We start from the raw sequence: 57510 nt of genomic DNA on the forward strand, positions 1-57510 counted from the left end.
CTCCCACCCAGGGGAGCGGAGGGCTCCCACCCATGGGAGGGGAGGCCTCCCATGGGTGTCCCGAGACGCCTCCCACCAGTGGGAGCCAAACCGTCAGTGAACCACCAATGAACCACCAGTTAACCGTCAGGGGGACGGCGCCGTGTAGGGAGCCAGAACGCCTCCCTGCTGTCGCCAAGGCGCCAGCCCCCCCGCAGGATCCGGCCGGCGAGACGCGCCTGCAGGCCGCGTGCCGGGCGACCTGGGCGGCCTACCGGAACGCCTATGCAGACCGCTACGGCGCCGCCCCAGTTCGAAACCAGAAGGTCAGTTCGCAGGTGAAGCAGTTCGTGCAGCGCATCGGCTACGACGAATCACCCTTGATTGCCGCGTGGTTCGTGCAGCACCCGAGGAGCTACTACGTTGGCCGCATGCACGACTTCGGCTGCCTGCTGAGCGACGCCGAGAAGTTGCGCACCGAGTGGGTGACGGGAAGGCTCATGACCGCCGGCAAGGCGCGCCAGTCCGACAGAGCCGGCACCACCATGGCCGCCCTCGCCGAGGTGCTGGCCGAACGAGGAGAGTCACTGTGAGCGCGAACACGCTGAAGGCCATTGCCATGACGGCCGAACTGACCGGGACCGAGCTGTCCGCGGCGGCACTGAAGGTCATGGATGCGGACCTGTCGGCCTACCCCGACGCCGACGTACTGCGCGCCCTGGAGCGTTGCCGCAAGGAACTGAAGGGCCGCCTGACCGTGGCCGCCGTGCTCGAGCGGGTCGCGGAGCTCGATAGTCGCCCTGGCGCGGAGGAGGCGTGGGCGACCGCCCTTTCCGCGGACGACGACGCCGCGACCGTGGTATGGACCGACGAGATCACGCAGGCGCTGGCGGTGGCTAGGCCGCTCCTTGATGCGCGCGACAAGGTGGCGGCGCGCATGGCGTTCTGCCAGGCGTACCAGCGTCTGGTGCGCGAGGCGCGCGAGGCGAGGGTGCCATGCCGGTGGTGGGCGTCGCTCGGCCATGACCCGCGACGGCGCGCGGCGACGCTCTCTGCGGCCGTCGTGGCGGGGCGGATCACGCCGGAGGCCGTCCAGCCCCTGCTGCCCGCGCCGGCGGACGGCGACGCGGTGGTGGCGTCGCTCATCGGCGGCGACGACGCGAAGCTGATCGCCCACGTTCCGGAGGATGCCCGCGAGACCGCGACGCGCGGCCTCAAGCGCCTCCGCGCCCACCTCGCCGAACTGGGGGCCCAGGCGGCGAAACTCGAGGCGCAGCGCGCGGCCGATGAGCGAGGGCGGCAGGCCGCGTTGGCGGCACGCAAGGCCAGCATGTTCCGCGCCGCGCAAGAGCGCATGAACGGCATGGGTTCGACGCGGCTCTCCCCTTGTGCCGAAGAGCCGGCCGACACAGAGGGCGGCGTGCATGCCGACTGCTCGAATCACGCGTGCCCGTCCAACGCTCGCATCCGGTCAGACCCTGGTACGCGGTAACTGACCGGCGCAGCGAGGTCCACGAATCACCGGTCGTTTCCGAGGAAGGCCGCCCTCGCCCCCCGACCATCCTTAATCCTTGAATGCCAGCCTGGCATGAACCACAATTGGATGACATTCTCCAGCACCGGCTCCTCGTAGCCGCGCGACCTGTCAGCCCCTGAAACAGGTACGGCATCAGCCCGGGGTCTTCGTCCCAGTTGCATCCAACTTCCCCTCCGGGATGATCCACGTCCCGGTCGCGGCTCGTGCGTTCTCCCGTCCAGCACCTACCCTCCGGGAGATCGCCAAATGTGGCACGACGAACCCGCAAACAGGCCGGGGCAGGATCCCCAAGCCTACCTTCCATTTACCCACTGGGAGGACCGTTTTCGCGAACGCATCGCACATTACCAGGAGCTGCTACTCCTGTTTCCCGGCTCCGCTTACTTCGCAAACGAGCTCGCAAAGTACCAGCGCTGGTTCCATGAGCATCTCTTGCTGCGCCCCACCGGCTCTATCGCCGACGAAGAGCTACCGTTCTAACCAGAAACGGCGTTCCGGGCAGATTGGCCCGGAACGCTCAACACCGCCCGCGCAGCCAGCATGCCGCAATAATGCCTTGCCGATATTCGACTGACGCACTATCGTAAAGCCGTCCAGTCGACATTTCCTGCTCTCGCTCCCCTCGCTAAGCGACGCCTCTTCGACCCTTCGAAGCAGCTTCGCGCCTTGCTTTCCCTTCGCTACTGTCTGAGCGACTCGCCTAGGCGGGTTGCCTCGTCTCGTTGGATCCCTCGCGGCCGGCGCATGCCGGCACAGTGTCCAGGCGTCCCGCGCCTGGCGTCGCTCCGCTTTCGCGATCGGTGTCCGCCCGCCTCCACGCCCCGTGCCTGGCTGCGACACGTCGAAAAGCCAAGAACCACGGCCGAGACATTTTTCGACCACCGGCAACCGAGACACGGAGAGGAACAATGCACACGACACGCAATCCCCCGGAACACCCGCATGGGTGGAATTGGAATCAACGGCGCAGCGTCCGGCCCGGGCGCCGGCTCCATCAAGCCACGGACGCGACGGCTCCCTCGCGCCTTCGGATCGGGCGAGACCTCCGACACGCCGTCGAGCATGACGAGTTCGTCCTTCACTACCAACCCGAGATCGACGCAAGTACTGGCCACATGGTGGCGGCCGAGGCGCTGATCCGCTGGCAGCACCCCCAACTCGGCATGATCCGCCCCAACACCTTCATCCCGGTCGCGGAGGACCAAGGACTGATCGGCAAGATCGGACAATGGGTGCTCGAGACCGCGTGTGCCCAGCTTCACGCGTGGCACGCCGCCGGCCATGACCTGCGGGTCGCGGTCAACTTCTCGGTCGAGCAATTGCGCCGGCGCGACATCGCCGACACAGTCGCCAACGCACTCGAACGATTCGACCTGCAGCCCGATGACCTGGTCGTCGAAATAACCGAGAGCATTTGCATGCGCGCCAACGATCGCGCGCGGGAGAACGTCGCTCGCCTCGCGCATCTGGGCATACGGCTGGCCATCGACGACTTCGGCACCGGCTACTCCTCGCTGAGCTACCTCAAGCGCATGCCGGTCCGCATCCTGAAGATCGACCGAAGCTTTGTCGTCGATCTCGCCGACGGCCCGGATTCGACAATCGTGCGAAACATCATATCGCTCGCCCATGAACTGGATCTGATCGTCATTGTGGAAGGCGTCGAGACGCCGGCTCAACACGAACTCCTGCGCGTCATGGGCTGCGACATGGTCCAGGGCTACCTGGTTGGTGAAAGCCTTCCACCGGCCCTGTTCCACGATGCGTTTCTCGCCCCCCGACAGCACACGATCGTCGAGCCGGAGCGGATCTGAATGGACACGCCGACCGACATGCTGGCACTGCGCGCCGGCCCTTCCGGTGCAGCCTAAATTATCACCGACGGGGTAAGACGCGCCGTCATCGACGGCCGCCACCCTGCGGCGTCAAGTATCGATCGCTCAACACGCAGGATGGTTGTGCGAATAGACAACCGCTGCCGCATTGAGCCAGAGTGCTTCCTTCACGACCTCGCGCGGATACACACATGCCTGGTCGATGGTGCCGTGGAACAGTTTCATGTACTCGATCAGCCGGTTCTGGCTGTCTAGGTACGGCGCCCCGAAGATCTCGTGCTCGAAGCTGGCCAGCGTGGCGCGCAGGTAGTCCTTGAACAGCGCCGGCGAAGTGAACAGCGTCCCGCGTGGGCTCTTCTGGGCGATGGCTTGGCGGGACGCCGCCAGAATCTGGTCCGCCGACGCCACCAAGTAGCGCCCCTGCGCGTCACGCACCAGCAGCGAGGAATCGAGAGAGAGGGAGAGTTGCGACATGAGCGTGCACCGGTTGCTCAGGCGGCATTGCCTGGAACCGGCTCCAGCGCAGCGCAAGCAGTCACAGGGGCGAAGACGGCCACGGCCGCAAGCGCCCAAGGCACGCGGCCCTTGACGGAGAAAGCGCCGTGGTACGGTGAAGGGAACAGCAAGTCCGCCCACAGCCCACCATCCGCAGAGACGATGGATGGGCAAGCGCAGCGCGGAGGCCCTCAAGGGCCGGAGGCGTCAGGGATCAAAGCCGGATGGCCGCGACTCGGCACGAGGTGCGGGGCGCAGCCGGCAAGCCCGACGCCGGAACGCCGAGACGCTGCTGCGTTCTGAAGTTTACTCCCCATAGGAATGCAACATGGTTAGACGTATAGTCATACGTAGTAACCTATAGAGACAGGGAGGGCTCATGGCGATATTGCAGGAAATCTTGGTTTGGACGCAGGGGCTTCCGGCATGGCAAAGCGATGCAGTTTCTCGGCTGCTGGCGAAACAAGCGCTGACGCCGCAGGATCATGAGGATTTGTATGCCTTGCTTAAGCTGCCCCACGGAATTCCAGATCCCAAGAATCGCCAGCCCCAGCCACTAACTGCTGAGCAGATTCCAGCACAAGTCAAGGCGACCACGCACATCGAGCTGCGGGCCATAAAGAATCTGCACAACGTCAACGCAATTGCTGAAAATCAGCAGTTGGCGGTTGGTCCGGTCGGGATGACCGTCATATACGGCGATAACGGTTCTGGCAAATCAGGATACTCGCGGGTTCTCAAGCGTGCCTGTCGGGCGCGCGATCAATCGGAACCCATCCACCCCAATGCAAATTTGCCGGGAGCCAAGGCCGGCAATGCCCAGGCTTCCTTCGATATAGTCATTGATGGCGTTCTCAAAGAGGTGGTCTGGCAACAAGGGAAAGAGGCGCCTCCAGAACTTTCGTCATTCGCCATATTCGACGCACATTGCGCGCGCGCCTATTTGGATAATGAGGATGACTTCTCCTACGTGCCGTATGGCCTAGACGTATTCGAAGGACTCGCCAAGGTTTGCCAACAGCTCAAAACGGCCATTGAGACCGAGCAAAAGCAGTCGGCGGTGGATCTCACTGCATTTGCGCACCTACAGGGGGAAACTGCCGTCGGCAAGCTGATCGCGGCGCTCTCTGCGAAAACAAGCACTGCACAGATTGAAGCTCTCGCCGCTCTCAAGCCAGAAGAACTTGAGCAGCGGGAAACGCTAGAGAAAAGCCTCAAAGAGAACAACCCGAAGGAAAAGGCGGGTCGCTTGCGCTTGCGCGCGCGCCGTGTCACGTCAATCGCCAAAAATTCTGTCGAGAAAGGACTCGTGGTCGCCCCTGAAGCCATCGCCAAGTTGAAGGCACTGGCCGATGATTTTCGTACGGCACAGGCCGCCGCCGCACTCGCTGCGAAGACTTTCAAGGAAGGGGAAAACCTTCTGGCGGGAACTGGCGGAGAAGCGTGGCGGGAACTGTTCGACGCAGCCCGGAAGTTCGCGCTAGAAGCGCATCCAGACAAACAGTTCCCAGATTTGGGAGCAGACGCCGCGTGCCCGCTGTGTCAGCAGCCGCTGGCCGCAGGCGCGGAACGGCTGCTGCGATTCGAGGCGTTCATACAAGCAGAGGCGGAAAAGACGGCCCAGGCGCGGCGCCAGGCGCTCGCTGCCGAGTACCGTCCGTTTGCCGCCTCAGTCATGGCGTTGAACCTCGATGAGGCGACGCAGGTAGAGATAGAAGAAATCGACTCACCGTTGGTAGCCGACACCAAGGCTTTCGAGGCCGCACTAACGGTTCGGCATGAAGCAATCAAGGCAGCGGTCGTCTCCCATGACTGGACGGGGCTGGATCAGGCACTGGTCAGTCCGGCCGAGCGGCTGCAGGCGCTCGCTGACAAGCTGAACGCCGAAGCGGAGGCTCTGGAGAAAGCCTCGAATGAAGAAGCTCGCGCTGCGTTGCAGAAGCAACTTGGCGAGTTGGATGCCCGCGTAAAGCTCAGCCAAGTCAAGGAGGCTGTGGTTACGGCGGTGGAAAAGCTGGGACACCAAGGGAAGCTGAAGAACTGCCTGGCCGCCGTCAGGACAAATGCCATATCCCTCAAGGCGTCGGAACTGGCGGAGAAAGTCGTCTCCAAGGAGCTAGCCGATGCGTTGAACCGCGAATTCAAAGCCCTGGGCGTGGGAAGCCTGAGCGTTTCTCTGCAAAGCCGTGCCGACCGAGGGAAAGCGCTGCATAAGCTAAAGCTACAGCTACCGCAAGTCCGTAGTCCGGGTGAAATCCTGAGCGAAGGCGAGCAACGCGCCATCGCGATCGGCTCGTTCCTTGCCGAGGTGGGGTTGAGCGGCGGCAAGGGAGGGATCGTTTTCGACGATCCAGTATCCTCCCTCGACCACCGTCGGCGCGAGCGCGTTGCCCGGCGCCTCGCTGCTGAAGCGGTGCAGCGGCAGGTCATCATCTTCACGCACGACATCTATTTCCTCTGCTTGTTGGCCGAGGAGGCGAAGCAGGTCGGCGCCGCAGTGGTTACGCAAAGCCTGACACGGCGCGCCGAAGGCTTCGGCATAGCGGACCCGGAATTGCCATTCGAGGGGAAGAACGCCAGCAAGCGCATCGGCGCGCTGAAAGCGCAGCAACAGGCCATTGCCAAGCTACACAAAGATGGCGACCAGCAGGAGCACCACAGGCAGACGGTTGATGCCTACTTCCGCCTGCGTATGACATGGGAACGAGCTGTGGAAGAAGTCCTCCTGCGCGAAGTCATTCTCCGCTTCCGCAAGGGCGTGGAGACACAGCGGCTCGTCGGTGTGAGTGTGGACGATGATGACTATGCGCAGGTCAACGCGGGGATGAGCAAGTGCTCCAACTACGCCCATGACAAAGCGATGATGGGTGGCGTTGCTGTTCCTGACCCAGACGAACTGCTTGCAGACATCCTCGCACTGGAGAACTGGCGTGCACAGGTGCACAAGCGTTCCGAAGAGACCGCCAAGAAGCGCAAGGCCGGGCCGCCGATTGCCGCAGGAGCTGGCATGCAAGGCGCGCCAGCCTGAGCCAACCGGATCGTGCATTTGCCAGACGAGTGGTCGCACTGCTGGGCCTCTAAGTGCGCTCGCCTTATCGTCTGCTGTGACCGCCCCACTATGACTGCACGAGGCGTCAAGGCGGTCAGGCCTCTTGGCTGGTTGCCGCATGATTGCGATTCAGGTCCGAAACCACCGCGATCAACCTGTTGATCGGTTCGGCCAGCCGCTTTGGCAATACGCGGTGCTGCGTATGGGTTTTCAGGTCAGCGATCCAGCGATGCGCAACCCACACGTCTTCTTCGGGGTGGTCGTTGTCCACGCCGTTGCAATACTTGTATCCCACGAGCGCATCAGTGTGCGACAGCAGGATGCGCGCCATCGTCATGTGGAAGCGATGGGCCTGGAGATCCGCCGGGCCTTTGGGACGCGGCAGGGTCAGCCGTAGGCATCGGTGGCCGTTGAACTCACTCCAGTCGGGGCCAACGACCTGTCCCGCGCGTTCCAGCATCTTGCGCGACTGCTCGTTCTTGCCGTTGACCAGGGCAACGGCGACCGTACTCTTCGGGTACTCCAGCTTTTCGGCGAGCAGGTTCATCCAGCGCACCAGCTTGTTCAGGGTCTCATCGTCAGCAAACACTAGAAACTGATGCCGCTGTTCGTCGTCAAGAAACGCCGGCAATTGCACATGGAGGGGGTACAGAAGGTCGTGGAGATAGATGTAGGTCTGCCGGCGTCCTTGCTCGTGGCTCCGCGTGGTCGCGGTCAATACCTGCCGTGCCCACTCGGGCGTGAGTTCGTCCAGCGTCATCTCGGTGATGTCGATGGAGATCAGAGGAAATCCAAGCGACTTCCCGATCAGCGCCTTGCGCCCGTCGAAGGCGTGGCCGAGTTCGATTTCAACGCCGCCCAGCACCATCGGCTCAGCCTGGACCGGCGGGCCGAGCACAGCAACGTCGAGCCGGAATTTGCTGCCAAATGGCGTCTCCAGGGGGTGTTCGGTTGCAACCTGGTCGGCGCCGAGCAACAAGTTGCCTTCCAACGGATAGTCCGACGCATCCGCATCCTTGAACGCCCACGGCATCGCAAGCCCGGCATTCAAACGTCGGGAGAGTTCGGCTGCGACAAGTTCTTTCGCCCGCCTGTGTTCGGGACTTTCCTGCACGGCGCGCCACCGGCTGGCTTCTTCATCATCGAAGTGCGCTTTAGGGTTGAAGGTGTGCTGGGCAGGAAGCACCCGGAAATGGGATCGCCGACGCAGCTTCCCGCTTTCAAAGGAGGGGCTGACCCATGTCACCATCTGCCGTGATGCCCCGGGAGACACCAGGGGCCACAGCTTTCGCGCATGTTCCCGGCTGCGAACATCGCGCGCGGCGATCGTGGTCTGAAAAATCCCTTTCCGAGAGAAGACAACGATCGCCTCGTCCATTCTTGTCTTTCCCTTATGGCGATACGGCCGCTAATTTCGTGGTGCCATCCAGCTTGCGATGAATCAGCGATACCAGCGTCAGGATGTCCAGTGCGTCCTGTTCGGACATAGGCCAGTTCGTCTTGGGTGCATGGGCCAGCGGATTGCGCACGGCGCCAAACAGGCCGATCAGCAGGTTGGCAAAGCCTTTCTGCGCGCTCTTTTCCGACTCGGTGGTGAGTGATCCCAAGGCGAGAACAGGCTGTTGGCCCGCAAATGCCTTGTTCACCAGGTCCGCGCCATCACCGTTCAGGCCCGACAGCAGGCGAATCCGTTCCGCAACGCCTTTCGTTGCCTCGAACACGGCATGGAAGTAATTTTCGTCCAGCGGCTCGGCACGGCAGTAGTTCAGCACTTCCGCGTGGACGACGCGGCTTTCCAGCGCGGCCTTGAGTCGACCCGCGCGGGCGCGCGCGGCATCGAGCGTCGTGGCCTTGTCGGCGTGCCCGACCTTGCCGTCCTCGCGTACGTAGAAACCGGAGAAGGCAAGGACGACATTGAGTTCGCCGCGCCGCCAAGAGAACGTCGCGGGATCGCGGGCGTAGTTCACCGGGTTCATCGCGCGATTGATGAACATGATGAGATGGTTGCCGACCTGGTGCCGGTCTTGTGCGCCGGCCAGCGCATTGAATAACCGCTTCCACTTGATCATGCCGGGCGACGTGTCGGCAATCTCGATTTCTTGCAGCAACCGCTCGATCTGTGTGCCACTCAGACCGCGCTCGGTATCGGCGAGCACGCGGCACGCGGCTTCAAGATGCTGTGAGCTGAAAGGGTTAATTCGGGCCGCCAATGCTTGTCTCCCTGGTCAGGCGTCAGATGATGGCCTGCAGGCCCTTGTCGGCGATAACGTTGAGCAGCTTGAGGGCTGGCCCCGTGGGATGGGTGTCGCCTTGCTCCCACTTGCGCACGGTTGAGGCCGACGTGTGCAAATGAAGAGCGAACACCGGCTGGCTGAACTTCAAGGCTTCGCGCAGGCGTTTGATGTCGGCAGCGCTGAACTCCCGCACCGGCGGCGGGCAGATCGCGTCGAACTCGCGCATCGTCACCTTGCTGATTGCTCCCGCTTCCTGAAGCGCAGCCAGATCGCCACGCAGGGATTCAATGATCTTGCTCACAGTGCACCTCCAATAACACGCCCGACTGCAACGCCTTCGACAAAGTCTCCGCGGACAGTTACAGGAACACTTGCCAGCAAATAGCAGAGCCATGTTCTCGTCCTGTGATGTTCGCCTTGTCGCTCTTGGGAACCCATGCAGGAACACGTAACGGCTACCGGGCCGACAGCAGCGTGCGGTAGCCACCGCTCTTGCCGCCGCCGGAGCGGGCAACCCGCTTCTTGTAGAAGAACCCGCCCAAGTCAGCGTCACAGACCGCTTTCCATCTCCTGAAAAGCCTTGCACAAGGCGGCATCAGATAGCTTTTCGCCCGCCTACCACCGCGTAAAGACCTTTCGCTTGAGGACGCGGATCATCATCTTGATCTTTTAAACTATACCCGTAACGGGCATACTTCTCCAAGCCCCGCACGATGCATGGTCGGGGAGGGCCCCCGAGCCGATCGTCGTGACGTCGAGGCGACAATCGGGGCTGATATGGCGGATCGCTGGCCACTGATCATGTGATCATCTCTCTCGGTTCTTAGCGCGTGCCGACACTCGATTGCGCGCAATTGACCATCGAGCTAGCCGAGCGATAGACCGCATGGACACCCGGGGTCTTCTGGCGCGTCACGCGAGTTGACCGTCATGTGGTCGAAACCGTGAGCACAAGGCGTTGCCGTCACCGAGGTCGCTACAAAGCAGCAACTTGAGATATCAAACTATTGGTTGGGAATTTGCGTTAGCTGGATTGGATAGCTGCCGCCTATTGGAATCCGCAGTTGAGCGGCAGGTCATCGACGCAATGGAGACCGATAGGCTTTGGCCGGCGCATGCCCGGACAGGCCGAATTGCACGCATCGGCTGTCCAGCAGGTTTCCGAGCGAAGCAACCTCTCCAACGGCGGCGCTGCCGAAACATCTGCAGCAGCAGTTGGTCGGCGGCGGCCTCTGCACAGCCGCCCACTGACGTCCGCGGCAGTTCCTGGTCAGCGCCTCATGCTAAAGGTAGAGAAGCCGTCCCGGCGAGAGTGCCAACGGTTGCAAGATGCGAGAGCGAGGTGAAACCAGGACGAGGGCTGGCGCCCACGCCCTGGCTTCGTCAGGCCGCCAGCCTCTTGGCCAGCGCCACCTCGATGCTGTCACCGGTCTGATTGAGGACGTCGAGGCCCGTTTCCGGCATGTCGCCCGACGTCGATTGCGCCACCGCGATCTTCTGCGCCATCAATGTGAGGCAGTCCATTTGCGCCGATTCCGCGTATCCGAAGAAGTGCACGGCCACGTCGTTTCGCTGCCCGATGCGCCATGAACGGCGCGAGGCCTGCTGCAGGGTATAGCAGTTGTAGCCCGATTGCATGTAGGCGATGTTAGGGAAATCGAGCAGATCCAGCCCGGTTTTCACGAGTTCCGGGTTCGAGATGAGCACGTCGATGCCGCGTTCGACCTGGTCGGCCACCCAGTCCTCGCGGCGGGCCGCTTCAACGCTCGCGCGCAGCACGGCCACCTTGAAGCCCGCGCGTTCCAGCTGGGCCCGCAGGCGACTCGTGGTGTCTCGGGTCCCCGTGTAGATGGAGTACGCGAGCACCTTGCGGCCCCTGCCCTTCTCATGGCGGCAAAGTTCAATCAGCGCCGCTTCCTTCGGGCTCACGTCCCCGTCGCCGAAGACTGCTGTCTGATACGCAAGCTGGGCGCCAGTTCGAGGATGCCTGACGAGTTCGTCGCGGAAGCAGCAGTCGGGCCACGCCAGCAGCACCTGGAGCACCACGCCGAGCAGCGTCGCGTCGCCGCAGCGCAGCGCCAGGCGCAACTCGGCCGTGAGGACCCTCGCGAGCTTCGTGTAGCCCTCGCGCTGTGCCTCTGTCATCACCACCGATTCGAACACCTCGCGGTAGGGCGGCAGGACGTCCCCGCCGATGTCCTTGAGCTTCAGGAAGACCGTGCAGGGCAGCAAATACCGCATGATGCCCTTCGGGCCGAAGCCGGGGGCTTTGGCCGTTCGATGGCTGATCGTCTTGCCCTTCGCAGTCCGATGGGAGCGGCTTTCCGCCTCACGGTAGATGTCCTTCACGACCCCGTGGTCGCGCATGAAGACCATTGCTGCCGGGCCCAGGCTGCGACGCACGTTCGGGCGGTAGCCGTCGTCAATCATCACCCTCGGATTGAGGCGCCAGAGGAGGTAGAACAGGTCCTCGGCGTAGCCGCCCATCAGCGTGCCGGTGAGCAGCAGCGTCTTGCTGCACTTGGCGGCCAGGACGCCCATGGCTTGTCCCTGGGCGCTGCCGGCATTCTTGTATTCATGCCCCTCGTCGATCACCAGCAGCCCGAAGTAGCCTTGGGGCAAGTACCGTTTGACGAATTCCGTCGCCTGGTAGTCGCCCTGGCCGAAGCCGATCTCCATGGTGGCCATTGCGCGCTCCATGCGTGCGGCCTGGCGGTCGGAGAAGACGAGTTCCCCCTTCTCGTCCATCAGGTTGATGAACTCGTGCACGTTGTCCGCCAGCATGGCGCCGAGCATCTCCTCGCCAAATCGTCGGATCAGGTTCTCGGCGGTCTTCACGCCGATGGTCGGCAACTGCTGCAACGCGTCCATGACGAGTTCGCGGTGCGAGCGCTGCGGCTTGCCCTTGCGGGTTAAGGTCCACAGGCGCCCGCTGCAATGAGGGCAAGCGCTTCGATTCTCGTCGAGCACGACCTTCGCCCGCGCCGCCGACATTGGCAGCTCGGAGTCGTTGGCCCTGTCCGTCAGCCATTGCCCGCAGTCCGGACAAGTGGCGTAGGCGGCGACGTGGCGCGCCCCGAGCTCGTCCCGATAAACCGTCCTGCGTACGGTGAACGCGGGCCGCCAATGAAAGCCCATGCGCATCCGCACGCGCCCGAGCACGAAGAACTCCGGCACTGCGGGCACCGTGCGCATCGCGCGCAGTGTGAGCAGCTTCTGCAAGGTATCCGGCCCGTTGAGTATCCAGACTCGAGCATCCGGCACGGTCAGCATGATTTCCCTGCGCCACTTGTACACCAGGTGAGGCGGTGACAGTACCAGGGTGCGGCGGAAGCCCGCCTCGTGCATCACGACGGCTGCGGCGATCGCCATCATGGTCTTGCCAGTTCCCATCTCGGCGTTGAGGATCGCCGCCGGGTCGCCGGCGTCGAGCAGCAGGCGAGTCAGGGCCTGGACGGCATCGCGCTGCGCCGGAAAGGGCTTCCGGCGCAGCCGATCCATCAACTCATCGCGCTGCGGATCGGCTGCGCCGTCATAGACGGGAGGATTCTGGCGTCGAACGGCGTCCAGCAGGCTGGCGCCGAAGTCGTCGACGAACTCCGCCAGCGACAGCTGGGCAGGTTCCGGAAGGACGAGAGCCGACGCGAAGTCGGCACGTGCGAGTTGCATGAAGGTCTCCTCGAGAAGGCGGAGACCGAACCCATGCGGGTACGAGTCCCCGCATGGGTTTGACGTGGAAGAACAGGGTGGGGCGATAGCCGAAGGCGGACGTATTCGCCCCGAACGCTTTTGCCTCAGTACTCTTCGGGCAGCAGCAATGTCGTGACGCTGCGGTCCGCTTCGGTGATGAGCCACAACGTATTGGCGCCGTAGCCCGCGCTCGGCCGAGCCGGGTCGATCGGATACGCGGCGAATATGCGGCTGTCGCCCGAACGAACAGCCTCGTCGTTCTGCTCGGGCTCGGAGCTCACCCCCCAATCGCCTCGTAGGTAGGCGCCGAGACAGCGGTCGACGAGATCCGGATGGCGCTCGAGGAACAGCTCGACCCCTGCTGTCATCACCACGCGACCGAGCTCGAACAAGGGCTTGGACTGAGCCCGCACGGGCGGCAATGCTTCGGCGATCCCCTGGATTCGTCCCGCCGCGTCAGCGGGCAGGTCGTCCGCCTCAAGCGTCAACACACCCTGCTTGACGGCCATCGAAACGAGATCCTGGAACCGCTCCTCCAGCGTGACGCGAACGCCGCCGACCTTGCCGAGCGGCGGGAACTTGAAGCGGCTCAGCGGCATGTAGAGCCGATCGCCCAGACCGTCGAGCAGCGGATCGCGCCAGTGATCGAGGAGCGGCAGCGGGCTGAGGTCCCGGATCAGGGCCCACAGTTGGGAGCGCGGCACCTCGCATTCATCACTCACCAGCCAGGCGGTTCCCCCCGGCCGGTTGAGCTGCACCAGAACCGGGTCGTAGAGCCACGTGTGCGTCAGTGATCCGAACAGGTTCCGGTCAGGGAAACGACCAGTGAACTTCTGGAGCCGCTCCGGCTCCGGGACGAAGACCGTGTGTCGCGCTCCATCATCGGCCAGGGTGAAGGTGACCTCCCCCGCCTGGAGCAGGCCGCCCTGATCGCGAGGCACGGAGAAGGCGGACATGAACTGCAGCACGGAGGTGTCGCGTCCGTACAAGGACAGCAGCAACAGTTCGCCATTTTCGCCGCGGACGCAGGCATCCGCGTACAGATCGGAGAAACCCTCGATCGACAACATGATGAGTGCCTCCCTTCATTGGACGCCAATCGCCAATGACGATTGGTTTTCGGGTACGGAGGCGGACCGGACGCGAGACAAGCGCCTGGCGTCCGCGCCCAAGAGCGTGGCTTCGAGGTCGGTGAAATCGACGTTTTTCATGGCAAAGCTCCTCAAGAAATGGGGAGATGCCGCCACCCCATCGGGGAAGCGGATCTTCCCGGTGGGGTGGATGAAGGACGAATGCCCCGGGCCCCGAAGGGCCGTCGCTGTTTCAGGGGCTGACAGCGCTCGGTGTCGACGCGATGGCGTCGCCGCAAAACTACGTCTGGGCAATTGGTTGAGGCACTGCCCCGCGAGCAGGTAGCCACACCCGTCCGTTGTAACTCACCCGTGCGACCTGCTGGCCGCAACCGTCAAGGACTTGCCCCCCCACCCAGTTGCCGCCGCCGACTTGGTGCTCAACGATGAAGCGGCAGACAACACGGCTCGCGTCCCCAAGGGACGCCACCGGCGCCAGGCGATTCTGGACGCCGAGTAGTGTTTGCGCGGGGTCCTGACCGAGGCCCGGGTTACCCGCCGTCATCAAGGCGACGCGAAGTGGCTGACGCTGCGCAAGCTCGTATTCGTCCGCCACACGGTTGAAGTTTCGCAATGTGTGCATGATGCGCTCCTGAATGTCCCGTCGGTCGCCGCACCCGCCGGGCGTGCAACCCGACGGGTGATGAGGGAGGACAATGGAATCGCGGCGGCACGGCCGCCCGAGGAGAAACTACGAATCGCTGATGCGCCGGACCGGAAGCAAGAGCAACTCGCCCTGCGCCAGCGCCGACATCAGCACCTTGTCGCTCGGCACACGCACCGACCGCGCGATCGCATCGAAGAACGGCGACTGATCGGTGAGATGGTCGGACAGAAGGCGCGCCAGGTCGGTCAACACGTGGAGGACAGCCTCGCCGGAAGTGTCGAAGTCATGCGTGTCCTGCAGTCGCTCCGCAACGTGCGTGAGGAGCGCGGCGCCCATCGGAAACAGGGCCTCCGGCCAATCGATTCCGCCGTCGGCTCCGAGCGGGATCTCCATCTGGTCGGCACCCGCTTCGGGAAGCAGTACGCACAGGCGATCCAGGGTACTCGCCAGTGCGTGGTTGAAGTTGGCTCGAACCACGCGGATGGTCGACCAGAACGTCTCGGCTTCGTCGGGCGCCCGGCACGCCAGCCGCCAGACGACCTCCGACCGCGCGAGCGTGCCCGGGTGGCACAGCAGCGTGGTCTGAAGATACTCGAGGCAGCCCGCCCGCCACTCGCGATCCGTCGTCGAGCGGTTGCGGCCCGCGCTCGAGAGTGCGGACACGTCACGGTGTCGCGCGAGCACCCACATATCGATTTCCTGCTGCATCTCGTTCTCCCAAAGAATGATAGATGGCTGGAAGACAACACAAAGGCGAGCTCGCCCCCGAAGAGCGAGCCCGTTCGGGTTGCAGTGGTGGTGGTCAAAGCGCTGGCGCTGAGGGCCAGCAAATCGAGGCGGAGCGGTGCTCCGCAAGACCAATGTGCAGTGCGTTTGCCCTGCCCTATTGGATCGTGACGATGGACCCGAACCCGGGCCCTGGAGTGAAATCGATCCCGCGTATCACGGGCACGAACCGATCGGTAAGAATGACAGTTTCACTGACGGTCCCATCCGGGCTTTCCGAAAGCTCGACGGAGCGGACCTTGTCCTTGTACGTGTCGCCCTTGATCAACAGGGTGCGACCGCTACCGGCGGTCACGATTCCGTGAGCGTGACCGGCCGCCAGCGCCAAAGCCAGGTGCCACCGCCCCATTGCAGTCAAGGGCGGACGGTGGGCGCCTTTCGTAACACCGAAGTGAGTCCGGAACTGCGGCCAGAGACTATGCGCATGCAGTCGCGCCACCTCGGCCGCGAGTTGGGCGGCGTCGATGCGGACCGCGTGAAAGCGGCCCTCCCCACCTGCAATCTCCGGAACGGCGTACGGCTCGTCGGTCCAGCACTCGGGCAATACCTGATTGCATGCTTCGCCCTTACCGGCAGCAATGAGCGCCGACACGGTGCGGGATTCCGGCCGATCCGAACGGCGTCGAACGCCGAACACCACGCACTGCTTGAACTGTTGCTCCGGAGCCATATGGAAGCGAATGCGATCGAAGTTGCGGGCAAGGAGACCTGCGAACTCCGCGTCGAGCACGTAGTAAGGCACGATGAGAACGAGGACGCCTCCGAACGCAAGGGTTTGAAAGGTCCGCCGGAAGAAGATCTTCTCGAGTCGATCTGGCCCTTTGTCGCCGGTCTGCGCCCGGTCCGCCACCACGTCGCCATAGGGCGGATTCAGGAACAAGAGACCCATGGACCCCGGTGTTAGGACGACGTCCTGGATGTCGGCGTGAATCGCAAGGTCCAGGACGGATTTCGCATGCCAGGCGCGCTCGGCATCGAACTCGACGCCGAATGCCTGAACAGCGGCACCGCATCCAGTCAGCGCTTCCCTGACCTGGTGGAGCGCAGCGCCTTCGCCGCAGCACGGATCAAGGATCCGTAGCTCATTGCCTGCCACATCGAGGGCGGCGACAATCCGCTCGAGCGTCGCTTGGTCGGTCGGGTAGTAGCCGTTCTTCACGAAATTGCGCGCCAGGCGCGGGAATATCAGGGCCATGGAACCTCCTCGGAGTCGGCGGGACGCATTGACCCTCGACGGGCCGATCGCGACCCGCAGGTTGTGGATGATGTCCCGGAGCGAGATGCTCGGTCCTGTTGCAGGGACTGACAGGCTGATGAATCTGGCAACACGCGCCACCGGCCGATAGCCGGACGGCCGCAAACGGATTTCCATCGTCGGTCTGCCTGCTGTGGGCCGACCATGGGAACCCGCTGGTTCCGCTTGGATGGGATTTGAACGATACCTTCGTCACACCCGCGGGCCTCAGGCGCGTTGCCCTGAGACCCCGTGGCTCGGATGCGAGGCACCCCAGTGGAAGGCGTGGGCGCCGATGAAAGGGCGCGCGGGGAAACCGCCGACGCAAATGCCGCAACACATCGGGCGTGTTGCTGCCCAGTTGTCGATGGAGCCCTCGCAGGCTTTCCGAATCACGCGCGTCCCCTGACGTACTGAACCCGATTCGGAAAGCCCGCGCGCGGGCTGGCGGCCGGAGTCGGCCGCGGGGATTGTTCTACGATGCGTCCGCCTTCGCGGCCAGGTAGGCCCGATACCGATCGGATTCCTCCGGATACCAGACCTGCTCTTCCGGCACAAAGCCGTATTGGAGTCCGGACTTCAGCCTATTGCGCTGCTCCCGGAAGCGCCGGCGGTCATCGATCGTCGGATCGAGCTTCACCGGTTGGCGCGCCGCGACCAGCCCGTGGAGCTCGTCGCCGAAGAGTGCGAGATCGGGCGATTCGTCCGAACCTGTGGTGGGAGATACCGGCGGCGCCCCGCCCTCCTGCCCTCGTTCGGGCGCACCGCTTCCCTCCAAATCGCCATTCCCGGCACCAGGACGCGCAGTCTGCGCTACCGCCTCGTCAGCGGGATCGGGTTCCATCGGGGCCTCGGGCAAACTCCTTTCCGTGCCGCTTTGAACGTGCAGATCGGCGAGTCGGGCGCGGATCTCCAACACGAGCCGACCGTTGCTGGCATAGGACCAGGGGAAGATGCGCTGAATGAAATAGCGCCCCGTGTAGCTCCCTTCCTCGAACTGATCGAGGATCGGGTCCTTGACACGAAACTCGCCGATATCGGTCAGCAGATCGCCGACACAGAACGGACCATTGGCCCCCTTGATGCGCTTGATGTTCAGCGTGCCTTCGACAGTGATGCTCACGATCTCGATCTCCGAATGCGGTATCGGAGGCCCGCCCACCGAGGGGGACGAACGCCCCCGATGGGTGGTTGAAAATCGGACACCGAACGGGTCGAACCATCGGTGCCTGCGGTACAGGAGGGCCACCAACATGGTTGGTGGCCCCGGCTTTGAAAGAGGCACCGGTATTCCGGACCGGTACGGGATCGAAGCGGACAGGCCAGGCCCGACCGAGGACCCCAGGCCTGACGGCCGTCCCAGTTACAGGGGCTGACTGGGCGCACCACGCACGTTTTTTGCCGAAACGTGCAAAACGGGTGGAAACCCACGAAAGGCTCCGAGCTTGGATCGGCTGATCGGGTGATCACCCGCTGGTGCCGGTGCGCTCCAGGTGAGCGCTTTCGGCCGCTGGCTGAACATCCGTGGTCTTCGGGCGTTCGTAGACCGTTTGGCCGTCCACCTTGACGTGCGTCAGCAGTAGCAGCCGGCCCTTGATGATGACTCGCGGTTCCTTGCCGGGCGCACCGGTTTCGGAATCCTTGACGTCGGCATAGTAGAGATGTGGGTAGATGTCACCCACGCGGAATGACACAAAGACCTTGCGGTCGTTCTGGACATCCTGCTTGAAGCGTTCAACGAGCTCGGCACACTCGGCACCGACCACTCTGAGGTCAAAGTACGTGTACGCCGGTTCCGTGACGGACCCGTGAACAGCGTTGATTGCGCATGCGAGAAAGGGCTCGGCTCGACGGCCGCCACCGCGCGGCTTCACCCACCGGACCCGGCCCAAATAGCCGCATCCCTTGGTATGCAGGTCGAAATGCTCCTTCTCGGGAGCGGTCTTGGAAGCAACTTGCATGGATTCGGACATGACAGTCTCCAGACGAAAAAAATCGGGAGACCACACATCCCATGATCGGGAAGTGAATCTTCCCGATCGGGTGGGTGATACAAACGAAACCCCGGACCTGACGGTCGTTCCGGTTACAGGGGCTGACCGGACACAGTACAACGGCCACATGGCCGAATACTCGCGCCGATTTTACGCCAAGTGCCCGCGCCGTCAACAGGGCAACGCCATCGAGCCAATGGCAGCATGCCACCACCGTAGAAACGGGGACCAGCGGTGTTGCGCCCCAGACAGTGGCACGACGACTCGAGCGCACCTTCAGTCTGATCAAGCCGCCTTGCATTTCTTCGCTTGATCAGCGACATTCCCGCGAGGGGACGGACCTCATCCGCCCGACAGAAACCCTTCGCACACGATCGCGACCAGCCTGCTCGGCTGCACGACCTCTCGCATCTGCAACAGCACGCTAATGCGCCGGATTTGATGCCGCCCGCGCGCGTTTGACGCCCCAGACAGGGAACTGGTGCCCACGGCGGGCCCATCGTGTGGTGCTCCCATCGTCTGGACGGCCCGCCGCGCCAGTTGTTCTCCCCGATGGGGCTCCTCCGCTCGGGGGCTGCACCCGACTTGGCGCCATCCACACTGCAATCACATGACATTCCCCTGGGCATGGAGGTAAGGGTTATGAACGTCGTGCACATCAACACCCATCCGGCCCGTCTGCGACCGGGCGAGATGGCGATCCACCGCGAGCACGGATGGGTCGAGATCCTCGAACGCGCCGGAACACTGCTACGAATACGATGGATCGACCGCGCATTGGTAGCCCCCGACGCCCTCGAACCCGACGAGATCGACGGCGAAGTCCTGACGGTCTGGGAGGACTGGGTCGGGTGCGACAGCTTGAAGCCGATGCCAAGACCGTCAATGCGCGGCGAATCGGTAGCTCAAACGCCCCTTGACCTTGCGGCCCGACGAGCTCTACGGAGGGTGCCAACGACATGAGACGTCTGCGAAACCGGACTCGCCAGGGCCACAAGCAGCGCCCCACCCCACCGCTGACCGGGCTCACCTCGATCGAGGTCATGGGCGCTTGATTCATACCGTACCGTAACCTATCGTACGTAACGTATCGTACTGGAGACGTGAGATGCCTCGGGAAGCCAGCATCACGTACGAGCAGGTGGCGGCCATCGCCGATGGCATCAAAGCCGCCGGCGGGAAACCCACCCCACGCCAGATCCGCGAGCGTCACGGCAGCGGCAGCCTGGGCACCATCCATAAGCTGTTCCAACGATGGGAAGGCAACCAGCCGCCATCCATCGAAGCAGGTTCAGCCCTCCCCCCTGCGCTGCAACGGACGATTCTCGACTTCGTGACGCAGGAACGGGCAACGGCTCGGGCCGACCTCGACGCCAAACTGTCTGACATGCAAGCGGCCGCCGGCGAGCTCGCCGCCGAGAACGAGCGCCAGAGCGGCCACATCGAGACGCTGGAAAGCACCCTGCAGACGTCTCAGGAAGAGAAGGCAGCGCTCGCCGGAAAGATCGAGCAAATGGCGGCCGACCTCTCCGCAGCCCGGGACGAAGCCGCCCGTGAGCGTCACGCAGCCGAGGCCACCCGCACCGAGTTGGCCAAGGCACATGTTCGACTCGACGCCCTGCCCATCCTCGAAAACGAGAACGAGCGGCTACGAAGTGCGGTAGACGCCGAGCGCGACGCTCGCACCAATGCCGAACGTCTGGCCGCGATCGCAGAGGCGAAGGCCGCAGGCCTCAGCGAGCGCCTGGCGGATAGCCAGGCGCGCCACACGCGTGAAGTGGCGAACCTCGACAGCCAGCTACAGGACCAAAAGCAGCGAAACGCGAACCTCGAGGCTGATCTGTCGGAGATACGCAAGGAGTCCCGCGACCTGGCCGCTCGCCTCGCTCAGGCGACTGGCGAGCTGGAAGCACTGCGCACTCAGAATGCCGGTCATCTGGATGTCATCAAGGGCTTCACCGCGCAAGGCACCGTAACGGGCACGTCGTAAAGGTCCAAGCGGCCGACGCTGACGTTGTCGTGCGCACGGGGGCCACTCCTTTGCCGGCAACCGTCGACGGAGAACCTGACCTGGCAATCGACACATTGTGAAGCGGCCCCTTGACGAGCCGGCGTATGGCGCCTACGAATATATTCAACGTCCGGTCAGCCCCTGTAACCGGAACGACCTTCGGGTCCGGGGTCAGCCTCAAGATTCATGTCCATCTCGGTGGGATACGCCTCTCCGTAATTTTTCAAAGAGAGGCCGATGTTCTCCTACTACCCCCCGCCTTCCGGCTCCCTCCCCGAGCGCCTCTCCTGCGGCCATCCCTATCCTGAGGCCCTTCAGGTACCCACTTACATCAAGGATCGCGCCACGAAGGTGGGCGACACCGCGGCAGCATCCCGTCTTGGGTAATTCCGGGACTTGCCAAACGACGATCGTGCCGGTATTTTTCTCTCGTCTCAAAAGCGCTGCGCACCCCTTGAGACGCGGTGGGAACGCCTCGCTCTCTCGCTTCGCGCGACTCAATCGCTCATTTCCTTGCTCGTCAATCGGCGCTTTTCGCCGCTCTGACTTCGTCTCGTCCTGATTCCCCGCCTTGCGACCGCTGCAATCGCCGTCGGCCGGCCTTGGCATGCATCGACCATTCGGACAACGAACGCCAGCAAGGAGAAACAGATGAAACATGAATCCCAGGCGGCGCACGCCATGCGCCGAACCGGCGGCCCGATCGGTGCCGATCAGAACCTTGGAGGAGACACAGTACCGGGCCAAGTAAACATCGAGGACATCGCCCACGTCCTCGCGAGCACGTGCTGCTTCGCGGGCCGTGCGCACACCTTCTATTCGGTCGCGCAGCACGACTATCTAGCGAGCACCATCGTGCCGCCCGATGACGCCCTGGCGGCGCTTCTCCTCCACGCCGGAGATGCGCTCAGGAAACTGCTCGCCGCCTGCATCAATGCAGAGAGCCAGACGACCGCGGACATTCTGGCCGACCTCGGCGCCCCGCCCTACCTGCCGCCATCGGTCAAGTACGCGGACCTAGTACTCCGCGCCACCGAACGACGCGATCTCGATCCGCCCTATGAAGACGCATGGACCGGTACGACACAGTCCTCACCGCTGGCCCGGCCGATTCAGGCGCTAGCACCTATCGTGGCGAAGCACCTATTCATCGATCGCTACTACGAGCTCCGACCACAGGAGGACCGAAGAGCGTTCCCTACTGCGGACGGTGCCTCATGAAACAGCATGCCTTCGGTGTCGTTCCGGACACTGTGAGTGAGACTTGCCCCTTCCTGACGCCAGGCGGTCTTACGGGCGCAGCCGACGGCTTCGCCATGACCGCTCTGTGTATCACCGGCCTGCTCGGGAAGATTGCCTATGTCGGCCGAGTCGATGCCTGCCGGTCTTCTCGTCAAGGCTTCCAGCGCGACAACAACACCGGAGGTAGCCGGATTAAGGACGACCCATACTCCGTCGCAGACGCCGCCAAGCGGTAAGACTGCGCTGGAGGACGCGACCGAGGCGAAGCTACTGCCTGCGTCAAAAGAGGCATGACATGTTCCTGACTAAGGACGAACTCCGCAACCTCACCGGCTACCAGAAGCCGTCACTGCAAAAGCGTTGGCTCACGGATCGTGGCTGGCCATACGAGGAGAACGCAGCTGGCGATCCAAAAGTCCTGCGCTCAATCGTCGAGAAGCGCATGGGCGGTTCAACTGCATCTGCCCATCGCAGACAAGGCCCCGATCTCGGAGCTATTCTGTAATGATGGGACGCCCGCGCAAAATTGATCTCAACCTGCCGCCCCGCATGTATCTCAAAGGGCGGTCGTATTGGTACGCCGCTAAGGGCGGCTGGATCAATCTCGGCCGCGACCTGTCGATCGCGCGCACGAAGTGGGCCGAGCTGGAGAACACGAACGCCCCCAAGGAAACTATGTCGGGCGTCATCGGTCGATACCTGCGCGAAGTCGTCCCGCAGAAGGCCGCGAGCACGCAGGCGGGGAATAAACTGGAAGCCTCCACTCTGACGAAGGTGTTCGGACAGATGAAGCCCGCCGACATCACCCCAGCCGACGTGTGGGACTTCATGCAGGTGCGCGGCCAGAAGTCGAAGGTGCGAGCCAATCGCGAACGCTCCCTTCTGCAGGACGTCATGCGGCACGCCATCATGTGGGGCCATTGCCGCGACAATCCAGTACGCGAGGTGAAGCCGTTCAAGGAAATGCCGCGCACGCGCTACGTCACCGACGTGGAATTCGACGCCGTGAAGAAGGTTGCGCCTCCCCTCGTCGCGGCAATGATGGATCTCGCGCGCCTCACCGGACAGCGCCGCGGCGATCTCCTTGCGCTACGCCGCGATGCGATTACCGCAGAGGGCCTGCTGATCACGCAAGGCAAGACCGCACGGAGTCGCCCGGTGCAAATCTGCATCGGCTGGACGCCTGCACTACGTGCTGCGGTCGATGCGCTAAAGGACCTCGAACGCCCCATTGCGAGCACGCGGCTCGTGACGAGCCGCGACGGATCGCCGATGACGGTCGAAGGCTGGAAGACGGCGTGGCAGCGAACGATGGACAAGGCCACCGCGCCTGGACCGAATGGCGAGCCGCCGATCCTTGCCGAGCGGTTCCACTTCCACGACCTGCGCGCGAAGACGGTAACAGAATTGAAGGAAGCGGGCCGGGATGCGCGCACCCTTTCCGGCCATGCGTCCGATGCAATGATCGAAAAGGTCTATGACCGGCGCAGGGTAAAGAAAGCGACTCCGCTGGAATAAATCAGCGGGGAGTTTTGAAAAAACGCGGGAGTATTGAAAACGGCACCCCGAAGGGTGCCGTATCTCTTTGATTTTGGGGCGACATACCGGGATCGAACCGGTGACAACTGGAGCCACAATCCAGTGCTCTACCAACTGAGCTAATGCCGCCACTTTCAGACTGCAGAAATTCTACAGTCAAAAACCTTTACTGGCCTGCCCGACAGGAATCGAACCTGTAACCCCCGGCTTAGAAGGCCGGTGCTCTATCCAGTTGAGCTACGGGCAGATCCCGCGGGCATCGGGGTTAGCTGGTCGGGGTGGAGGGATTCGAACCCCCGACATCTTGCTCCCAAAGCAAGCGCGCTACCGGACTGCGCTACACCCCGAGAGCCGCGAATAATACACACTCATTCCCGATGCGTCAAACGTAAGATCGAAAAATTTGAATCCCCGTCAAAAACCATCGAATACGGCGGAGAGGCACGTCTTTTCTTGCCCACCCGATCGGTTTCTGATATTAGTTCGATTCTTTCAATTACCAACCGGAAGTCGAAGTCATGCCGGACGATACACTGCAGAAACAGTTCCCGCCGTACGTCCCCGAAAAGGGCGAGGAATACATGAGCGAGAAGCAGCTGGCCCACTTCCGCAACATGCTGGAATCGGTAAAACGGGAGCTGGCTGGCGATATCGAGCGCACCGTTCATACCATGCAGGACGAGGCCACCGCATTCGCCGACCCCAACGATCGCGCCAGCCAGGAGTCGGACATTGCGCTCGAACTGCGCAACCGCGACCGCGAGCGCAAGTTGATCAAAAAGATCGACGAGGCCATTGGCCGCATCAATGCTGGCGAGTACGGCTATTGCGACAGCTGTGGCGTCGAAATCGGGCTCAAGCGGCTGGAAGCGCGCCCCACGGCGACCCTGTGCATCGACTGCAAGACCCTGGAGGAAATGCGCGAGCGCCAGGTCGCAAAATAATCCCGCCGCCTCCGCCACCGCGCCTACCGCACCGCGACGGACGCAGGATAAAAAAAGGGACGCCGCGGCGTCCCTTTTCATTTTGTCCGGCCGGATTACTCCGCCGCTTGGTCTAGCAGCGCCTTCATGCTGAGACGGATCTTGCCACGCTCGTCGGTCTCGAGGACCTTGACGCGCACCGCCTGACCTTCCTTAACGTAGTCGGCGACGTTGTTCACGCGTTCGTTCGCGATCTGCGACACGTGCAGCAGTCCGTCGCGACCCGGCATGATGTTCACGATCGCGCCGAAATCGAGCAGGCGGATGACGGTACCGTTGTACACCTTGCCGACCTCGACCTCGGCCGTGATGGCGTCGATCTTTTCCTTCGCGAGCTGAGCGCCTTCGGCGCTGACCGACGAGATGGTCAAACTGCCGTCGTCCTCGATCTCGATCACGGTGCCGGTCTCTTCCTGCAGCGCACGAATTACCGCACCGCCCTTGCCGATCACGTCGCGGATCTTCTCCGGGTTGATCTTCATCGTGATCATGCGCGGAGCGAACTCCGACACTTCACCGCGATGCGAGGCGAGCGACTGCTTCATGATGCCGAGGATGTGCATGCGGCCCTCGCCCGCCTGCGCGAGCGCAACCTGCATGATTTCCTTCGTGATGCCCTGGATCTTGATATCCATCTGCAGCGCCGTGACGCCCCGCTCGGTCCCGGCAACCTTGAAGTCCATGTCGCCGAGATGGTCCTCGTCGCCGAGGATGTCGGTCAGGACGGCAAAACGATTGCCTTCCTTGATCAGACCCATCGCAATGCCGGCCACATGCTCCTTCATCGGCACGCCGGCGTCCATCAGCGCGAGCGAGCCGCCGCACACCGAAGCCATCGAGCTCGAGCCATTCGACTCGGTGATTTCCGAAACGACGCGGACCGTGTAGCTGAAGTCTTCGGGCGCCGGCAGGGCGGCGATCAGCGCGCGCTTCGCCAGCCGGCCGTGGCCGACTTCGCGACGCTTGGTCACGCCCATGCGGCCGGTTTCGCCGGTCGAGAACGGCGGGAAGTTGTAGTGCAGCATGAAGCTCTCGCGGTATTCGCCCGCAATCGCGTCGATGATCTGTTCGTCACGCCCGGTACCCAGCGTCGCGACGACGAGAGCCTGGGTTTCGCCACGCGTGAACAGCGCCGAACCGTGCGTGCGGGGCAGCACGCCAACGCGGATCTCGATCGGGCGAACGGTACGGGTGTCGCGTCCGTCGATTCGCGGTTCGCCGGCGAGGATGCGGCTACGCACGATGCCGGCCTCGAGCTCGTGGAAGATGTCCTTGAGCTCATTGCCGGTCGGCGCTGCTTCCAGCTCCGCGGTGATCGTCGCGATCGTATTCTTGCGGATCTCGTTCACACGCTCGGTACGGGCCTGCTTGCTGGTGATGCGGAACGCTTCCTCGAGCTGGGCGCCCGCGAGTTCCTTGACGCGGTTGATGAGCGCCTCGTTCTTGGCGGGGGGCTGCCAGTTCCACTCGGGCTTGCCAGCGATCTCGACGAGTTCGTTGATCGCGCGGATCGCCGCCTGCATCTGCTGGTGGCCGAAGACCACCGAGCCGAGCATCACTTCTTCCGAGAGTTCCTGCGCCTCGGATTCGACCATCAGCACTGCCGCTTCTGTACCGGCAACAACGAGGTTCAGCTGGCTGGTCTTGAGCTGCTCGACGGTCGGGTTCAGGATGTACTCGCCGTTGGCATAACCAACACGGCAGGCACCGATCGGGCCGTTGAACGGCACGCCCGAAATGGCCAGCGCGGCGGATGCGCCGATCATCGCCGGAATGTCCGAATCGATTTCCGGGTTGAGCGACAGCACCGTGACAATGACCTGGACTTCGTTGTAGAAGCCGTCCGGGAACAGCGGGCGGATCGGCCGATCGATCAGGCGGCTGGTCAGCGTTTCCTTCTCGGTCGGGCGCCCTTCACGCTTGAAGAAGCCGCCCGGAATGCGGCCGGCCGCGTAGAACTTCTCGACGTAGTCGACGGTGAGGGGGAAGAAGTCCTGCCCGGTCTTGGCTTCCTTGGCGGCAACGACGGTGGCGAGGACCACGGTGTCGTCCATATTCACGATGACGGCACCACCTGCCTGACGGGCAATCTCTCCGGTCTCGATGGTGACGGTATGCGCGCCGTATGCGAATGTTTTTTTGATGGCGGTAGGCAAGTTGAATATCCTTTAGGTGAGTATAAGCAGCAGACTACAACTGCGAAGCTGTCCCGGTCACGCAACCCTGACAGCAAAAACAAAGCCGGTGCGACCCCGCGGGATCCGCACCGGCTTGCTCGCTTACATTGTCTTTTGCGACGCTGTCAGACGCGACACGGTCAGCGAATTACTTGCGCAGACCCAGACGCTCGATCAGGCTGCGATAGCTGTCGGCATTCGTGCCCTTCAGGTAGTCGAGCAGCTTGCGACGCTGACTGACCATCTTGAGCAGGCCGCGACGCGAGTGATGATCCTTCGCGTTGGCCTTGAAGTGACCGGTAAGCCCATTGATGCGGGCGGTGAGCAGAGCGACCTGCACTTCCGGCGAGCCGGTGTCGCCTTGTGCGCGCTGGAAGTCGGTGACGATCTGCGCCTTGGATGCGGTATCGAGAGCCATGTGGGTGTTTACTCTTTTCGTTTTCTGCCAATCAGAAGCGTGGGATTATACCCAACGCACCATGAAAAACTCAATGATTATCAAGACTGCGGTGCTGCCGTACCCGTTGCAACGAGGCGTTTGGGCAACAGGCGGCAGTCATCGCCCAGTTCCCCCAGGCCGAGAAAGCGCCCTTCGCCGTAAACTCTGACAAGACCCCGCTCGCGGCCCTCGTAAACCAACGCACGCCCCTGCAGCAAACCGGCCGCCTGCGAGGCGGAGAGCATGACCTCGGGAAGGTGCGACACCAGCGCATCGGCGGGTGCGAGCAAGCGTTCCCGGTCGTCGGCCGGCACGGCTTCGAGTTCTGCGAGCGTCACCGTGCCCGACCCGGCTGCGAACGGGCCGATGCGCGTACGCCGCAGCGCCGAGAGATGCGCCCCGCAACCGAGAATCCGCCCGAGATCGATCGCGAGCGTCCGGATGTAGGTGCCTTTGCTGCATGCAACCCGGATACGAAAGGTTTCCCCGGCGAATTCCAGCAACTCGAGCGCGTGAATCGTGACGCGGCGCGGTGTCAGTTCGACCTCGATACCGGCGCGCGCATATTCGTACAGGGGCTTGCCGTCGCGCTTGAGTGCCGAGTACATCGGCGGGATCTGCTCGATCTCGCCGGTGAGGCGCCCCAGCGCCGTGCGTACGGCATCCTCCGCGACCGACACCGGTGCTTCGGCAATCGGACGCCCTTCGGCATCGCCGGTATCCGTTTCGATACCCAGACGAACCGTCGCCTCGTATTCCTTGTCGGCATCGAGGAGCATCTGCGAGAACTTCGTCGCCTCCCCGAAGGTCAGCGGCAAGAGCCCCGTCGCCATCGGATCGAGCGTACCGGTGTGCCCGGCCTTGGCCGCGTTGAGGAGCCGGCGCGCCGTCTGCAGCGCCGCGTTTGACGTTATGCCCTGCGGCTTGTCGAGCAGCAGGACGCCGTCCAGCGCACGGCGCTGGTGCCTGAATTGCTTCTGCGCTTTCAAGACCGCTCAGCTTTCCGGCTCGTCCTTGTGGCGCGCATCATCCTCGCGCACCACTTGGTCGATCAGTTGCGACATGCGGCTGCCGCGCTCGACGGACGGGTCGTAATGGAAATGCAGTTCGGGCAGCGTGTGGATACGCACACGCTTTCCGAGCTCCCGGCGCAGGAAGCCGCTCGCGCGGCGCAGGCCGATGAGGATTTCGTCGAGCCCCTCCTCCCCGCGCATCGAGGTGAAGAACACCTTGGCGTGCGCGTAGTCGGGGGTGATTTCGACATCGGTCAGCGTGATGAACCCCACGCGGGGATCCTTCACTTCCAGCCGGATCAGTTCGGCCAGTTCGCGGCGGACCTGCTCCGCCACGCGCTGGCTGCGGGAATACTCCTTGGGCATCTGTTAAAGCGTCCGGGCGATTTCCTGGATTTCGAACACTTCGAGCTGATCGCCTTCCTGGACATCGTTGTAATTCTTCACCGACAGGCCGCATTCGAAACCGAACTTGACCTCCTTGACGTCGTCCTTGAAGCGCTTGAGCGATTCCAGCTCGCCCGTATGGACGACGACGTTGCCACGCAGCACGCGGATCTGCGCACCACGCTTGACGACACCCTCGAGGACGTAGCAGCCCGCGACCGTGCCGATCTTGGGAACGCGGAACACCTGGCGGACTTCGACGAGACCCAGCTGATTCTCGCGCTTTTCCGGCGAGAGCAGACCCGACAGCGCAGCCCTGACGTCATCCACGGCATCGTAGATGATGTTGTAGTAGCGGATATCCACGCCGAAAGTCTCGGCCAGCTTGCGCGCACCTGCATCGGCACGCGTATTGAAGCCGATGATGACCGCGCCCGAAGCCTGCGCAAGGTTGACGTCGGACTCGGAGATCGCGCCGACCGCGGAGTGGATCGCATTGACGCGGACCTCGTCCGTGGACAGCTTGTTGAGCGCCTGCACGAGGGCTTCCTGCGAACCTTGCACGTCGGCCTTGATGATGAGCGGGAGGGACTTGACCTCGCCCTCGGCCATCTGCTCGAACATGCTCTCGAGCTTGGCGGCCTGCTGCTTGGCGAGCTTCACTTCACGGAACTTGCCTTGGCGGAACAAGGCGATTTCGCGCGCCTTCTTCTCGTCGGCGAGGACGATCGCCTCGTCGCCGGCAGACGGCACATCCGAAAGACCAAGGATCTCGACCGGAATGGACGGACCCGCCTCGTCGATCGCCTTGCCGTTCTCGTCCAGCATCGCGCGGATGCGGCCGAAGGTGGCGCCCACCAGCATGACGTCGCCCTTGCGCAGGGTGCCCGACTGGACCAGCAGCGACGCAACCGGGCCACGCCCCTTGTCGAGGCGCGCCTCGATGATGATGCCCTTGGCCGGCGTATCGACCGGCGCCGTCAGTTCGAGCACCTCGGCCTGCAGCAGGACGGATTCGAGCAGATTGTCGATACCCACGCCGGTCTTCGCCGAGACGTTGATGAACATGACCTCGCCGCCGTACTCCTCGGGCACTACCCCCTCGACGATAAGCTCCTGCTTGACGCGATCCGGATTGGCCTCGTGCTTGTCGATCTTGTTCACCGCGACGACGATCGGAACTTGCGCGGCCTTCGCGTGATGGATCGCCTCGCGCGTCTGCGGCATCACGCCGTCGTCGGCAGCAACCACCAGGATGACGATATCGGTAGCCTGCGCGCCTCGGGCACGCATGGCGGTGAATGCCTCGTGACCCGGGGTATCGAGGAAGGTGAGCATGCCGCGCGGCGTCTCGACGTGATATGCGCCGATGTGCTGGGTGATGCCGCCGGCTTCACCCGAGGCGACCTTCGCACGCCGGATGTAGTCGAGCAGCGAGGTCTTGCCGTGGTCGACGTGGCCCATGACGGTCACGACCGGCGCACGCGACTCCACTTTGGCATCGGCCTGGGTGGCAGTGTCCTCAAGGAAGGCATCGGGGTCGTCGAGCTTTGCGGCGAACGCCTTGTGGCCCATCTCCTCAACCAGGATCATCGCAGTTTCCTGATCCAGTACCTGGTTGATGGTGACCATCGAGCCCATCTTCATCAGGGCCTTGATCACTTCGGCAGCCTTCACCGCCATCTTGTGGGCGAGATCGGCCACAGTGATGGTTTCGGGCACGTGAATCTCACGCACCACCGGTTCGGTCGGCATCTGGAAGGCCTTGTGATCGTCCTGCTGCCCCCGACCCCGGCCGCCGCCGCGCGCGCCGCGCCAAGAACCGGTCGTGGCGCCGACTTCACCGCGGGTCTTCAGACCGCGACGTTTTGCACTGTCGCCTGCACCGGCGTCCGCCGCGCCACCGCGCGCTCCACGCTTGGCGTCCTTGGCGCCCGACTTGTCATCGGTTTTGGCCGGACGATGCAGCGTGCCGGAGGGCGCCTTGACGGCCTCACGGGATTCGGGCTTGGCTGCTTCCGCGCGCTTCTCGGCTTCCGCCCGGACGCGTGCTTCTTCTTCAACGCGGCGAGCCTCGGCGGCCGCACGTGCCGCGGCTTCGCGCTCCTGCTTGGCCTTCAGATCGGCCATCTGGCGCGCGCGCAATTCCTCGTGTCTGCGGGCTTCGCGTTCGCGGGCGGCACGCTCTTCGTCGCTGAGAATGGAGACACGCTGACGCTGCGTGGACGCTGGCGCGGAAGGTGCATCTTCGACCGCTTCCACTGCAGCGGGCTCTTCGACGACGGCTTCGATCATCGGTTCGGGCGCAGGCTCGGGTTCCGGTTCCGGTTCCGGTTCCGGGAGGGACTCGACGACCGGCTCCGGCTCTGCCTCGACGACGGGCGGAATCTCTACCGCGGCCGCCTCGGGCACGGCTTCGGCCACGGGTTCGAAGATCTCATCGGCTGCGGCAGCCAGCGCTTCTTCGACTGCGGGCATCTCGCCGGCACCGGACTCCCCACCGAGTTCGTCGCGCTTGACGAACACACGCTTCTTGCGCACTTCGACCTGAACGGTACGGGCGCGACCGGACGAGTCGGTTGCACGAATTTCGGACGTCTGCTTGCGGGTCAGCGTGATCTTGCCCTTGGGCTGGCTGTCGCCGTGCGAGCGACGCAGATACTCGAGCAACCGCGCCTTGTCCTGCTCGGTCAGCAACTGGTCGGGGCTGGTCTTCTCAACACCGGCTTTCTGCAACTGCTCGAGCAGTACCGCTGCCGGCATTCTTAGTTCGCCGGCGAACTGGTTTACGCTCATTTGTTCCATCAGTCAGTGCCCCCCCTCATTCTTCGAACCAATGCGCGCGCGCGACCGAAATCAGCGCGCTGGCACGTTCTTGCTCGATTCCGGCGATTTCGACGAGCTCATCGACTGCGAGATCGGCCAGATCGTCGCGGGTGCGTACGCCATGCTCGGCCAGCTTGGCAGCGAGCGACTTGTCCATCCCGTCGAGATTAATCAGATCGTCGGAAACATTTTCCAGCTGCTCCTCGGTCACGATGGCCTCGGTCAGCAGGACGTTGCGCGCACGGTTACGCAGCTCATTGACCGTCTCTTCATCGAAGGCTTCGATTTCGAGCATCTCGGCGAGCGGCACGTACGCAATTTCCTCGAGCGACGAAAAACCTTCGTCGATCAGGATGTCGGCGAGTTCCTCGTCGACATCGAGCTTGTCCATGAAGAGCTGGCGCAGGCTCTGGCGCTCCTGCCCCGATTTCTGCGCGGACTCTTCTTCGCTCATCAGGTTGATCGTCCAGCCGGTCAGCTCGGACGCGAGCTTGACGTTCTGGCCGTTGCGCCCAATCGCAATCGCGAGATTGTTGTCGTCGACGACGACGTCCATGCTGTGGCTTTCCTCATCCACAACGATGGACACGACCTCCGCCGGCTGCAGCGCGGAGATCACGAACTGGGCGGGATCCTGCGACCACACGATGATGTCGATCTGCTCACCGGCAATCTCGTTGCGCACCGCGGTCACGCGCGAGCCGCGCAGACCGACGCAGGTGCCGATCGGATCGATGCGCGCGTCGTTCGACTGCACGGCGATCTTCGCACGCAGGCCGGGGTCACGGGCGCAAGCCTTGATTGCAAGGAGACCATCCTCGATTTCCGGCACTTCGAGCTCGAACAGTTTGCCGAGAAATTCGGGAGCCGTGCGCGACAGGATCAACTGAGGACCACGGGCTCCGCGGTCGATGCGCAACAGGAAAGCCTTGACGCGGTCGCCGACGCGCAGGTTCTCGCGCGGGATCATCTGATCACGCGGGATCATGGCTTCGAGTCGGCCGACTTCGATGATTGCGTTGCCGCGCTCCATGCGCTTGATGGAACCCGAAACGAGATGTTCCTTGCGATCGAGGAAGTCGTTGAGCACCTGTTCGCGCTCGGCGTCGCGGATGCGCTGCAGGATCACCTGCTTGGCCGCCTGGGCACCGATGCGGCCGAAATCGATCGGTTCGAGCGGCTCCTCGATGTATTCACCGACCTGGATGCCGGGTTCGACTTCGCGGGCGTCGATGATGCCCATCTCGGCTTCGTCATTGACGACCTCCTCGTCCGGCAGCACAACCCAGCGACGGAAGGATTCGTAAGCGCCGGTCTCGCGATCGATCGTCACGCGCACATCGGCTTCGTCATTGATGCGTTTCTTCGTCGCGGAGGCGAGCGCCGTTTCCAGGGCACCGAACACGATGTCCTTGGCTACATTCTTTTCGCGCGCCAGCGCATCGACAAGCAGCAAAATCTCGCGGCTCATTAATCAAAATCTCCAACTCGAATTCAAAATCTGGGCACGAGGCGCGCTTTCTCGACTTCGTCGAAGGGAAGAGCGACTTCGCCCTTCTCGGTGCTCAGATGCACCACGCCTTCGGCAAAGCCCGTGAGCACGCCGGCGAAATTCCGTTGATTGCCGATCGGCATGCGCAGGCGAACCTGCACGTCGCTTCCGACGAAGCGCTCGAAGTCGGCTACCTTCTTGAGCGGCCGGTCGAGGCCGGGCGAGGAAACCTCGAGGCGGTCGTAATCCACGTTCTCGACCTCGAAAACGCGCGTCAGCTGATTGCTGACCGTCGCGCAGTCATCGACATCCACGCCACGCTCGATATCGATGAACACGCGCATCAACCGCCCCTTCGGGGAAGTCTCGAAATCCACCAGTTCGAAACCGAGGCCGGTGACCACCTGCTCGACCAGACGTTCGACGTCCATTTCCACGCCCACAAATAAAAAATGGGCATAACGCCCATCTTTGTTGATCCCATCCACAAAACGATGCCGGCGCAAAGCCGGTATCAAAGCTTTGCAATTATAACAGCCCCATTGAAAACAGGCAATTGCGAAGCGGGCCGCGCGACCCGCCTCTCAGGCCCGTCCGCGTGGCGTGGTGCGGTGCAACCGGACCTGGCGCTCCTTCTCGGCGGTTCGTGCAGACACCTGGCGCTGCGGCCGCGGGACTCCGGAGAGCTTGCACACTTCTTCCTCCGGCATTTCCATCCACATGCCGCGCTTGAGCCGGGGCGACAGCGTCACCGGGCCGTAGCGCACGCGCATCAGGCGGCTGACCGTCAGCCCCACAGCCTCGAACATGCGCCGCACCTCGCGATTGCGCCCTTCGGACAGCGTGACCTTGTACCAGTGGTTGGAGCCCTCGCCGCCCTGGTCGGTGAGGTCGGTGAAGCGGGCCAGCCCATCCTCGAGCTGTATGCCGGCCTTGAGCGACTCGATCTGCTCGTCGGTGAGTTCGCCGAGCAGGCGTACCGCATATTCGCGCTCCAGTTCGTAGCGCGGATGCATGAGACGGTTGGCGAGTGTGCCGTCGTTGGTGAAAAGCAGCAGGCCGGAGGTGTTGAAATCGAGACGGCCGACGGCGATCCAGCGCCCCTTGCGCAGCAGCGGTAGGCGTTCGAAGACGGTCGGCCGCCCTTCCGGATCTTCGCGCGAAACGATTTCGCCTTCGGGCTTGTGGTAGATCAGAACGCGTGGCGCACGCGTGGAGAACCTCACGGAAACGAGTCTGCCATTGACCTTGACACGGTCCCCGGGACCGATCTTCTGACCCAGTTCCGCCGGTTCGCCATTGACGGTGATGCGCCCGGCGACGACCCATTCCTCGATTTCGCGCCGCGAGCCGACCCCCAGCCGGGCAAGGACTTTCTGCAGCCGTTCCGGTTCGTGCTCTTCCTGCGGCGCGCCACGTCCCGCGGCCTGTCCGCGCCGGGGCGGATGGTCGCGCTCCTGCGCCGCGGGCGTTCCGCCGGCGTCGGACGGACGCGCACCGCGCCCGCGCGCGGCCTGCGGCCCGTCGGCGGATTCAGCTTTCTTCTTCGTTGGCGGCCGGAGCGGCCGATTCGATTTCTTTGGTGTCGACAAGGTCCATGATCCTTTCAATTTCGGTTAGCGCGGGCAACTCGGTAAGGCTTCGCAGGCCGAGGTCATCGAGAAACCGCCGCGTCGTGGCGAACAGTGCGGGACGCCCCGGGGTGTCGCGATGACCGACAATGTCTATCCATCCCCGCGATTCGAGCGTCTTCAGCACGTTGGGGGATACGGCCACGCCGCGGATATCCTCGATGTCGCCGCGCGTGACGGGCTGACGATAGGCGATGATCGCGAGCGTTTCCAGTACGGCACGCGAATACTTCGGCGGCTTTTCTTCCTTGAGCCGATCGAGGAAGACCTGATACTCGGGTCGCGTCTGGAAACGCCACCCGGAGGCGATCTGCACCAGCTCGACGCCCCGCCCCGTCCAGTCGCCGCGCAGCTCGTCGAGCAGGCGCCTGACGAGATCGGCCCCGGGATCGGGATCGAACAGGCGCCGGACATCCGCGACCTGCAACGGTGCGCATGCCGCCAGCAGCGCCGTCTCGATCACGCGCTTGAAGTCTTCAGGCGTCGTTGGCTGCATCGGCGAGTTTCACGTATATCGGCGCGAAGGGCTCGTTCTGGGCGACCTGCACGAGTTTTTCCTTCACGAGTTCGAGCACCGCGAGAAAGCTCACGACCAGGCTGGCCGGACCGCGCACGGGCTCGAAGAGGGAGTCGAAGACGACGAAGCTGCCGTCTGCCAGCTTACGCAAGATCGCCGTCATGTGCTCGCGCACCGACAATTCGTCGCGCTTCACCTGGTGATGCTGCGTGAGGCGGGCCTTCTTCATGATCTTGAGCCACGCGAGCTGCAGATCGTGCAGGCTGACGTCCGGCAGGCGCTCGACGACCTTCTCGGCCACGAAGATGCTGACCCACTCGTGATCGCGTTCGATCCGCGGCAAGGCGTCGATCCGCGCGGCCGCCATCTTCATCTGTTCGTACTCGAGCAGCCGGCGCACGAGTTCGGCGCGTGGATCGAGCGATTCGTCCTCGCGCTCGCGCGGCGGACGCGGCAGCAGCATGCGTGACTTGATCTCCAGCAGCGTCGCAGCCATCAGCAGGTAGTCGGCCGCAAGCTCCAGATTGTGCCGGCGCATCGCCTCGACGTAGCCGAGGTACTGCCCCGTCAGCGGCGCCATTGGAATGTCGAGGATGTTGAGGTTGGCCTTGCGGATCAGGTAAAGCAGCAGATCGAGCGGCCCCTCGAAGGCTTCGAGGAAGACTTCGAGTGCGTCGGGCGGGATGTAGAGATCCTTGGGCAGCTCGAGGAGCGGTTCACCGTACAGGCGAGCGAAGACCTCGACCGGGACGGGCGTCTCGGCCGGAGCCAGTGCGAGCGGCAGGTTCATTTCGCACTCATCCTGCAAACCACCCCTTTCCTGCGCGTCAGCGATACGAAAGCCCCATCGCCTCGCGCACGTCGCGCATCGTCTCTTCGGCCAGCACGCTCGCCCGTTCGCAGCCGTCGGCGACGATGCGCCGCATCAATGCGGGATCTTCAATATAGCGCTGGGCGCGCTCGTGCATGACGACTTGCTCCTTCAGCACGCCGTCGATGACCGGCTGCTTGCACTCGATGCAGCCGATGCCGGCGCTGCGACAGCCTTTCTGGACCCAGCCACGGGTGTCTTCGTCGGAATAGATGACGTGGAACTGCCACACCGGGCATTTGTCCGGATCGCCCGGATCGGTGCGGCGCACGCGTGCCGGGTCGGTCTGCATGGTGCGGATCTTCTTCGTGACCGTAGCGGGATCCTCGCGCAGGAAGATGGTATTGCCGTAGCTCTTCGACATCTTCTGGCCGTCCAGGCCGGGCATGCGGGCCGCCTCGGTGAGGAGCGCGCCCGGCTCGACGAGGATCATCTTGCCGCTGCCTTCGAGGTAGCCGTGCAGACGCTCGAGATCGACATGCCCCACGCTGCCGGCTTCGCGCAGGATGAGCCGGGCCTGCGCGAGGGCCTCGGCGTCGCCCTCCTGCTGGAAGCGCTTGCGCAGCTCCTCGAACTGCTTACCGGTCTTGCCGCCCAGCTTCTTCACGGCATCCTTCGCCTTGTCCTCGAAGCCGGGCTCGCGCCCGAAGAGGTGATTGAAGCGGCGGGCGATCTCGCGCGTGAACTCGATGTGCGGCACCTGATCCTCGCCGACCGGCACCTTGTCGGCGCGGTACAGGAGGATGTCCGCCGACATCAGCAACGGGTAACCGAGGAAGCCGTAGGTCGCCAGATCCTTGTGGGCGAGCTTTTCCTGCTGGTCCTTGTAGGTCGGGACGCGCTCGAGCCAGCCGACGGGCGAAATCATCGACAACAGCAGGTGCAGCTCGGCATGTTGCGGAACCTTGGACTGGATGAAGATCGTCGCCTTCTCGGGATCGACGCCGGCCGCGAGCCAGTCGACGAGCATGTCCCACACGCTATCGGCGATGACCTCGGGGCTGTCATAAACCGTGGTCAGCGCGTGCCAGTCGGCGACGAAGAACAGGCAGGGATATTCTTCCTGCAGCTTGACCCAGTTCTTGAGCACACCATGGTAGTGGCCGAGATGAAGCCGCCCGGTCGGGCGCATGCCAGAGAGAACGCGTTCTGCGTACATGATTTAGAACCCGAAAAGCGTCGCGAGAAGTGTCTGGAAGATTGCGATCAGCGGCCACAGGATGTGACCGAGGATGCCGGTAAAAAGGAGCACGAGAAGAATCGGAAAACCGTAGGGTTCGATGCGCGAGAACTTCCATGCCAGCCCGTGCGGCAGCAGGCTGACGGCGATGCGACCGCCGTCGAGCGGCGGGATCGGCAGGAGATTGAGCAGCATCAGCACCGAATTGATCTGGATGCCGGCCATGCCCATCTCGCGCATCGGCTCCGCGTAGGTGCCGTGCGGATCGGACAGGCCGAACTTCAGCAGCAGGGCCCAGCCGAGGGCCATCAGGAAATTCATGAACGGCCCCGCCGCCGCGACCCACAGCATGTCCGCCTTCGGCCGGCGCAGGCGGTTGAAGTTGACGGGCACGGGCTTCGCCCAGCCGAACAGCATTCCGCCGCCACCCAGCAACGAACTGAGCGCGAGGATGGCGCCCGGCACGAGCACCGTCCCGACCGGGTCGATGTGCTTGAACGGATTGAGGGTGATGCGCCCCTCCTGCTCCGCGGTGGGATCGCCGAAATGCCGCGCCACATAGCCGTGCGCCGCCTCGTGCAGCGTGATGGCAAGCAGCACCGGCAAGGCCCAGATGGCAAGGGTGGAGATCAGCGAATCCATGAAGTCAGGGGGCAAAACGTAGCATTCTAGCAGAGCGGGCCGCTCCCCTCCGCCCCCGCGCGCGGTCCGCCCGTTCGCTCAGTCGGCTTCGAATCCGAACGGCGCCAGGTCGCCGCGGCCCGCGCGGATCAGCACCGGAACTCCCGACGTGAGGTCGATCACGGTCGTCGCCTCGGGGCCGCAATAACCGGCCTCGATGACCAGTTCGATCTGCTTCTCGAGGCGGTCGCGGATCTCCTCGGGGTCGGTCAGCGGGAAGTCGTCGTCCGGCAGCAGGAGCGTCGAGGTGAGGATGGGTTCGTCCAGCTCCTGCAACAGGGCGGCCACCACGGGATGCTCGGGAACGCGCAGGCCGATGGTCTTGCGCTTCGGATGCAGCACGCGCCTGGGCAATTCCTTGGTGCCCTCGAGGATGAAGGTATACGGGCCGGGCGTGACGGCCTTCAGCAGACGGTACTGGGTGTTGTCGACCTTCGCGTACTTCGCGATCTCCGAGAGATCGCGACACATCATCGTGAAGTTGTGACGTTCATCCACGCCGCGCAGCCGCCGGATCCGCTGCAGCAGATCGGCGTCACCGGTGATGCCGCCGAGCGCATAGGCCGAATCGGTCGGAAATGCCACGAGCCCGCCGGCGCGCATGATCTCGGCAGCCTGGCGGATCAGCCGTGGCTGGGGTAATTCGGGGTGGAGCGAAAAGAACTGGGCCATTAATGCTTCCGGGTCAGGAGTGCAGGTCGGCGGCCGGCGCAGCAGCGCGGAGTCGCGACCAGACGGGAACGAGGTCGGGCGGCAGTGGATCGCAGCGGCCGAGATCGACAGGGCTCTCGCTGCTGCCGTGGAAATCGGAGGCGCGCGAGGCGAGCAGCCCGCGGCGGCGCGCGACGCTTGCGAAGCGCAGCACGTCGGACTCCGCATGGGCGCCGGAAACGACCTCCAGCGCTTCGCCGCCGCAGGCGACGAAGCCGTCGAAGAGCGCCTCCATGTCGCTTGCGGAGAGCCGATAGCGCCCCGGGTGGGCGATCACCGCCACTCCACCCGCCGCGCGGATCCAGCCCACCGCGTCCTCGAGCCGCGCCCAGACATGCGGAACAAACCCGGGCTTGCCGCGGGCGAGGTAATAGCGGAACACCGTCGCGACATCGGGCATCAGTCCGGTCGCGACGATGTGGCGCGCGAAATGTGCGCGGCCGACCAGCGCCGGATTGCGCGCAAACCGGCGCGCGCCTTCGAGCACGCCATGCAGTCCGACGGCATCGAGCGCGTCGCTCATCGCCTGCGCACGCTGCTCGCGCCCGCTGCGCACCTGCGCCAGGCCCGCGAGCAGCCGCGCATTGCGGCGGTCTATGCCGAGACCGACGACATGGATCGTCTCGTCGCGGAAAGTCACCGAGATCTCGACCCCCGGCACCAAGGCGATGCCGCACTCGCGGGCGGTCGCCTCCGCCTCGTCGATCCCGCCGACCTCGTCGTGATCGGTGAGCGCAAGCAGTTCGACGCCATTGGCCGCCGCGCGCCGCACCACCTCGGCAGGCGTCAGCCAGCCGTCGGAAACGGTCGAGTGGCAGTGAAGGTCGGCATTCAGGAGCATTGTCGGGGGGGCCTGCGGCGCTATCCCGACGGGAAGCCGGGACTGATATTTTTTTCATGATAGCAAACCGCAGGGCCGCTCCGGCCGTTGCCAGCCCCTGCCCTTGGTGCTATCGTCCGCCCGTCGCGCGGGGGAGCTTCCCGGCGAGGGAATCGCCAATGGCAAGGCCCCGGAGACCGCGCAGACAATTGGACCGACGACCGACTGCCGGCCCGGGGAACGATGCGAGCATGCGGAACGCATGCAGCAGCCGGCGCATCCGGATCGGCTGCAGCTCGACGGAATTTCCCGGAAACCGGAGTCGGGCGCGCACGGCTCTGCAACGCGGGCCCATGGGCATTGCGTTTGCAGTCTCGACAACCGATTCCGCGTTTCGGCAGGAGCGCTCAGTTCCCATGCAGACGCCTTTTCGCCCGGCACGAGCCATCGCCCGTTTTTCCCCGCCCCGCCTTGCGTTCGAACTCGTACCACCCAACGGTCGTCGCGCTCAGATGAGCCGGGCGAGCAGCGCCGACGGCCCGCCAGCCTGAGGGCGACCTTCCGATTTTCCCCGACGCAACACTGCATCCGGACCGAGAGCCGGCACACGAACCTTCCATCACTGGAGCCCGCCATGAGCAACATTCCCGCAAATCTGAAGTACACCGCATCGCACGAGTGGATCCGCGTCGAAGCCGACGGCACGCTGACCGTGGGCGTGACCGATCACGCCCAGGAGGCGCTGGGCGACGTGGTCTACCTCGAGTTGCCCGAAGCGGGCCGCAACCTTGCTGCGGGTGAAGCGTGCGCGGTGATCGAGTCGGTCAAGGCGGCATCGGACATCTATGCTCCGGTATCTGGCGAGGTTGTCGAATCCAACCAGGCGGCGGTCGATGCGCCCGAGTCGGTGAATGCCGACGCCTACGCGACCTGGCTGTTCAAGATCAGGCCCGACGCTGGTGCCGATCTCGGCAAGCTGCTCGACGCGGCCGGCTACGAAGCCGTCGCCAACGCCTGATCCCGCCGCACGCACTTCCCTTCCGGGCCGACGATGCGCGGCCCGGTACACCAGTCGAGTCTTCTTCATGTCGAACACCCCTGTCTCCTCCTCCGTGCGTGCGCCCCTGTCCCGGCTCGAGCAGCGCGACGCCTTCATCGCCCGCCACGTCGGCCCGGATCCTGCCGAAGTCGCGAAGATGCTCGCGGCCATCGGCGCGCCGACACTGGACGCCCTGATCGACCAGACCGTCCCTGCGGCGATCCGCCTGCCCGCGCCGCTGCCCCTGGGCGCGGCAAAGCCGGAGCACGAGGCGCTGGCCGAGCTGCGTTCGATCGCGCAGAAGAACATCGTGAAGAAGTCGCTGATCGGCATGGGCTATTACGGCACCCACACGCCGGCGGTGATCCTGCGCAACGTGATGGAAAACCCCGGCTGGTACACCGCCTACACTCCCTATCAGGCCGAAATCTCCCAAGGCCGCCTGGAGGCGCTGCTGAACTACCAGCAGATGGTGATCGACCTCACCGGACTGGAACTCGCGAACGCCTCGCTGCTCGATGAAGCCACGGCGGCCGCCGAGGCGATGACGATGGCGCGACGGGTGAGCAAATCGAAGGCGAACGCCTTCTTCGTCGACGAGGCCTGCTTCCCGCAGACCATCGATGTCGTGCGCACCCGCGCGACGTATTTCGGCTTCGAACTGGTGTTCGGCCCGGCCACCCGTGCGGCCGAGCACGAAGTCTTTGGCGCGCTGCTGCAGCATCCGAACGAGCGTGGCGAGATCGCCGACCTCGGCGACACGATCGCGGCACTGAAGACAAAGGGCGCGGTGACCGCCGTCGCATCGGACCTGATGGCACTGGTGCTGCTCAAGTCCCCCGCTGCGATGGGCGCCGACATCGCGCTCGGCTCGGCCCAGCGCTTCGGCGTGCCAATGGGCTTCGGCGGCCCGCACGCTGCCTTCTTCGCCACGCGCGAAGCGAATGTGCGCGCGATGCCGGGCCGCATCATCGGCGTGTCGAAGGACACGCGCGGCAAGACGGCGCTGCGCATGACGCTGCAGACGCGCGAGCAGCATATCCGGCGCGAGAAGGCGAACTCGAACATCTGCACCTCGCAGGTGCTGCTGGCGAACATGGCCGGGTTCTATGCGGTGTATCACGGCCCGGAGGGACTGCGCACGATCGCGGCGCGCGTCCACCGCCTCGCCGCGATCCTCGCCGAAGGCCTGCGTCGGGCCGGATTCCCGGTGCCGACGGCGGCCTTCTTCGACACGCTGCAGGTCGAAACCGGCGCGCGGACGGGCGAGATCGCCGCAACGTGCGACACCGCCGGCTTCAACCTGCGCAAGGTCTCGGACAGGGTGCTCGGCATCTCGGTCGATGAGACGACGACGGCCGCCGACATCGCTACCGTGCTGCAGTGCTTCGGCGCAAACGCTGACATTGCCGCGCTCGACGCCGTGGTCGCCGCCAACGGTGGCGCCATCCCGCCCGCGCTGCTGCGCGACGATGCGATCCTGAAGCACCCGGTGTTCAACACGCATCACACCGAACACCAGATGCTCCGCTACCTGAAAAAACTGCAGAACCGCGATCTCGCCCTCGACCACTCGATGATCTCGCTCGGCAGCTGCACGATGAAGCTCAATGCGACGAGCGAGATGATCCCCGTGACCTGGCCGGAATTCGCGAACATGCATCCGTTCGCGCCGCGCGAGGAGGCGGCCGGCTGCCTCGAGATGATCGACGGGCTGGCGGACTACCTCAAGGCGGTCACCGGTTTCCCCGCGATCTGCATGCAGCCGAACTCGGGCGCCCAAGGCGAGTATGCCGGCCTGGTGGCAATCGCCCGCTATCACGCCAGTCGCGGCGAAGCACACCGCAAAGTGTGCCTGATCCCGAAATCCGCGCACGGCACGAACCCGGCGACGGCGCAGATGTGCGGCATGGAGGTGGTGGTGGTCGCGTGCGACGACAAGGGCAACGTGGAGGTCGCCGACCTGCGCGCGAAAGCCGCGCAGCATGCGGACCGCCTCGCCGCGCTGATGATCACCTACCCGTCGACCCACGGCGTGTTCGAGGAGGCGATCCGCGAGATCTGCGCCATCGTGCATGAGCACGGCGGCCAGGTTTACATGGACGGCGCCAACCTCAACGCCCAGGTCGGGCTGACCTCGCCCGCGCACATCGGCGCGGACGTCAGCCACATGAACCTGCACAAGACCTTCTGCATCCCGCACGGCGGCGGCGGACCGGGCATGGGACCGATCGGCCTCGCGGCGCACCTTGCCCCCTTCATGGCCGATCATGTCGTCGCCGCAACCGGTGGCGAGGACCGCCCGAACAAGGGCCAGGGCGCTGTCAGCGCGGCGCCGTTCGGCTCGGCGAGCATCCTCCCGATTTCGTGGATGTACATCGCGATGATGGGCGGGGAAGGTCTCCGGCAGGCAACGCAGGCGGCGATCCTCAATGCGAACTACATCGCCAGCCGCCTCGCAGACCATTTCCCGGTGCTTTACACGGGCTCGAAAGGTCGCGTCGCGCACGAGTGCATCCTGGACGTCCGCCCGATCAAGGGGGCGACGGGAATCAGCGAGGTGGATATCGCCAAGCGCCTGATGGACTACGGCTTCCATGCACCGACGATGTCCTTCCCGGTCGCCGGCACGATCATGGTCGAGCCGACCGAGTCGGAAGACCTGGCCGAGCTGGACCGTTTCATCGACGCGATGATTTCCATCCGCAACGAGATCCGCGAGATCGAAGCCGGTCGCTGGACCGCCGAGGACAACCCGCTCAAGAATGCGCCACACACCCAGGCTGACTTCCTCGGCGACTGGACGCACGGCTACACCCGCGAGCAGGCGGTCTTCCCCCTCGCCTGGGTCGCCGAGAACAAATTCTGGCCCAGCGTCAATCGCATCGACGACGTTTACGGAGACCGCAATTTGTTCTGCGCCTGCGTGCCGATGGAAGACTACGCAGGCTAAAATCGCGCCGCTTCTAGCCAACGGAAGCCACGCCACACCGGCGTGGCTTTTTTTCGACCATCACGATCCGACCCAGAACGCATTTCCATGCCCAAGCACATCGCGTCGCCGCCGAATGACCGCAACTGGCTCGGCCTGCTCGTCGCAAGCCTCGTCGTCCTGCTGGTTCTGGGCATCGTGCTCGTGCAGCAGACCCGCCCGGTGCCGATGCATGACCTCAAGCTCGCCGACGGCGAGCGGCTCAAGTGTGTCTCCTACGCCCCTTACCGGCTTCCAGGCCAGACGCCCTTCGACGAAAAGCTCATGATCTCGCGCGAGCAGATCGCCGCCGACCTCGCCGCGCTGGCGAACATCACCGAATGCGTGCGCATCTATTCGGTCGACCAGGGGCTTGACCAGGTGCCCGCGGTGGCGCGCGAGGTGGGGCTCAAGGTGCTGCTCGGCGCCTGGGTCAATGCCGATTCCCAGCGCAACATGAAGCAGCTCGACCACGCGATCGCGATCGCCAACGATTACGCCGATGTCGTCCGCGTGCTGATCGTCGGCAACGAGGTGCTGCTGCGCCGCGAGCGGACCGAGTCCGAGATGCGCGAGCTGATCGAGTATGCGCGCGCCCGCGCGAAGGTGGCGGTGACGTATGCGGACGTCTGGGAATTCTGGCTCCAGCATCCGAAGCTCGCGGAGACGGTCGATTGGGTCACGGTTCACATCCTCCCATTCTGGGAAGACCACCCGGTCGCGATCGACCGCGCCGTCGCCCACGTCGCGGAGGTGTTCGACGAGGTCCGCGGACACTTCGACAAGCCGCTGATGATCGGCGAAACCGGCTGGCCCAGCGCCGGACGGCAGCGCCAGGGCTCGGAGCCCTCCCAGGTCAATCAGGCGCGCTACATCCGCGAGTTCGTGCATGTCGCGCACGAGAAGGGCTGGAACTACAACCTCATCGAGGCCATCGACCAACCGTGGAAGCGACGGCTCGAAGGCACGGTCGGCGGCTACTGGGGCATGCTCGGCACCGACCTGGCCCCCAAGTTCCCCCTCGCCGGCCCCGTCACCGAACGTTCGGGAGTCGCTGCCCCGCTGGCCGGCGCTGCGCTGGGTGCTGCCCTGTGTCTGCTATTGACGCTCGGCACGCACGGGAGCGCGCTGCGCCGCGCCGCACTGGGCGCAACCGGCGCCGTCGCCGGGCTCGCTGCGGTCCTCGGGTGGGAACATGCGCAGCTCGCCTGGCGCGATCCGTTCGAATGGTGGCTGCTAGGTGGCATCGGCGCCCTGAGCCTGATGACGGCCCTGACCGCTTCGCGCTGGTCGGGCGCAGCGCCCATCGCCCCGGCGAGCGAGGCCTGGGCGGCCGTTCGCGCGGGCTGCGTGACCGGCCACGCGACCGGACAGTGGTTCGGACTGTTGCGAGGATTCCTGCTGTTCGCCGCCGCGGTCGCGGCCCTGCTGCTTTTCGCCGACCCGCGCTACCGCGACTTCCCGGTGTTCCTGTACCTCGTCCCGGCCCTCGTATTCGGCGTCACCGGATGGTGGGCGCCAACCCGTTTCGGCATCGAGGAAAGGGTGTGCAGCCTCGTGATCGCCACGTGCGTCGTCGGCCGCTGGTTACCGGAGCCCCTCAACCCGCAGGCCATCGCGTGGCTCGCGACCGGCCTGATCCTCGCCGCGCCGTGCCTGCGCACCATCGTGCGCAAGGACCAGTAGCGACAACAAGGCACCGACGGCCGCGTAATCGAAACTGTAGAGCACGAGCCCCGCGATCCCGGTGAGCCACCCCCCCCAAGCGACGGACCGCCGGCGCGACACGAAGGCAAGCACGCCCAGCATCAGGCTCGCCCACCCGAGTCGCTGCTGCATGAACATCTGGACGAGCGCCCATTTGGCGACACACAGCCCCTCCGGGCCGTCGGCGAATTGCGGCTTGCAGTCGGCCGGGAACACGCCCGCTTCGAGCACGGCGTAGCGCAACAGCAGGACTGCGGCCAGCACGATCGAACTCACCCAGACCAGTCGCGCCACGGCACCGGACCACCGCTTTTCGTTTCCTGACAACGCCGTTATTCCTTATTAATCAATACCCCCGAAACGGGGCGGTAATGTGTTGCAAATTAACCCACATTCTCTTTGCTAAGCGGAAGAGAAACCGCATAAACTCCGCGGCCAACGGCTGTACGGGCCCGTATGTGCGAATTCTGGCATAGCCTGAAGTATTCTATTGCACCGCAAGGCCCGGTTCGCCCGCCGGGCGCCGGTGCCGTGGTGTTTGATGCAGTCCTCGAGGGACATTGATCCTGATGAAAAATGCGGCTTCGCTGATTTACCGAGTTGTCGTAGCTCTGATACTTGCCGGAATCGTCGCCGGCGCGCAGTACCTGATCGCAGAACGCTGGAACCGCGGCACCGAATTCGTCGGCGCCGCCAACAGCATCCACGGATACGCCTACAGTCCCTTCCAGCGCGACCAGAATCCGCTGCAAGGCACGTATCCGAGCGAAGTCGAGATCGGGGCCGACCTCGATCTGCTCTCCCAGACCGCCGAACACATCCGCACCTACGGCAGCCTGGAAAACCCCTCCATGGTTCCGCTCGCGCTCAATCGCAAACTGACCGTGATGGCCGGTGCGTGGATCGGTCCCGACGAGGACAACAACGCGAAGGAAGTCGACGCGGTCATCGACTCGGCGCGCAAGTATACGCACGTCAACCGGGTCATCATCGGCAACGAAGTCCTGCTGCGCGGCGACCTCACCGTCAAGGAACTCGCCGTTCACCTCGACAAGGCGCGCAAGGCGCTGCGGCGAGCCAAGAAGCCGGTGTCGACGGCCGAGCCATGGCACGTCTGGCTGAAGAATCCCGAGCTTGCCGAAAGCGTCGATTTCCTCACCGTGCACCTCCTGCCCTACCACGAGGGCGTGCCGGTCGAGAACGCCGTCGATTACGCCCTCATGCGCTATGACGAGCTCGTGAAGCGCTTCCCCAAGAAGAAGATCGTCATCGGCGAAATCGGCTGGCCCAGCCGCGGGCCGGTCATGGACAGCCTCGGCGGCGGCGACACCAAGGGGATCGCCTCGGCCGAGAACCAAGCGCGCTTCATCCGCGAGTTCCTAGCGCATCCGCGTTCGGCCACGCTCGACTACTACATCATGGAAGCGATCGACCAGCCTTGGAAGATCGAGATCGAAGGCTGGGCCGGCGCATATTGGGGCATGTTCAATGCCGACCGTCACCCGAAATTCGCGCTCGACGGCCTCGTCGTGAAGGATGTGCGCTGGCACGAGAAGGCGCGCACCGCGGGGCTGATCGCTTTCCTGCCGATGTTCCTGATCGCGTTCTTCCTGCGCGACTGGAGCGTGCTGGGCCGTCTGTGGCTGGCCGCCCTGGTGCAGGCGTGCGCGACGACGCTCGTCATCGGTATCAATGTGCCGGCCGACTACTACCTCACTCAGCGCGACCTCATTGGCCTTGCGATGCTGATCGGCGCAACGATGCTGACGATCGCGGTGCTGCTGTCGCACGGTTTCGAGTTCGGCGAGGTGCTGTTCAAGCGCAAGTGGCACCGCCGCTTCCTGCCCCTGCCCCCCCACGATACGGACAGGGAGCCCTTCGTCTCGATCCACCTCGCCTGCTGCAACGAACCGCCGGAGATGGTCATCGCGACCATCGACAGCCTCGCGGCGATGAAGTACCAGAACTTCGAGGTCCTCGTCCTCGACAACAACACCAAGGACGAGGCGCTGTGGAAGCCGCTGGAGAAGCGCTGTGCCGAACTGGGACCGCGCTTCCGCTTCTACCATCTGGACAACTGGCCCGGCTTCAAGGCCGGCGCGCTGAACTTCGGCCTGCGCCAGACCGACCCGCGCGCCGAAGTCGTCGGCGTCGTCGATGCGGACTACGTTGTGTCGCCCGACTGGCTGTCGTGCCTGATCCCCCACTTCGACGTCCCGGACGTGGCCGTCGTGCAGGCGCCGCAAGCACACCGCGACTGGGAGACCCATCCCTTCCGGCGCATGTGCAACTGGGAATTCGACGGTTTCTTCCGCATCGGCATGCACCACCGCAACGAGCGCAATGCGCTGATCCAGCACGGCACAATGACGCTCGTGCGCCGCCTTGCGCTCGACGACGTCGGCGGCTGGTCGGAATGGTGCATCTGCGAGGATACCGAGCTGGGTCTGCGCCTGATCGAAAAGGGGTACGACACCCGCTACGTGGACCACATTCTCGGCCGCGGCCTCACGCCAGCGGACTTCCCGGCGATCAAGAGCCAGCGCTTCCGCTGGGCCTTCGGCGCGATGCAGATCCTCAAGCACCACCTGCCGGCGATGATCGGCCCGAGCCGGCTCAACCTCGCCCAGCGCTACCACTTCCTCACCGGCTGGTTCGCGTGGCTCGGCGACGCGCTGCAGCTCGTATTCGCGTTCGCCAGCCTGGCATGGACGGTCGGCATCCTGTTCTACCCCAAGGCCTTCGGTCTGCCCGTGACCTCGCTGGCGCTGCCCATCCTCGCCTTCATGGCGTTCAAGGCCGGCCTGGGCCCGATCCTTTACCGGCGCACGATGGATGCGCCGTGGAAGGACATCCTCGGCGCCTCGGTGCTGTCGGTCGGACTCGCCCATGCGATCGCGCGCGGCGTGTTCGCGGGCCTCGTCAAGCGGCGTGGCGAATTCGTGCGCACGCCCAAGGGGTGGAAGGACAAGGGCACCCTCGCCTTCTTCTCGCCGCTGCGCGAGGAGATCGGCCTGCTGCTCGCGCTGGTTCTGGGCGCCGTCGTGCTGGTGCTGCAGCGTGGCTACGACGACCTCGAGGTGCAGTTGTGGGTCGGCATCCTCGCGCTGCAATGCGTGCCCTACCTCGCCTCCATCGCCTGCCAGGTGGCCTCCTACATGCCCGAGGCGGAGCCGGGGACGTCGTTGGCGGCCGGCCACGGCGCAGCCGGACAGGTCAGCTGAGCCGGTCGGTAGCGGAGATTGCACAGGGCGCCGCAAGGCGCCCTTTTCACGTCCGCGGGCGCCCTTGCGCGGATCAGCGTGGGAAGATCAGGGGATGTAGGCGAGCGGAATCTCGTCGCTGGTGCGTGCACCGGCGGTCATCTCGCGACACAGGGCAATGAAGGCGCGCATGCCCGGCGTCGTGAACTTCTGCCGGTGCCAGAGGAAATGGAAGGAGCGCTGCAGATCCAGTTCGGGCGTGTCGACGGGCACCAGACTGCCGCGCCGGAACGCCTCCCGCAGCGCAAGGCGCGAAATGCAGCCTATCCCCAGCCCGGACTCCACCGCCCGCTTGATCGCTTCCGTATGCTCCAGTTCCAGGCGCACGTCGATGCGCGCCGCGATGTGGCGCGTGGCCTGATCAAAGGTCTCGCGCGTGCCGGAACCGATTTCGCGCAGGATCCACGGCTGACGGGTGAGTTCGTCGAGGCTCGCCCGGCGCCCGCTCGCCAGAGGGTGCGAGGGTGAGCAGAACACCACCAGCTCGTCTTCCAGCCAGGGTACGGCCTCGAGGTCGGGATGGTGGCAACTGCCCTCGATCATGCCCATGTCGAGTTCGAAGCCCGCGATCTGCTGGACGATGGTCGCCGTGTTGTGCACGCTCAGGTGGATGCGGCTCTCGGGATGGCGTTGCAGGAAGGTTGCCACGATGAGCGTGCCGAGATAGTTGCCGATCGTGAGCGTCGCGCCGATCTTCAGGCTGCCGAAGCCCATGCCGCCTTGCAGCAGGTCCTCGATATCCTCTGCGCGCGCGAGCAGTTCGACCGCGCGCGGCAACAGGCGCTGACCGAGCTCGTTCAGGCGCAGCGACTTGCCGACACGATCGAAAAGGCGCACGTCGAACTGGCGTTCGAATTCGGCGAGACTGCTGCTCGCGGCAGACTGCGACATCGAAAGATGCTCGGCTGCCTTCGATACCGTGCCCGCGCGAGCCGTTGCAACGAAAATTTCCAGTTGCCTGAGGGTGTGCCTCATATCGATTTCTCAGATATTCATTATTTAAATTATCCACTCATCAGATTAAAAGGAGTAACTAGAATCGCACCATCTGAAACCGGAGCGGAGCAAGACCCGAGATGAGCAACCTGGCGACCGAGCGCGTCCTGAGCGTGCACCACTGGAACGATTCCCTCTTCAGCTTCCGTACCACCCGCGACCGCGCGCTGCGGTTCACGAACGGCCAGTTCGTGATGATCGGGCTCGAAGTCGAAGGCCGTCCGCTGACCCGTGCATACAGCATCGCGAGTCCGAACCACGAGGAGCACCTCGAGTTCTTCAGCATCAAGGTGCCCAACGGTCCGCTGACCTCGCGTCTCCAGCACCTGAGGGAAGGCGACCCGATCGTCGTCAGCAAGAAGCCCACCGGCACCCTGGTTCTGCACGACCTCAAGCCGGGCAAGCACCTCTACCTGCTCTCAACCGGTACCGGGCTGGCTCCCTTCATGAGCGTGATCCAGGACCCCGAAACCTACGAGCGCTTCGAGCGCGTCGTACTCATCCATGGCGTGCGCACCGTTTCCGAGCTGGCGTATCGGGACTTCATCACCAACGAATTGCCGCAACACGAGTTCTTTGGGGAATTCGTGCGCGACAAACTCATTTACTACCCGACGGTCACGCGCGAACCCTTCGAGAACCAGGGACGCCTCACCGACCTCATCAACAGCGGCAAGCTGTTTCGCGACATCGGACTGCCCGAACTGGATCCCGCCGTCGACCGCGCCATGATCTGCGGCAGCCCCGCGATGCTCAAGGATTGCTGCACTTTGCTCGATTCGCGCGGCTTCCACATTTCGAAGCACATCGGCGAGCCCGGCGACTACGTGATCGAACGCGCATTCGTCGAGAAGTGAGGTCTGGCGGGTAGCGGGCGTCCCGCGCAGGGCGCCGGATGACTGCCGGTTACGAGAAGGTACAAGGACGGCATGCACAAGCGGCCATGCAGGAGTACACTTCCGCGTACTCGCAGCAAGCCGGATCGAAGCATGGAATTCCCTCGCCGGACGGTCGTGTCCCCTGCGCACGCCGCCGCACGCTTGTCCCTCCCCCTGTTGGCGGTGCTATTGGCAATGGCGCCCCAGGCGGCCCATCCCGCACCACCCCCGGGGCACCCCTCACCAGGCGCTGCGCTGCAGCTGATCCGGCCAGGCGCGGAACAGTCTGCGGCCTTGCGCCGCACGGGTGTTGCACTCGATTCGATCGACGCCAACGAGTACACCTACATCGAGGTCGATGAGGCCGGAAAGAGCTACTGGATCGCGACCGCGAGGATGAAGATCATGCGCGGCGACATGGTCCAGTTCGACGAGGGCGTGACCATGGAGCAGTTCTACAGCAAGCTGCTCAAGCGCACGTTCCAGTCGGTGATGTTCGTCGACGCCGTTTCGACCACCTCCGGCAAACGATGACCGCTGCTCAGGTCGTCGAAATCCGCATGCCGAAATTTCCGGAATGCTGGGAGAGCTGCGGAAACTGCCGCACCGAGGATGTCTTCGTGCAAAGCGTGTTGGTGCGGGCCGGCGAATCCATCGGCTACGACGAACCGCTGATCGTCCTCGAAACCGGCAAGACCGCAATGGACATCCCCTCGCCCCGAGCCGGCACCATAGTCGAGGTCAAGGTCGATGAAGGCGACCTGATCGACGAGGGCGACCTGATCGCGCTGGTCGCCATCGGCTGACGCGCGTACGGTCCTAACCCGGCGCTAGCGCACGCGGCACGCGCGATTGCGCCCGCCGAGCTTCGCCCGGTACATCGCCTCGTCGGCACGACACATCAGCTCGTGATCGTCGTTGCCGTCCTCGGGATAGATCGCAATGCCGATGCTCGACGAGATGCGCACTTCACGCCCCTCGAGCACAAAAGGTTTTTCGAGCGCACCGCGGATCTTCTCCGCGACGATCTCGGCGTCCGTAGCGGCACCGACTTCGGGCAGCAGCACGACGAATTCGTCCCCGCCCCGCCGCCCCAGCGCATCCGACGACCTGATCGAGCCCTGCATGCGCCGGACCGCCTCGCACAGCAGCAAATCGCCGACGTAATGTCCCATTTCGTCGTTGACCCGCTTGAAATGGTCGAGATCGATGAACAGCAGCGCAAACCGGTGCCCGGAGCGACGCGCCTGGACGAACGCATATCCGAGCAGTTCGCCGAACATCAGCCGATTCACGGCACCGGTCAGGATGTCGTGCGTGGCCATGTGCGCAATACGCCGCTCGGCCTCCTTGCGTTCGGTGATGTCCGACAGGAGTGCGATGGCCCCCTTCATATGGCCCCATCCGTCGTTGAGCGGCGCCAGCGAGACGAGGACGGTCAGCTGTCTGCCGTCTCCGCGCGTCAATCGCACCTCGTAGCGCTTGCTTTCCCCTTCACCAAGGCGGGCGAGTATGACGTCGCGACTTTCGCCTCCGCCATCGGCCCACAGCTCGTCCAACGATCGTCCGAGCAATCGCGACTCGTCCCGCCCGACGAGCGCGACGAATCCGGGATTGACGAAGGTCAGCCTGAAATCTGCATCGGTCGCCGCTATGCCGTCGTGGGCAAGATTCACGAGCGCGCTGTATTTCGCCTCGCTCCGGCGCAATGATTCCGTGGTCCGTGCCAGTCGCGCCGCGCGCTCGCGGGTAATCACGAAGAACAGGGCCGTCACGACGAGCAGGACGCCAACCAGCACCACCGACACGAATTCCGCTTGGCGGATATCGTGTTCGGCATCGAACGACGGCAGGGCCTCGAGGCGGATGATCCACTCGACCCCGCCGAGCATCGCGCGCTCGGTACTGACCCGCCCCGACCCGGATTCCGGCATTCCGGGATGACTGTCGTAAAGCAGGGCTTCCGGTGCGTGGATCCGGTCGAACACCTGCACGCGGATCTGCCCGGCATGCTGGTCCAGCATCTGGCGCATCAGGCTGGCCATCCGGAACGGCAGATAAACCCATCCCCTGAGCGCAGCCCAGCGCTCGGCCTCCGTCGCGACCGGCATCCCGTCTCCAAACACCGGCATGTAGAGCAGAACGCCTGCCTGCACGTCCGTTTCCGTTTCCTGGACGAGAACGGTCTTTCCGCTCAGGGCCGGTTCGCCGGACCGCACGGCCCGATCCATCGCCTCGCGCCTGACCGGCTCGGAATACATGTCGTAGCCGATCGCGCGTGCATTGCGCCAGTCGGCCGGTTCCAGCACGACGATGCTGCTCAGGAACTCCCGCTGCCCCTCGGGCCATACCCTGTAATCGCTACCGGCGAATTCGCGCATGGCCCGCGTATGCGCCTCCAGCTGGCCCGGCCATATCCATTGCGCAAATCCGATTCCCTGCACACCCGGAAAGTCTTCCTGGAACGACAGCCGCTGCAGGTAGGTCCGCCACACGTCAAGATCGAGGTCCTCGCGCGAGCGCAGAAACGCCTGCCCGCCGCGCAGTAGCATGCGATAGGTGTGGAATCGCTCGCTGACCTTCAGGACCAATTCGGCGGAATGGCTCGCCAGATGGGCGTGCATCTGCTCTTCGTGACGTTGGCCGAGGTGGCGCCAGACGACGAGAGCCGCCGCGATCGCACAGGAGAGCGCAATTGCGAGGAATGCCACCCCTGCGGGCGACCAACTGCGCGGCAGCGCGGGACGGGTACCCTGCTCCTGGGCATCATGCATTTCGCGATCCATCGGGACTGAGGCGCGCCTCACCAACGCGCCCCAATGTGGTCATCATGTAACAAAATGATAAAGACCAGCTCCGCCGGCGACGCGGGATTCCTTCTCACTTCCGCGACAGCGCAAGCACCGGCGGGCTTGAGGTATCCTTTGCGCACTTCATCATATCGGTTCGACCGAAACAAAAAAGCGACCCAATGGCCCAATACGTAATGTCGATGCTCAGAGTGAGCAAAGTCGTGCCGCCCAAGCGGCAGATCATCAAGGATATTTCCCTGTCGTTCTTCCCCGGCGCAAAGATCGGCCTGCTCGGCCTGAACGGGTCGGGCAAGTCCACGGTGCTGCGCATCATGGCCGGTGCCGACAAGGAATACGAAGGCGAAGTGCAGCACCTTGCGGGCATCCGCATCGGCTACCTGCCACAGGAACCGCAGCTCGACGCCACCAAGACCGTCAAGGAAGAGGTCGAGTCCGGCCTGGGCGAGATCGTCGAGGCGCGCGTGAGGCTCGAAGAGATCTACGCCGCCTATGCTGAACCCGATGCGGACTTCGACAAGCTCGCCGAGGAGCAGGCTAAATACGAGAACATCCTCGCCGCAGCCGGCTCCGACATCGAGAACCAGATGGAGATCGCCGCCGATGCGCTGCGCCTGCCGGCGTGGGACGCCCTCGTCGGCAATCTCTCCGGTGGCGAGAAGCGCCGCGTGGCGCTGTGCAAGCTGCTCCTTTCCAAACCCGACATGCTGCTGCTGGATGAACCGACGAACCACCTCGACGCCGAATCGGTCGAGTGGCTGGAGCAGTTCCTGACGCGCTTCCCCGGCACCGTCGTCGCGGTCACGCACGATCGCTACTTCCTCGACAACGCCGCCGAGTGGATTCTCGAGCTCGACCGCGGCCACGGCATCCCTTGGAAGGGCAACTACTCTTCCTGGCTGGAGCAGAAGGAAGCGCGCCTCGAGCAGGAGCAGAAGCAGATCGACGCCCACATGAAGGCGATGAAGACCGAGCTGGAATGGGCACGCTCGAACCCGAAGGCCCGCCAGGCGAAGTCCAAGGCCCGCCTCGCGCGCTACGAGGAGATGGCCACCGTCGAGTACCAGAAGCGCAACGAGACCCAGGAAATCTTCATCCCGCCCGGCGAGCGTCTTGGCGACAAGGTGATCGAGTTCAACGGGGTGACCAAGGCCTTCGGCGACAAGCTGCTGATGGACAAGGTCAGCTTCAGCATTCCGCCCGGCGCGATCGTCGGCGTGATCGGCCCCAACGGCGCCGGCAAATCGACGCTGTTCAAGATGATCGAGGGCCGCGACCAGCCCGATGCCGGCGAAATCACGATCGGCTCGACGGTGAAGCTCGCTGCGGTCGACCAGTCGCGCGAGGGGCTTGCGAACGACAAGACGGTGTTCGAGGCGATCTCGGACGGCGCCGACGTGCTGACCGTGGGCCGCTTCGAGATGCCCAGCCGCGCCTACATCGGCCGCTTCAACTTCAAGGGCGGCGATCAGCAGAAGCTCGTCGGCAACCTGTCCGGGGGCGAGCGCGGCCGCCTGCACCTGGCCAAGACGCTGATTTCCGGCGGCAACGTGCTGCTGCTCGACGAACCGTCGAACGACCTCGACGTCGAGACGCTGCGGGCGCTGGAAGACGCGCTGCTCGAATTCGCCGGTTGTGCGCTGATCATCAGCCACGACCGTTGGTTCCTCGACCGCATCTGCACGCACATCCTCGCGGCGGAAGGCGACTCGCAGTGGACCTTCTTCGCCGGCAACTATCAGGAATACGAGGAAGACAAGAGGAAGCGGCTGGGTGAGGAAGGCGCGAAACCGAAGCGCATCCGCTACAAGCCGATCACCCGCTGACAGACACGACCGGGCGGCCGGCGCGTGCCGCCGCCCGCCTCGCGACGGGCGCGTTTTCCGCTATCCTCGATGCCACACTCATCGCCAGAAACGACAGGAGAATATCCATGTACAAGAGCCTCCAGCGAATCCTCGCCGTGAGCGCTGCCCTGTTCGCCCTCGCGCCGGCAGCCCCGGCACAGGCGGAAGCCCCCATGGTGAAGACCCAGGTTCCGGGCTACTACCGGACCATGGTCGGACAGTTCGAGGTCACCGCGCTGTATGACGGCGCAATCGAGCTCGACACCAAGCTGCTCAAGAACGCCGAACCGGAAGACCTCAACCGGATGCTGGCGCGCAATTTCGTCGGCAACCCGAAGATGCAGACCGCGGTGAATGCCTACCTGATCAACACCGGCGGCAACCTGATCCTGGTTGACGCCGGCGCGGCCAAGCTCTTCGGGCCGACCCTCGGCTTCGTCCTCGACAATCTCAAGGCCGCCGGCTACGACCCCGCACAGGTCGACACCGTCATCCTGACCCACATGCACCCCGACCACATCGGCGGGCTCGGCGACCCGGCGGCTCCGCCGGCCTTCCCGAACGCGAACGTGTACGTGTCGGTGCTCGACAACGACTTCTGGCTCTCGCAGCAGGCCGCCGCTGCGGCCAAGCCCGAGATGCAGGACTTCTTCAGGATGGCACGCGAGGTCGCCGCACCCTACCAGGCACGCGGCAAATGGCGCACCTTCGCCGACGGCACGGAGATTGCGGCCGGCGTACGCGCGGTCAAGGCCTACGGCCACACGCCGGGGCACAGCGCGATCTCGGTCGAGTCGTCCGGCCAGAAGCTGCTGATCTGGGGCGATATCGTGCACTCGCATGCGGTCCAGTTCGCGCTGCCGGGCGTCTCGATCGAGTTCGACTTCGATCAGAACCAGGCGATCGCAACCCGCCGCAGCCTCATGTACTCGCTGGCGGCAAGCAAGACCCTGGTCGCCGGCATGCATCTGCCCTTCCCCGGCATCGGCCGCGTGCGCGCAGACGGCAAGGGCGTCTATGCGTGGGTGCCGATCGAGTATTCGCCGCTCCCCAAGCCGGCGCAGTGATCAGCGTTCCGGCCAGAAACGCTCCATCAGCGGCTTGACGCTGATCCCGTGACACAGGATCGAAAGGGTGACGACGATCAGTGTCATGTGGATCAGCTCGAGCGCGAGCTTTTCCGGCAGCCCGTGCTGGATCGCGTACATCAGGTAGTACAGGGAACCGATCCCGCGCACGCCGAACCAGCCGGCGAGCGCTTTTGCATTCCAGGGCGTGCGCGTGCCGGCGAGCCCGACGAACACGCTCAGCGGACGTGCGACGAGGAACAGGAATAGCGCCAGCGACACCGCGCGCCAACTCCACGAGTCGACGAACAGGGTGCCGCCGATCAGCAGGATGAGCACCACTTCCGACACGCGCTCGAGGTGCTCCTTGAACACCAGCGAACCCTCGCTCACCGTCGCCGCCGGTACGCCCTCGCCCCCCTCGCCGCTGTCGTTCGCCAGCAGCCGGTCGGGGACATCCGGCCCGGCACCGGCCAGCTTCCGCTCGGTCTGACGCAGCGCAACCGCGGCGAAGAACACCGCCAGGAAACCCCAGGCGCTGATCAGCAGGCTGACGCCATACACCAGCGCGATCAGACCCAGGCCGAGGAAGTCGTCGAGCAAGCCGTGCCCGGGCCGATTGCTGCGCAGGCGATGCGCCACGTGGGCGAGCCCCGCGCCGGAAGCCGCACCCAGCGCGATGCCGGCGAACGTGGCCCACACGACGTCCACCAGCAGCCAGCGCGTGCCCAGTTCGCCCAGCTCGTGCAGACCGAGCAGACCGAGCCCGAGCATGACAAAGGGAAATGCGCTGCCATCGTTCATGCCGGCCTCGCAGGTCAGCGTGAAACGCAGGCGGTCGCGGTCGCCCGGATGGCGGATCTGGACCTCGGTTGCGAGCACCGGATCGGTCGGCGCGACGATCGCCCCGAGCAGGATCGCGGCCCCCAGCGGCAGCCCCAGCGCGTAGTGGGAAAACGCGGTCACCAGGAGCACCGTGACCGCCATCGACACGAACGCGAGGAGAATGGGCGTGCGCCACCGCGCCAGGCTGACCGGAACAGGCATCTTGACGCCCGCCGCATACAGCGAGATCAGCGCGGCCGCCTCGGTGAGGATCTCGAGGAGCGCAGACTCCTTGAGCGGATTGAAGTGGAAGAGGTTCAACACCGTCGGCCCGACCAGCATGCCGACCGCCAGGTAAATGATCGCGCTCGTGACCGGCAAGCGCTTGAGGACCGACGAAGTCAGGCCCATCGCGAGCAAAAGGCCGCCCACCAGCAGGAACCACTGCGCGTTAGTCATTGCTTAATCCGTGAATGCGGAAAGGCGCCACTGGCGATCGCTTCCCTCGATAACGAACGCGTCCCGCCCCGAAGCAGGCAGGACGATGCCTGTCGATGACAGACTGGTGCGGCTGAAACCCGGCGTCGCACGGACCGCCTGCACCATATGGTGCCCAAGAAGGGACTCGAACCCCCACGCCTCGCGGCGCCAGAACCTAAATCTGGTGCGTCTACCAATTCCGCCACTTGGGCCCCGCCGTGCCCGCAAAGCGGGCTGCCGCCATTGCAGCGGCGCGCGCATTATACACGGCCTCACATCCGCAGGCGTTCCGCGTAGCCGGTCATCTCGAGGTAGCCGCGACCGATCTCGCGGCCCGATTCGAACAGCCGCACCGCACCCTCCCAATACACGGCGCCGGTCGAGCGGCGGCTGTCGAGTTCCTGATCGTCCATCAGCGGACGCAGCTCCAGACGGCGGCCGTCGATGTCGATGAGCCATTCGACGGCGTACTCGGCGCCGGTGCGGGGGGAGCGCCAGCGCCGCTGGGGCGTGAAGGCCACCTGCCCGGGGCGCAGG

The 57510-nt window shown here is 64.2% G+C and carries 52 protein-coding genes and 4 tRNA genes (1 of these 56 only partly in view); 21 read left to right on the forward strand and 35 right to left on the reverse strand.

The annotated features are described in order from the left end of the window. The first annotated feature begins 107 nt into the window (after positions 1–107). The 4 genes from GPA27_RS06905 (at position 108) to GPA27_RS06920 (ending at position 3330) form a co-directional block, all read left to right on the forward strand. Entirely contained in the window at positions 108–572 is a 465-nt protein-coding gene (locus tag GPA27_RS06905) for a hypothetical protein (RefSeq protein ID WP_169138885.1), read from the forward strand. Beyond that, positions 569–1471, forward strand: a complete 903-nt coding sequence (locus tag GPA27_RS06910) for a hypothetical protein (protein WP_169138887.1) — start codon at positions 569–571, stop codon at positions 1469–1471. Before GPA27_RS06905 ends, GPA27_RS06910 begins: the two co-directional genes overlap by 4 nt. Before the next feature lie 291 nt (positions 1472–1762). Then, positions 1763–1996 (forward strand): hypothetical protein, encoded by a 234-nt coding sequence (locus tag GPA27_RS06915; protein WP_169138889.1) that lies wholly within the window; start codon positions 1763–1765, stop codon positions 1994–1996. 428 nt (positions 1997–2424) lie between these two features. Beyond that, positions 2425–3330 carry a putative bifunctional diguanylate cyclase/phosphodiesterase gene (locus GPA27_RS06920; RefSeq protein WP_169138891.1) on the forward strand — a complete coding sequence of 302 codons (906 nt, stop codon included), beginning with the start codon at positions 2425–2427 and terminating at the stop codon, positions 3328–3330. 126 nt (positions 3331–3456) lie between these two features. Here the strand turns inward: GPA27_RS06920 and GPA27_RS06925 are convergent, their stop codons facing one another. Continuing rightward, on the reverse strand, positions 3457–3825 hold the full coding sequence (locus GPA27_RS06925; protein ID WP_169138893.1) for a JAB domain-containing protein: 369 nt from the start codon (positions 3823–3825) through the stop codon (positions 3457–3459). Positions 3826–4225: 400 nt separating this feature from the next. Here GPA27_RS06925 and GPA27_RS06930 point away from each other — a divergent pair, with 400 nt between their 5' ends. Next, complete coding sequence (locus GPA27_RS06930; protein ID WP_169138895.1) at positions 4226–6874, forward strand: AAA family ATPase; 2649 nt, start codon at positions 4226–4228, stop codon at positions 6872–6874. Positions 6875–6989: 115 nt separating this feature from the next. Here GPA27_RS06930 and GPA27_RS06935 read toward each other — a convergent pair whose 3' ends face one another. The 11 genes from GPA27_RS06935 to GPA27_RS06985 form a co-directional block, all read right to left on the reverse strand. After that, positions 6990–8273: a hypothetical protein gene (locus GPA27_RS06935; protein ID WP_169138897.1), complete on the reverse strand. Its 1284-nt coding sequence runs from the start codon at positions 8271–8273 to the stop codon at positions 6990–6992. 13 nt (positions 8274–8286) lie between these two features. Next, the gene (locus GPA27_RS06940; protein ID WP_169138899.1) at positions 8287–9105 is read right to left on the reverse strand and encodes a TIGR02391 family protein; all 819 of its coding nucleotides are present in this window, start codon (positions 9103–9105) and stop codon (positions 8287–8289) included. A 22-nt stretch (positions 9106–9127) separates the two neighbouring features. Continuing rightward, the gene (locus GPA27_RS06945) at positions 9128–9430 is read right to left on the reverse strand and encodes a helix-turn-helix domain-containing protein (RefSeq protein ID WP_169138901.1); all 303 of its coding nucleotides are present in this window, start codon (positions 9428–9430) and stop codon (positions 9128–9130) included. Positions 9431–9584: 154 nt separating this feature from the next. After that, entirely contained in the window at positions 9585–9725 is a 141-nt protein-coding gene (locus tag GPA27_RS29600) for a type II toxin-antitoxin system RelE/ParE family toxin (protein ID WP_246260983.1), read from the reverse strand. A gap of 787 nt (positions 9726–10512) precedes the next feature. Continuing rightward, positions 10513–12798, reverse strand: coding sequence for a DEAD/DEAH box helicase (locus GPA27_RS06955; protein ID WP_169138903.1), 2286 nt, complete (start codon positions 12796–12798; stop codon positions 10513–10515). Between the two features lie 125 nt (positions 12799–12923). Then, positions 12924–13889 (reverse strand): hypothetical protein, encoded by a 966-nt coding sequence (locus GPA27_RS06960; protein WP_211164873.1) that lies wholly within the window; start codon positions 13887–13889, stop codon positions 12924–12926. Between the two features lie 15 nt (positions 13890–13904). Then, entirely contained in the window at positions 13905–14030 is a 126-nt protein-coding gene (locus GPA27_RS06965; protein ID WP_256222824.1) for a hypothetical protein, read from the reverse strand. A 610-nt stretch (positions 14031–14640) separates the two neighbouring features. Then, positions 14641–15264, reverse strand: a complete 624-nt coding sequence (locus tag GPA27_RS06970) for a hypothetical protein (protein ID WP_169138905.1) — start codon at positions 15262–15264, stop codon at positions 14641–14643. Positions 15265–15439: 175 nt separating this feature from the next. After that, complete coding sequence (locus GPA27_RS06975) at positions 15440–16537, reverse strand: DUF6094 domain-containing protein (protein WP_169138907.1); 1098 nt, start codon at positions 16535–16537, stop codon at positions 15440–15442. 514 nt (positions 16538–17051) lie between these two features. Further along, entirely contained in the window at positions 17052–17699 is a 648-nt protein-coding gene (locus GPA27_RS06980) for a DUF3275 family protein (RefSeq protein WP_169138909.1), read from the reverse strand. A gap of 343 nt (positions 17700–18042) precedes the next feature. Further along, a complete protein-coding gene (locus GPA27_RS06985) occupies positions 18043–18549 on the reverse strand; it encodes a DUF3577 domain-containing protein (protein WP_169138911.1) in 507 nt (168 codons plus the stop codon). A 663-nt stretch (positions 18550–19212) separates the two neighbouring features. Between GPA27_RS06985 and GPA27_RS06990 the strand changes: the two genes are divergently transcribed. From GPA27_RS06990 to GPA27_RS07015, 6 genes are all read left to right on the forward strand, one after another. Continuing rightward, the gene (locus tag GPA27_RS06990; RefSeq protein ID WP_169138913.1) at positions 19213–19533 is read left to right on the forward strand and encodes a hypothetical protein; all 321 of its coding nucleotides are present in this window, start codon (positions 19213–19215) and stop codon (positions 19531–19533) included. A gap of 145 nt (positions 19534–19678) precedes the next feature. Further along, positions 19679–20560 (forward strand): DNA-binding protein, encoded by an 882-nt coding sequence (locus tag GPA27_RS06995; RefSeq protein ID WP_169138915.1) that lies wholly within the window; start codon positions 19679–19681, stop codon positions 20558–20560. A 672-nt stretch (positions 20561–21232) separates the two neighbouring features. After that, positions 21233–21802 carry a hypothetical protein gene (locus tag GPA27_RS07000; protein WP_169138917.1) on the forward strand — a complete coding sequence of 190 codons (570 nt, stop codon included), beginning with the start codon at positions 21233–21235 and terminating at the stop codon, positions 21800–21802. Further along, positions 21799–22059 carry a hypothetical protein gene (locus GPA27_RS07005; RefSeq protein ID WP_169138919.1) on the forward strand — a complete coding sequence of 87 codons (261 nt, stop codon included), beginning with the start codon at positions 21799–21801 and terminating at the stop codon, positions 22057–22059. Before GPA27_RS07000 ends, GPA27_RS07005 begins: the two co-directional genes overlap by 4 nt. 59 nt (positions 22060–22118) lie before the next feature. Beyond that, positions 22119–22328: a DUF4224 domain-containing protein gene (locus tag GPA27_RS07010; protein WP_169138921.1), complete on the forward strand. Its 210-nt coding sequence runs from the start codon at positions 22119–22121 to the stop codon at positions 22326–22328. Next, positions 22328–23341, forward strand: coding sequence for a tyrosine-type recombinase/integrase (locus GPA27_RS07015; protein ID WP_050416270.1), 1014 nt, complete (start codon positions 22328–22330; stop codon positions 23339–23341). The genes GPA27_RS07010 and GPA27_RS07015 overlap by 1 nt, the downstream gene beginning before the upstream one ends. Before the next feature lie 74 nt (positions 23342–23415). Here GPA27_RS07015 and GPA27_RS07020 read toward each other — a convergent pair. The 3 genes from GPA27_RS07020 to GPA27_RS07030 all read right to left on the reverse strand — a co-directional run bounded on the left by GPA27_RS07020 (position 23416) and on the right by GPA27_RS07030 (position 23709). Next, positions 23416–23491 (reverse strand) — tRNA-His (locus GPA27_RS07020). 41 nt (positions 23492–23532) lie between these two features. Beyond that, positions 23533–23609 (reverse strand) — tRNA-Arg (locus tag GPA27_RS07025). Positions 23610–23632: 23 nt separating this feature from the next. Then, positions 23633–23709, reverse strand: a tRNA-Pro gene (locus GPA27_RS07030). Positions 23710–23880: 171 nt separating this feature from the next. On the opposite strand from GPA27_RS07030, the gene dksA reads away from it, so the two are divergent. Beyond that, the gene (gene dksA, locus GPA27_RS07035; RefSeq protein ID WP_169138923.1) at positions 23881–24306 is read left to right on the forward strand and encodes an RNA polymerase-binding protein DksA; all 426 of its coding nucleotides are present in this window, start codon (positions 23881–23883) and stop codon (positions 24304–24306) included. Positions 24307–24401: 95 nt separating this feature from the next. Here the strand turns inward: dksA and pnp are convergent, their stop codons facing one another. From pnp to GPA27_RS07105, 14 genes are all read right to left on the reverse strand, one after another. After that, positions 24402–26501, reverse strand: coding sequence for a polyribonucleotide nucleotidyltransferase (gene pnp / locus GPA27_RS07040; protein ID WP_169138925.1), 2100 nt, complete (start codon positions 26499–26501; stop codon positions 24402–24404). A gap of 169 nt (positions 26502–26670) precedes the next feature. After that, on the reverse strand, positions 26671–26940 hold the full coding sequence (gene rpsO / locus GPA27_RS07045) for a 30S ribosomal protein S15 (RefSeq protein WP_050416273.1): 270 nt from the start codon (positions 26938–26940) through the stop codon (positions 26671–26673). An 80-nt stretch (positions 26941–27020) separates the two neighbouring features. After that, positions 27021–27950, reverse strand: a complete 930-nt coding sequence (gene truB / locus GPA27_RS07050; RefSeq protein WP_169138927.1) for a tRNA pseudouridine(55) synthase TruB — start codon at positions 27948–27950, stop codon at positions 27021–27023. Between the two features lie 6 nt (positions 27951–27956). Further along, positions 27957–28340 (reverse strand): 30S ribosome-binding factor RbfA, encoded by a 384-nt coding sequence (gene rbfA / locus GPA27_RS07055; RefSeq protein ID WP_169138929.1) that lies wholly within the window; start codon positions 28338–28340, stop codon positions 27957–27959. 3 nt (positions 28341–28343) lie between these two features. Next, positions 28344–31166 (reverse strand): translation initiation factor IF-2, encoded by a 2823-nt coding sequence (gene infB / locus GPA27_RS07060; protein ID WP_169138931.1) that lies wholly within the window; start codon positions 31164–31166, stop codon positions 28344–28346. Between the two features lie 16 nt (positions 31167–31182). Next, positions 31183–32658 (reverse strand): transcription termination factor NusA, encoded by a 1476-nt coding sequence (gene nusA, locus GPA27_RS07065; RefSeq protein WP_169138933.1) that lies wholly within the window; start codon positions 32656–32658, stop codon positions 31183–31185. A gap of 23 nt (positions 32659–32681) precedes the next feature. Further along, the gene (gene rimP, locus GPA27_RS07070) at positions 32682–33110 is read right to left on the reverse strand and encodes a ribosome maturation factor RimP (RefSeq protein WP_211164876.1); all 429 of its coding nucleotides are present in this window, start codon (positions 33108–33110) and stop codon (positions 32682–32684) included. 153 nt (positions 33111–33263) lie between these two features. Further along, positions 33264–34271, reverse strand: coding sequence for a 23S rRNA pseudouridine(2605) synthase RluB (gene rluB, locus GPA27_RS07075; protein WP_169138935.1), 1008 nt, complete (start codon positions 34269–34271; stop codon positions 33264–33266). Beyond that, positions 34213–34806 carry an SMC-Scp complex subunit ScpB gene (scpB, locus tag GPA27_RS07080; protein WP_169138937.1) on the reverse strand — a complete coding sequence of 198 codons (594 nt, stop codon included), beginning with the start codon at positions 34804–34806 and terminating at the stop codon, positions 34213–34215. Before scpB ends, rluB begins: the two co-directional genes overlap by 59 nt. Continuing rightward, on the reverse strand, positions 34787–35617 hold the full coding sequence (locus tag GPA27_RS07085) for a segregation and condensation protein A (protein ID WP_169138959.1): 831 nt from the start codon (positions 35615–35617) through the stop codon (positions 34787–34789). The genes scpB and GPA27_RS07085 overlap by 20 nt, the downstream gene beginning before the upstream one ends. A gap of 37 nt (positions 35618–35654) precedes the next feature. Next, positions 35655–36857 (reverse strand): tryptophan--tRNA ligase, encoded by a 1203-nt coding sequence (locus GPA27_RS07090; RefSeq protein ID WP_169138961.1) that lies wholly within the window; start codon positions 36855–36857, stop codon positions 35655–35657. Positions 36858–36860: 3 nt separating this feature from the next. After that, positions 36861–37520, reverse strand: a complete 660-nt coding sequence (locus tag GPA27_RS07095) for a site-2 protease family protein (protein WP_169138963.1) — start codon at positions 37518–37520, stop codon at positions 36861–36863. A gap of 78 nt (positions 37521–37598) precedes the next feature. Further along, on the reverse strand, positions 37599–38231 hold the full coding sequence (locus tag GPA27_RS07100; protein WP_169138965.1) for an L-threonylcarbamoyladenylate synthase: 633 nt from the start codon (positions 38229–38231) through the stop codon (positions 37599–37601). Positions 38232–38244: 13 nt separating this feature from the next. Then, the gene (locus GPA27_RS07105; RefSeq protein ID WP_169138966.1) at positions 38245–39111 is read right to left on the reverse strand and encodes a 3',5'-nucleoside bisphosphate phosphatase; all 867 of its coding nucleotides are present in this window, start codon (positions 39109–39111) and stop codon (positions 38245–38247) included. 613 nt (positions 39112–39724) lie between these two features. Between GPA27_RS07105 and gcvH the strand changes: the two genes are divergently transcribed. The 3 genes from gcvH to GPA27_RS07120 all read left to right on the forward strand — a co-directional run bounded on the left by gcvH (position 39725) and on the right by GPA27_RS07120 (position 44786). Next, positions 39725–40108, forward strand: coding sequence for a glycine cleavage system protein GcvH (gene gcvH, locus GPA27_RS07110; RefSeq protein WP_169138968.1), 384 nt, complete (start codon positions 39725–39727; stop codon positions 40106–40108). 67 nt (positions 40109–40175) lie between these two features. Continuing rightward, positions 40176–43082 carry an aminomethyl-transferring glycine dehydrogenase gene (gene gcvP, locus GPA27_RS07115; protein WP_169138970.1) on the forward strand — a complete coding sequence of 969 codons (2907 nt, stop codon included), beginning with the start codon at positions 40176–40178 and terminating at the stop codon, positions 43080–43082. An 87-nt stretch (positions 43083–43169) separates the two neighbouring features. Further along, positions 43170–44786, forward strand: coding sequence for a glycoside hydrolase family 17 protein (locus tag GPA27_RS07120; protein ID WP_169138972.1), 1617 nt, complete (start codon positions 43170–43172; stop codon positions 44784–44786). On the opposite strand, the gene GPA27_RS07125 is transcribed toward GPA27_RS07120, so the two are convergent. Beyond that, entirely contained in the window at positions 44688–45134 is a 447-nt protein-coding gene (locus GPA27_RS07125) for a hypothetical protein (RefSeq protein WP_246260985.1), read from the reverse strand. The two genes, GPA27_RS07120 and GPA27_RS07125, sit on opposite strands and share 99 nt — an antisense overlap. Positions 45135–45376: 242 nt before the next feature. Here GPA27_RS07125 and GPA27_RS07130 point away from each other — a divergent pair, with 242 nt between their 5' ends. Continuing rightward, positions 45377–48031, forward strand: a complete 2655-nt coding sequence (locus tag GPA27_RS07130) for a glycosyltransferase family 2 protein (RefSeq protein WP_169138974.1) — start codon at positions 45377–45379, stop codon at positions 48029–48031. 87 nt (positions 48032–48118) lie between these two features. On the opposite strand, the gene GPA27_RS07135 is transcribed toward GPA27_RS07130, so the two are convergent. After that, on the reverse strand, positions 48119–49045 hold the full coding sequence (locus tag GPA27_RS07135) for a LysR family transcriptional regulator (RefSeq protein ID WP_169138976.1): 927 nt from the start codon (positions 49043–49045) through the stop codon (positions 48119–48121). Positions 49046–49146: 101 nt separating this feature from the next. Between GPA27_RS07135 and GPA27_RS07140 the strand changes: the two genes are divergently transcribed. The 3 genes from GPA27_RS07140 to GPA27_RS07150 all read left to right on the forward strand — a co-directional run bounded on the left by GPA27_RS07140 (position 49147) and on the right by GPA27_RS07150 (position 50750). Further along, complete coding sequence (locus tag GPA27_RS07140; protein ID WP_169138978.1) at positions 49147–49923, forward strand: ferredoxin--NADP reductase; 777 nt, start codon at positions 49147–49149, stop codon at positions 49921–49923. A gap of 132 nt (positions 49924–50055) precedes the next feature. Next, a complete protein-coding gene (locus tag GPA27_RS07145; protein WP_169138980.1) occupies positions 50056–50478 on the forward strand; it encodes a hypothetical protein in 423 nt (140 codons plus the stop codon). After that, positions 50475–50750, forward strand: a complete 276-nt coding sequence (locus GPA27_RS07150; protein ID WP_169138982.1) for a biotin/lipoyl-containing protein — start codon at positions 50475–50477, stop codon at positions 50748–50750. Before GPA27_RS07145 ends, GPA27_RS07150 begins: the two co-directional genes overlap by 4 nt. A 24-nt stretch (positions 50751–50774) precedes the next feature. Here GPA27_RS07150 and GPA27_RS07155 read toward each other — a convergent pair whose 3' ends face one another. After that, entirely contained in the window at positions 50775–52718 is a 1944-nt protein-coding gene (locus tag GPA27_RS07155) for a CHASE domain-containing protein (protein ID WP_169138984.1), read from the reverse strand. Between the two features lie 197 nt (positions 52719–52915). Here GPA27_RS07155 and ettA point away from each other — a divergent pair, with 197 nt between their 5' ends. Together ettA and GPA27_RS07165 are read left to right on the forward strand one after the other, a co-directional pair. Then, positions 52916–54580 carry an energy-dependent translational throttle protein EttA gene (ettA, locus tag GPA27_RS07160; protein WP_169138986.1) on the forward strand — a complete coding sequence of 555 codons (1665 nt, stop codon included), beginning with the start codon at positions 52916–52918 and terminating at the stop codon, positions 54578–54580. A gap of 107 nt (positions 54581–54687) precedes the next feature. After that, positions 54688–55668: an MBL fold metallo-hydrolase gene (locus GPA27_RS07165; RefSeq protein ID WP_169138988.1), complete on the forward strand. Its 981-nt coding sequence runs from the start codon at positions 54688–54690 to the stop codon at positions 55666–55668. Here GPA27_RS07165 and GPA27_RS07170 read toward each other — a convergent pair whose 3' ends face one another. The 3 genes from GPA27_RS07170 to GPA27_RS07180 form a co-directional block, all read right to left on the reverse strand. Continuing rightward, complete coding sequence (locus GPA27_RS07170) at positions 55669–56952, reverse strand: cation:proton antiporter (RefSeq protein WP_169138990.1); 1284 nt, start codon at positions 56950–56952, stop codon at positions 55669–55671. A gap of 148 nt (positions 56953–57100) precedes the next feature. Continuing rightward, positions 57101–57185 (reverse strand) — tRNA-Leu (locus GPA27_RS07175). 60 nt (positions 57186–57245) lie between these two features. After that, on the reverse strand, positions 57246–57510 hold the 3' portion of the coding sequence (locus GPA27_RS07180; protein ID WP_169138992.1) for a lipocalin-like domain-containing protein. Its footprint extends 818 nt past the window's final position; 265 of the gene's 1083 nt are visible here — the last part of the coding sequence; its start codon lies beyond the right edge, outside the window — the gene reads right to left on this strand; its stop codon occupies positions 57246–57248.

Source organism: Aromatoleum toluolicum (genome assembly GCF_012911005.2).
GTDB classification, from domain to species: Bacteria; Pseudomonadota; Gammaproteobacteria; order Burkholderiales; family Rhodocyclaceae; genus Aromatoleum; species Aromatoleum toluolicum.

Coding starts and splice junctions, on each gene's coding strand:
- GPA27_RS07130 (WP_169138974.1), top strand. CDS start 45,377: ATGAAAAATGCGGCTTCGCTGATTTACCGAGTTGTCGTAGCTCTGATA.
- GPA27_RS07010 (WP_169138921.1), top strand. CDS start 22,119: ATGTTCCTGACTAAGGACGAACTCCGCAACCTCACCGGCTACCAGAAG.
- GPA27_RS07155 (WP_169138984.1), bottom strand. CDS start 52,718: ATGCATGATGCCCAGGAGCAGGGTACCCGTCCCGCGCTGCCGCGCAGT.
- GPA27_RS07135 (WP_169138976.1), bottom strand. CDS start 49,045: ATGAGGCACACCCTCAGGCAACTGGAAATTTTCGTTGCAACGGCTCGC.
- GPA27_RS07145 (WP_169138980.1), top strand. CDS start 50,056: ATGGAATTCCCTCGCCGGACGGTCGTGTCCCCTGCGCACGCCGCCGCA.
- GPA27_RS07105 (WP_169138966.1), bottom strand. CDS start 39,111: ATGCTCCTGAATGCCGACCTTCACTGCCACTCGACCGTTTCCGACGGC.
- nusA (WP_169138933.1), bottom strand. CDS start 32,658: ATGAGCCGCGAGATTTTGCTGCTTGTCGATGCGCTGGCGCGCGAAAAG.
- GPA27_RS07150 (WP_169138982.1), top strand. CDS start 50,475: ATGACCGCTGCTCAGGTCGTCGAAATCCGCATGCCGAAATTTCCGGAA.
- rpsO (WP_050416273.1), bottom strand. CDS start 26,940: ATGGCTCTCGATACCGCATCCAAGGCGCAGATCGTCACCGACTTCCAG.
- GPA27_RS29600 (WP_246260983.1), bottom strand. CDS start 9,725: ATGCCGCCTTGTGCAAGGCTTTTCAGGAGATGGAAAGCGGTCTGTGAC.
- GPA27_RS06970 (WP_169138905.1), bottom strand. CDS start 15,264: ATGCAGCAGGAAATCGATATGTGGGTGCTCGCGCGACACCGTGACGTG.
- ettA (WP_169138986.1), top strand. CDS start 52,916: ATGGCCCAATACGTAATGTCGATGCTCAGAGTGAGCAAAGTCGTGCCG.
- GPA27_RS06930 (WP_169138895.1), top strand. CDS start 4,226: ATGGCGATATTGCAGGAAATCTTGGTTTGGACGCAGGGGCTTCCGGCA.
- GPA27_RS07015 (WP_050416270.1), top strand. CDS start 22,328: ATGATGGGACGCCCGCGCAAAATTGATCTCAACCTGCCGCCCCGCATG.
- GPA27_RS07140 (WP_169138978.1), top strand. CDS start 49,147: ATGAGCAACCTGGCGACCGAGCGCGTCCTGAGCGTGCACCACTGGAAC.
- GPA27_RS07170 (WP_169138990.1), bottom strand. CDS start 56,952: ATGACTAACGCGCAGTGGTTCCTGCTGGTGGGCGGCCTTTTGCTCGCG.
- GPA27_RS06965 (WP_256222824.1), bottom strand. CDS start 14,030: ATGAAAAACGTCGATTTCACCGACCTCGAAGCCACGCTCTTGGGCGCG.
- GPA27_RS07100 (WP_169138965.1), bottom strand. CDS start 38,231: ATGGCCCAGTTCTTTTCGCTCCACCCCGAATTACCCCAGCCACGGCTG.
- GPA27_RS06985 (WP_169138911.1), bottom strand. CDS start 18,549: ATGTCCGAATCCATGCAAGTTGCTTCCAAGACCGCTCCCGAGAAGGAG.
- GPA27_RS07000 (WP_169138917.1), top strand. CDS start 21,233: ATGAAACATGAATCCCAGGCGGCGCACGCCATGCGCCGAACCGGCGGC.
- GPA27_RS06955 (WP_169138903.1), bottom strand. CDS start 12,798: ATGCAACTCGCACGTGCCGACTTCGCGTCGGCTCTCGTCCTTCCGGAA.
- GPA27_RS07005 (WP_169138919.1), top strand. CDS start 21,799: ATGAAACAGCATGCCTTCGGTGTCGTTCCGGACACTGTGAGTGAGACT.
- GPA27_RS06960 (WP_211164873.1), bottom strand. CDS start 13,889: ATGTTGTCGATCGAGGGTTTCTCCGATCTGTACGCGGATGCCTGCGTC.
- GPA27_RS06915 (WP_169138889.1), top strand. CDS start 1,763: ATGTGGCACGACGAACCCGCAAACAGGCCGGGGCAGGATCCCCAAGCC.
- GPA27_RS06975 (WP_169138907.1), bottom strand. CDS start 16,537: ATGGCCCTGATATTCCCGCGCCTGGCGCGCAATTTCGTGAAGAACGGC.
- GPA27_RS06935 (WP_169138897.1), bottom strand. CDS start 8,273: ATGGACGAGGCGATCGTTGTCTTCTCTCGGAAAGGGATTTTTCAGACC.
- scpB (WP_169138937.1), bottom strand. CDS start 34,806: ATGCAGCCAACGACGCCTGAAGACTTCAAGCGCGTGATCGAGACGGCG.
- rimP (WP_211164876.1), bottom strand. CDS start 33,110: ATGGACGTCGAACGTCTGGTCGAGCAGGTGGTCACCGGCCTCGGTTTC.
- GPA27_RS07165 (WP_169138988.1), top strand. CDS start 54,688: ATGTACAAGAGCCTCCAGCGAATCCTCGCCGTGAGCGCTGCCCTGTTC.
- GPA27_RS06925 (WP_169138893.1), bottom strand. CDS start 3,825: ATGTCGCAACTCTCCCTCTCTCTCGATTCCTCGCTGCTGGTGCGTGAC.
- GPA27_RS07085 (WP_169138959.1), bottom strand. CDS start 35,617: ATGAACCTGCCGCTCGCACTGGCTCCGGCCGAGACGCCCGTCCCGGTC.
- GPA27_RS06990 (WP_169138913.1), top strand. CDS start 19,213: ATGAACGTCGTGCACATCAACACCCATCCGGCCCGTCTGCGACCGGGC.
- GPA27_RS06920 (WP_169138891.1), top strand. CDS start 2,425: ATGCACACGACACGCAATCCCCCGGAACACCCGCATGGGTGGAATTGG.
- gcvH (WP_169138968.1), top strand. CDS start 39,725: ATGAGCAACATTCCCGCAAATCTGAAGTACACCGCATCGCACGAGTGG.
- gcvP (WP_169138970.1), top strand. CDS start 40,176: ATGTCGAACACCCCTGTCTCCTCCTCCGTGCGTGCGCCCCTGTCCCGG.
- GPA27_RS07090 (WP_169138961.1), bottom strand. CDS start 36,857: ATGTACGCAGAACGCGTTCTCTCTGGCATGCGCCCGACCGGGCGGCTT.
- infB (WP_169138931.1), bottom strand. CDS start 31,166: ATGGAACAAATGAGCGTAAACCAGTTCGCCGGCGAACTAAGAATGCCG.
- GPA27_RS07120 (WP_169138972.1), top strand. CDS start 43,170: ATGCCCAAGCACATCGCGTCGCCGCCGAATGACCGCAACTGGCTCGGC.
- rbfA (WP_169138929.1), bottom strand. CDS start 28,340: ATGCCCAAGGAGTATTCCCGCAGCCAGCGCGTGGCGGAGCAGGTCCGC.
- GPA27_RS06995 (WP_169138915.1), top strand. CDS start 19,679: ATGCCTCGGGAAGCCAGCATCACGTACGAGCAGGTGGCGGCCATCGCC.
- dksA (WP_169138923.1), top strand. CDS start 23,881: ATGCCGGACGATACACTGCAGAAACAGTTCCCGCCGTACGTCCCCGAA.
- GPA27_RS06905 (WP_169138885.1), top strand. CDS start 108: ATGAACCACCAGTTAACCGTCAGGGGGACGGCGCCGTGTAGGGAGCCA.
- GPA27_RS07095 (WP_169138963.1), bottom strand. CDS start 37,520: ATGGATTCGCTGATCTCCACCCTTGCCATCTGGGCCTTGCCGGTGCTG.